Here is a 52,704-nt window from a genome sequence, read left to right as displayed (position 1 = left end):
GCAGATGATCTCGCAGGATGCGGTCATTGGTGTTCGAATCCGGGCGCTTGATCGGCATGTTGTCCGGATTATTGGTTTTGCCTGCGTCTTCAGGGCGTTTCGACATGCCGTCCGCGCCACTGCCTGGGACTGGCGCAGACGACCCCGCGTCCGCAGGGGCGGATCTCGCGCCAGAGGCGCTTGCTACAGTGGGTGACACCGCCGCGCCGGCCGGAATCGTCCAATCGGAACGCGGCGTGAGCTGGCCTGCCGCGCAACCGACGCAGGGCGCAGCGACTGCGGAGGCGCTTACCACTGCGACGCTGTACTTCATCAGCCATGTCATGTGCGTCATCACTTTCTCCTTTTGTCACGCCACAGCGGCCAGCGTCTGCGCGAACTCGATGCCTTCTTTCATTGAAGCATAAATCGCACCGCGGGGTACCGTGCGCTGTTGCAGGCGATGGCCATGCCGGCGGGATTATGCCGGCCGAGTCCACATTGTGGCGCGCCGGCGGGCATCGCCGGCCAGCATGACAGATTTTTGAGGTAATGTATTTTTGAATTAAGGGTTTCTTAGTCCGTCGCGGGCTGGTTTTTTGTGGAGAGACGCGCGCGGGTGCGAGGCCGCCGCAGAAACGATAAAATAATTGTTTGCCTGTGATACCCGTGCATTCCGCGACTGCTGCTTCAATGACCAACTTCGACGCCGCTCGTGCCCGACGCATCTGCGTCGCGCCGATGATGGACTGGACCGACCGCCATTGCCGCTATTTCCACCGGCAGTTATCCCGCCACGTCTACCTATACACGGAAATGGTGACGACTGGTGCGCTGTTGTTTGGCGACGTCGCACGACACTTGTCGTTCATGCCACAGGAGGCCCCAATTGCATTACAGCTCGGTGGCAGCGAGCCGGACGAGCTCGCTCGCTGCGCGAAACTTGCACAGCGGTGGGGCTACGATGAAGTCAACTTAAATTGCGGCTGTCCGTCTGAACGGGTGCAGCGCGGCGCGTTCGGCGCGTGCCTAATGAAGGAGGCAACGCTGGTCGCCGATTGTGTAAAGGCAATGTGCGATGCGGTCGCAATGCCTGTGACGGTCAAGCATCGGATCGGCGTAGACGCGTTCGACAACTATGAGTTCGTGCGGGACTTTGTGGGCACTGTGGCGCAAGGTGGATGCCGCGTATTTATCGTGCACGCGCGCAACGCGATACTGAAGGGACTGTCGCCAAAAGAGAACCGCGAGATTCCACCGCTGAAATATGACTACGCGTACCGGCTTAAGCACGACTTCCCTGAGTTGGAGATCGTCATCAATGGTGGCATCAAGACGCTGGATGAGGCGCATGAACACCTACATCACGTCGACGGCGTGATGATCGGACGCGAAGCCTATCACAACCCTTTTCTGCTGGCAGACGTCGATAGGTGCTTCTACGAGCCGTCGGCGCTGGCGCGCACGCGCGGCGAGGTCGAGCAGGCGATGATCGAGTATATTGGGGCTGAACAAGCTCGGGGTACCTACATCGGCGCTGTCACGCGGCATATGCTCGGGCTTTATCGCGACCAGCCTGGCGCGAGAGGTTGGCGTCGCGTGTTGTCGGATCATCGAAAGCTGGCCGCTGGCGATCCGCGCATATTCGACGAGGCGCGCGCCATGTTGAATGCCCGCCCGGCCGGGCACGATCGCATGGTGCAAGCGCATGCCGAGTAAAGCTAGTATCCGGGTCAGAATTTTTTGCGTTCCACCGCTAGCAAAATGGGAAATTGCTGCGTATAATCCCGGTCTTCGCTGGTGATCGTTCTTGCCGGCGTGCAGCGTTCCTCGATATATCGGTTCCTGCAGTGGTGGCCGTAGCTCAGTTGGTAGAGTCCAGGATTGTGATTCCTGTTGTCGTGGGTTCGAGTCCCATCGGCCACCCCAATAAAATCAAGCATTTGCATGCGACATACTGTGTAAACTACCAGTAGTAAATTCCCAATTTGGGAATTCGCCTGCATTCCCACCTCATAAGCGCTTCATATATACTGTACAGACATACAGTATCAAAGCGCTCTGCGACGCACCACCTTGTTTCTGTCGTACACCCGAGCCGTCGTCGCGGGGTTGGCGTGAAGATCGGGCAGGGCGCCACGTACGGCCTTATGCTGTGTGACGTAATAGGCTCTCAGATCGTGGAATGTGAAGCGTGCCGCTATCACCTCCTTCTTAAGGGCTTCGTCCATCAACTTAGACCACATCGCTTTAAAGCCTGATGCGGTGTAGTGGGTCCCGTGCCGGTTTGAAAATACATAGAGGCAGTCGTCCTTTCTCGACTCACGTAAGCGATCCAGAAGCGATTGAATAGCCGGCGTAATCTCGATGTGCTCAATCACCTCACCGCGTTTCTTGCCGCGCTGCTTTGCCCGCTTTACGCGTATGACGTTCGCTTGCTCATCGATTTGCGGCCAAGACAGATCCAGAAACTCAACCTTTCTATTGCCAGCAAGCGCAGCGTATTCTGCGGCCATGCCAATCATGGCTCGCTGACCGCCTTGGGATGCAAGCCAACCGGAGAAGGCTAAGAACTGCGCGAGATCGGGCGCTTCGGTGCGTGGCTGTTCCTCGTTGCGGCGAACTTCGCGGCAGGGGTTGTGCTTAGCCTCGCCTCGGTCGATCGCAAGCCCGATTAGATTCGAGAGCAAGGCTATTTCTCGATTTGCACGTACTGGAGCGCTTGCACGCTCGATTCGTAGGTAACGAGAAACGTGTGTCGCATCAATATCGGCAGCTCGCATATCACCGAACGCCTCTAGCAGCGGTTTGCTGCACTGCGTGTAATCGTTTCGCGTGTATTGTGCGTACCGTTCCCACCCCTTGGTTTGCTGAAACTGATCCCATAGACGATTGATCGTGCCAAGATCATCACCTGAACCAGTGATGTCGAGCACTTTCCTTATCGCTTGAATGCGGTCAGTGCCCAAGTTGATAGGTTTCCCCCCTACAGGATGGTATCGATAGGTAAACCCGTTTTTTCGTGGGCGCGCCTCCATGCGTGGCAATAAGCCATCACGGACGCGGTTCTTTTTCATGCTGCGACTTTCCATTTCGGTTGTGTTTTTCTGGATGGCTCTGTCGGCGTGCGATTCACTTGGTCCCACGTCAGCAATGGATGTCCATCAGCTTTCATTGGTGGCCTGAATCCGAGTTCGCGTTCTATCCACCTAGCTTGTGCGGCACCTTGTTTCAATCCGCCGGTCACCTGTATAAGCTCAGCGTTAGTTACTTGCGCATTCATGATTAAATGTCCTTATCATCATGCGGAGACTTATCCAGCAGTTTCATAAGTACAACTTCACGTTACTCCGCATTCAAAATCCCCACGAGCATCTTGCCGATCCGATCCCGGAATTTCTTTGTGCAGTTAGATGCGAGGATCACGAGCAGTTTTATGTCTTCCTCATCAATGATTTCGTCTTTGTTCAAACTGTACGTCATATCCCAACCCTATTTCTGCCTCGGAGCCTGCCCGTTCGATGTGCTAGATTTTGGAGCCTTTAGTTTCGATACAGCCTAGGGGCACGCACGCGCCTCCTTCGGCACCAGCGTCAAACCGGCAATGCCGCTCATCATCGGCAAGAGCCCACGCACCCTCTCGGTCGCATTTCATGCCAGACTGCGTCCATGAATAGCGTTGCGGCGTGCCAGGCTGCTGGCGGCAGCGCACTTGCTGGCAAAGATCGCTACCGCGCTGGCAATCGATTTGTTGATGTTCACGCCGCCTCCCCGCCCAATTCATCACCGCGGTATTCTTGCCACCATTCGGTGTTGTTTTCTTTGTGCCATGCCTTCCAGCCTTTCACCCACTCAATGCACAGTTCGCCCTTCATCGTCGGGCAGTCCGATTGCGGCTTACCTTCGCTGGCTGTCTTGTAGCCGTCGGCATGAGCTTGTGCCAACTCAGCATTGAGCGGTTGGTGCGTGATGGCTGTCATTTCTGCGTCGATCACCTTGTCGTCATCGCCATTCATGCCCTTGCCGTCGCTGTGTGGGTCGTACTCGTGGCCCAAGTCGATCGAGCGTTGATCGGATTCGCCTCGCACTTCATCCATGGCAGCGGTGAAGGCGCACGCGTCAGCGCCAACCACCAGCAGCACCGCTTGGCCTTGCGCAGCAGCTAATTCAAGCAGGCCAGGCGCTGCCTTGCTGAACTTCACCATGGCTTGTGTGCCATTGTGGATTGTCACTTTTTCAAGATCGCCTTGAAGCACGACGCGTCCATGGGCGGTGATTAAGTGCACGGCCATCTTGACGTTCGCTTCGACACGCTTTCGTAGGCGCGCGATCACGTCGTCCTGTTTATTTTGTGGCAGCTTGACCCATACATTGGGCAGTAGCTTGATTTCCTGCACAAGCGCTTGCAGCAGATCACGGCCTACTGTCTCAGCGGTCATATTTAGAATAGTGCTTACTTCATCGTTCGGATGGTTCATGGTATCGATTCTCCTTGAAGAGTCAGCGCAATCGCGCATTGCCGGACACTCGTGCATTGCCAAACACCCACGCGTTGTCTGCTTGCGAAAGGTTCTCTTCTTTCCCCACGTAACCGCCGATATCACAAGCGCAGACGTCTGCGAACGAGACCAGTGCACGGATGCGGAAGAGCTTTACACCAAATTCTTCAATAAATTGATCATCGATAAGTTCGAATTTCTTGACAATGGTCATGCCTTCACCGTTCGAGTCGTTCATGGTGCCGATTCTTCTTAAGCAAAAGGACGGTTGTCTCACCAAAGCGTAAGACATCTACGTTATGGCCTGATTTCGAGGCGTTGGCTGTGTTCGATCCGACAGCCCGGCACGTTACCCCCGTCTTTGATTGCTTGTACGATCAACTTCTTATCTGGCCTCGCCGGTGGAGGGGGCGGATCTGTCATGTAGGCCTTTGGAACCTGGCGCTCGTCATCGATGACGACCTTGGCAGGATTCGCACGCACGGCAAGCTTGAAGTACGGGCACTCGAGCTTTTGCATGCCGCTCATCAGCATGTTTTGCAGCAGATAGGCTCTGATTCGCTCTGCACGTTTTGCGTAGGCTTGCGCGCGCGCCTGCATTTGGCCAATCGCGATTTGAATCTGCTCCGCCGACGCTTCGAGATTGCGAATCACGAACGCAACGTTTTGAGCCTTGGTGATTAAATCCCCGCTGATCGATTCAAGCGTGTCTGCTACGGTTTGCTCATCGAGATCGAGTTCCACCAGCCTGTCGGCCGCTTGTCGGTACTCACTGGCAATCTGGTATAAGGTCAGGCCACTCATGTCCACTCCTCAAAAGGGGATGTCGTCATCCATGTCCGACGAACTCGCAGCGTCAGGTATCGGGCCGCCCGACTGAGAGGCTTGTCCCGCCCCGCGCTTCAACGGACGATGGCGAAGCGCCAGGATCATCTTCGAGAGTTGTGTCGGCTCGACCTTTTTATCGAGAATTTCGCCCGCCATTAGTCCGCTCGAAGCCTCGAAAAAGGCGGCGGGCACGACTTTGGTTCCGATGCTGCCGTCTTTTTTCGGGTAGTCCTCGGTTTCAAACAAAATGCCCACTTGCTTGTTCATGAGTTCCTTGAACACCTCGGCGTCAAACTCCTGAACACTGTTCGTTTCCCGGTCCCACTTCTTCACGATGGCGCGCGACGGGGTGATGTTCTTGATACGCTGGCACGCCATCAGCGCTTGCAGCTGCTTGAAGCCGAACAGGGGTTCGCCCTGTGCGTTCATGGTCCAAAGCGTGAAATTCGCGCTCAAGCGCTCTGGCGTCTCGAACGCGAAGTCGATGCCACGGGTGCCTTTGGCGCTTGTCACGTCTTCTGCTCGGGTGAATATCCCCACATACTTTCCCATTTCGGTGATGCGCCCACTGCGTTCATCGGCTTGGCGTGCTGCGTTTGGATCGAGTGCATACATAATGTGTTTGCGTTCAGGCGGTTTCGGTCAGTTCGTAGAAGGCGGTGATGGCGTGATCGACCGCCGACAGGTCATTCGGAATGCGGTCTGATTCGAACAGGCCCATCGGACTTTTAACGGTGTCACGTCCGTTGTTACGCGTGGTGAAGGTGTATTCGCCATCGGTCACGTCGGTGCGCAGCACGATGGTGAACATCCCTTCGATCGTAATCTTCTCGTCCAACATCTTTCCGATCGTCTTGATCTTCGTGGTGCCTGACGGGTCTTCTTCGGTGTGGCTGAGCACATAAACGCGCACGTCATCGGGCAGCGTGCCAGCAGCGCAGAGCACGTCCCATGCATGGCGGCCGATCTCGGTGAACTTGTCAAATCCACGTTCGTCGCTGCGGCGCATGAACTCGTTGGCGAGCATGTACTGGAAATCGTCCAACACAATGACCTTGCGCCTGGTATGCTGCATGACCGTGATAATCTTTTGGGATTGATCCGACACGAAGATGTTGCCCGCCTTGTCCTTCGTGTGATAAGTCCATCCTGCTGCGCGAAAAGGCAGCGGCTTACGGATGGTCTGAATCAACAGGGTGTGGGCCGGGTCCATTTTGCAGAGGGAAGTGGACTTTCCGGTTCCGCTCTGACCGAGAATCAGCGTTGCGATGCTCATCTTTGACTCCTTGCGATTCGTGCCATTGAAGAAATTCCTGTAATTCCTGTTGCTGCCGGTAGTCGGGGCCGTGATCCGTGTTCATGAGCTTATCGGGCCAAAGATGGCAGGGGTGGGGAGGCCGTAATGCCTGTCCGGGCGTGACGGAGAAGGGGACAGAGTTGTGCTATGCTGTGTGGTATCTGGCTTGTTTTCTGACATTTCGCCATGGCCGCCATCGCCTTCGACACACTGAAATTTGCCAACCGGCTCAAGACCGCCGGCGTGCCGCCCGCGCAGGCTGAAGCGGAGGCCGAGGTGTTTGCGGATATCTTTGAAGCCAATTTCGACGCGTTGGCGACCAAGGCTGATCTGCGTGAACTCGAACTGCGCTTGGATGCCAAGGTGGACAAGGGATCCGCGGAAGTCAGGGGCGAGCTTGATAAAAGATTCGCGGAATTTAGAGGCGAACTTGATAAAAGATTCGCGGAAGTCAAGGGCGAACTTGATAAAAGGTTTGCGGAAGTCAGAGGCGAAGCGTTGCTCCTTAAATGGATGCTCGGTGTGACGGTTGCTAGCACGACGTCTCTCCTAATCAGATCGTTTTTCTGAAGAAGTAACCTTTTTGCCCAAACGGCATGAGGCGCACGCTGTTACCGATCGAGATTGACAACAATCAATGCGCCTAGGGTGATTGCAAAGCATGCGAGCGCGACGGCTGTATCCGACATTCCGGAGCGAAGGAGAATCCGATCCCACAGCGGCGGGGTGATGTCCTTGGCATCGTTTAGGCCGGCAAGGCGCTTGTTTTCGGCGCGAGCCCTGGTCTTGTGCATCTCAGCGCTCCGTTTCTAATTTTCCGACATCGCAGATAGCTTCTGTTTCTGCATCCTCGCGCATCGCGTCCAACACGATGTTCTTGACCGTCGCGCCAAACTGAGCGTCGCTCATCAGCCATGCGATGCGCAGCGCTTCGCCATGCTTCGACTGCATCGCGCTATGCATCCCGCCCACGATGTCGCCATACGTCAACCTGTTGACCTTACGTGCGAACTTCTCTTTGGCGATGGACGCGATGAGTTCGTCACGCTCCGCCTCGGCGTCTGCGCGGTCATCCATTTCGGCCTTCTCGCGGTCGTAATGGTAGTCACGAAGCTGGTCTATATCTGCATAGAGGGTCATGGCTGCCTCCTTTACCTATTGGTGAGTGTTGTGCATCGAAGGAACAGTGGTTAATCAACGCTATACAATATGCACTGCTAATTTTGTATCGCTCGACTTGAAGCTTAGGTACTTGTTGTGTTCAGGGAATGACGCTGTAATCAGGCACTACTTCGCCGTATCGGGAGCCAAAACTACGCATTCTTTGCTGCGTGTCTGCTTTCTAAGCCGCACAACGCCATTTACTCAACATTTGAATGACTCCGACCGCCAGGCACCGCGGCTACTCCTGGCGCTGCCAGCTTCGGGTCTCTCCGGCGGTCGAGTATCGCTTTCGTGACCTTGGCCGCTTCCTGCTCTCCGGTAGCCAATGCTTCGGCCTAGGGCGGGGCTTCTTGCGTCACGTTTCGGCCAAGCGATAGGGCCGGCATGGCGAGTCCCTTCCGGGAGGCACATGCATGACTTCGATTGTTAAAGATCGCCGGAGACTTCCCGGGGCACCTTGAGGTGCAGGGCGCATCCTTGGTACACAACCAAATGCTACAACCAACACTAAAAAGTTGCAAGTATAAGTTGTAGGTCAAGGTAAAAAAAACCCGCCTAGGCGGGACTGCAGCGAGTAGTTCCTATTAGCCAAATGCGTTTAATGCTAGAACTCCAGCGAGTGCACGTGCATGCTTTCAACGGTCATTCTGAGACCCACTTCCCGATTACAACCCCGACAATGGTTGCACCGTCTGGTATAGGAGTGATAGGAGCCGGCCAGCTAGGGTTTAGAGACTTCAATAATTTTGTGCCACTTTCATCCATCAACAGTTGTTTTAGCTGCGCGCGTTCCTCACCGTCCATACGCACGACTACCATGCTGCGGTTCGTTGGCTTTCTGGCGGGGTCTACATAAATCAGTTCGCCGGGGGCGTAGGATTTGGGGCCAGCCGGATTGAAATTGCTTTCGCCGGTGACCTCTAGAACGAACGCGGCAGGTCCGTGATCGAACGGACAACGCAGCCATTCCTGCACATTTTCTGGTTTGGTGTACCCCATATTTTGTCCCCAATCGGCAGCTTGAACCCATGAAATCAATGGGATATAGCCACTTTCGACTCTCGGCGCACCTCCAGTGGTGCTCCGCAGGGGGAGCACCTTACTGCCGCTTGCCTCTTTTTGGGGGAAGGGTACTGGCAATTCTTCTAACTCTGTTCCTCGCACTAGTTCGTTAACAGACGCGCTAAGCGCATTTGCTATTGATTTCAATTTTGATGGGCGTGGCGCTGCTGTCTCAGCCTCCCATTTCTGTACCGCTTGAGGTGTGACACCGACTGCGCGAGCGAGCTGAGACTGGCTCATTTGAGCCAGCTCGCGAAGCTCTTTAACGCGGGTGCCAATATGAATGTTTGTCATGTCTGCGATGTTACAAAGATTGGTTGTAATCATCACTGCAAATGTTGGTTGTAAAGCGGAGCTGGATGTTGTAGAATTGGTTGCGGAAATTTTGTAAAGACTGTAACTTATGACAACCAGCGTTATTCAGCGAGCTGCTCAGTTGGCAGGCGGTCAGTCTGCTTTGGCGAGAAAGCTTGGCTGCACTCCTCAATCAATCTCGAAGATGTGTGCGACCGGTCGGGTACCAGCGGAACGCGTACTTGCGATTGAGGCGGCTGTCAAAGGAGCTGTGACGCGTCACGAGCTACGACCAGATCTGTATCCAATTGACCCGTCAGTCCAACCTATTTCAGACAAACAAGCGCGGAATCAAAACGTCGCCCAATACCAGGGTTCAATGTAAATATGAACGTTGGCGGTGGCAAACGCCGATAAAGATTTTGTCAATGAGAATCATCGAGAAAAAAACATCCACTGGCTGCCGTGGCGGAGAGTGCACAAGATCTCATTGGTTCCCCCTTTTCCAAAGGCGTGCAATGGTTTGTCCAGACCCAGCCTCAAGTTCTTTTGAACACATAAAACATCGGAGAAGCAATTGGCCGAACTCGATCTGACCTTGAAGGACGGATTTGACGTTTCTTTCGTCGAAGCAACGTTGACAGATGAAGTGCGGCGGCTCCAACTCGCGCTCTGTCAGTTCGGCCGCCGGCTTCAGCGCGTAAGCGAAGACATTCCCGCCGGACGAGATTTTTCGAAGCTCGTAACGAGCACGTTCGGTTTGTTGGGTTTCCAACTTGCGTACACGGTTGGTCAGATCTGCAATCCGAGCATCTTTCTCGATGATGGCCGCGAGTACCTCGGAGAGGCTGAGTTGTGTTTGAAGGAGCTGTTCCGTGAGTTGAGCCTTGACGGTCGCGACTACTTGTGTATCGCGAAAGTCGGTCCAAGACCTTACCAAAGTCACAATGCTGTTGAAGCTGACGATTAAGGAATTCACGTCCATGCGAGCCTCGTTGTGTATGGGTTGAAGGGGTTAGAGACTTCGATTTTCGCACAGCGATGGCTCGCATTCTTTCCAATGGGGTAAATCGGAACCGGTCATGGCATATACCAATAATTTTTGCTGAAACAACGACACAACACCACACAAACGATTTGACGCGGGATGCTTCGATGCAGCGAGAACTGAACTTAAAGCCGGAAATGCAGCGCGTGGACATACGCTGTATCGATGCGCAGCCGTCAATGACAGCGGCCATCCGCTTGTGTCAGCAACTCTCCGGCTTGGACGACAAAAAGATCGTCGGAAAGCAGGGCATTGTTGCCGACGTGGCGCAGTGGTCGCGCATCACCAGAAGCGGCCAACATTATTTCCCCCAGGACAAGCTAAACGCCTTCATGGATCTGTGCCACAACGAGGCACCGCTGATCTGGTTGGCACGGTCGCGGGGCTACGAACTCACGCCGCTTGAAACGGAGATGGAACGTCGGTTGCGCCTGGAGCGCGAAAAAACCGACGAACTTGAGCGTGAAAACATGCTGCTCAAAAAGCTGCTGACGGGGAGGATGGAGTGAAAAAGGCCCATTGCACATTGATTGAAATGCAGGCCTTTGCCGATTGCGTGGTCAACCTCTCAGGCTGGTGCCGGTTGCAAGCGCAGCCCAAGCGAGAGCGCGACGTCACCCTGTTTGAACAGGCAGAACTGACGGCATAAGCGTCGCACATCATAGACGTTTGAATGGAGCTAAGCATGGCCCGCGCACGAAACATCAAGCCTGGCATTATGGAAAACGAGGATTTAGCCGAGTTGGATCCGTTTGCCCGACTTCTTTTCATTTATCTGTGGATGCTGGCGGACCGCGAAGGCCGTCTTGAAGATCGCCCGAAGAAGATCAAAGTGAAAGCGCTACCGTATGACGATGTGGACGCGGATGCACTGCTTAATAGCTTGCAGTCCAAGGGTTTCATTGTGCGGTACACCGTCTCGGGCGTTGGCTACATTCAAATTGTGACATTTTTGAAGCATCAGAAGCCACACTCGAACGAAACGCCGAGCGAGATACCACGTTGGAGCCAAGAACTTGCGACCAAGGTAGAAAGTCCTTGTGATCTTGAGGAGAAGGGCTGCGAACCCAAGCAACAAGCACTTGGCCCTTGTATCTCTGATTCTCTGATTGACGGATTGACTGATTGTCTGATCCCTAGCAAAACCCTTTTGCCCCCGACTGCGTCGGAGGCGTCCTCAAAAAAGCTTAAAGCGGAAAAGCCGCCTGTGCCGATAACTGAGATTTGGCGCGCGTACGCGACTGCCTACCAGCGCAGGTACGGTGCGTTGCCAGTGCGCAACGCGAAGGTCAACGGCCAGCTATCGCAGCTGTTGCAACGCCTTGGCAAGGATGAAGCGCCGAGCGTCGCGGCGTGGTACGTGGACAGCAACAAGCGTTACTACGTGCAAAAGATGCATCCGGTGGACTGCCTGCTGGCCGACGCGGAAGCGTTGAGAACGGAGTGGGTGACAAACCGCAGAGTGACCGAGACGCAGGCGCGCGAGGCGGATCGATTGCAGGCGACGGGCGATATGTGGACGCGAATCCTACGGGATGCGGGGGCGATCAATGGCGGCGGCTGACTTGATCCAGGCGGTGGCGGCCACGGCCGAATTGTGCGGCACCAATCTGAGCGAAGCGGCAGCCAAGATGCTGGTCGCCGATCTGGCGGCGTTTGACGAGCAAGCAGTGATTGTTGCGCTGTCGAAATGCAGACGCGAGATCAAAGGCCGGCTAACGCTCGCGGAGATCCTGTCACGGATCGACGATGGCCGTCCGGGGCCGCAGGAAGCGTGGGCAATGTTGCCGCGTGACGCCAACGCGACGGTGGTGATGACCGACGAGATGGCGCAAGCTTGGGGCCTTGTGCGCAGCCTTCTGAGCGAAGGGGAACGGGTGGCGGCTCGTATGGCGTTCCTGGAGGCTTACACGAGGCTGGTGACGGAGGCGCGCAACGCAGCCAAGCCCGTCAGGTGGTTTGCATCGCTGGGGTTCGACAAGGAAGAACAACAGGCGGTTATCACACGTGCGGTCGAGATAGGCCGTTTAACGCCCGAGCACGCTAAGGCGCTGCTTCCCGCCCCCGGAGACGGACCGATGAGCCAGTTCCTGCTGACCGGGAACGCAGCCCCGTTGCTTGAGGCGCAATCGCCAGCGAACCGGGCTGCTGCGCTCAGTAACGTTGGCGAGATAAAAAAGATCATCGCCCGCGTTTGTGGAGCGAAAGCATGAACGATGACAGGCAACTTTACCGGCTCGTACACCTCACCGCGCGCCAGCTCGCCTCGCGTGCCTGCATCAACGCGCCGCACGGCTATGTGTGCGAGATTCGGCCGCGCACTCGCAGCCTTGAGGCGAACGCAAAGATGTGGGCCTTGTTGGCGGACGTCGCTCGCCAGGTGCACTGGCATGGGGAACGACTGACGGCCGAGGAATGGAAAGACGTGTTTACCGCTGGCCTAAAGAAGCAAAAGGTGGTTCCCGGCATCGACGGTGGCTTTGTCGTGATCGGCGCGCGCACCCGTGCCATGACGGTACGGGAGATGTCGGATGTGATCGAGTTGATCTATGCATTTGGCGTCGAGCACGGCGTGAAGTGGTCGGCGCCGGCGTGGGACATGGGAGCCTCAGCATGACAAGGTCCGAGGCGGACTACTTGGATAAAGTGGCGCGGCTGGGTTGCGCGGCGTGCGCCCTGCTCGGGTACGAGGTGTCGGATGTACAGCCGGAGATTCACCACCCGCGTGAGGGTCAAGGCACGGCACAGCGGGCACCTCATTGGTTAGCGGTACCACTGTGTCCGCAACACCATCGCGGCACGAATGGAATCCATGGTAATCGGCAAGTGTTGCGGCAGTTGAAGTGCGACGAGTGGGATTTGCTGGCCTGGGTCATCTCCAGGCTAAATTAGGAATAGGAATGAAGCCCATTACCGAAGAAGATTCGCCTCTGCGCCGGCTTTGCGAGCTCATGGAAAAGCGCCCGGCAATGACCATGAAAGAGATGGCAATCAGCCTGGAGGTTAGCCAAGGGCTCGTGAATCGTTGCGTACACCAGTTGATCGCGGACCGGTACCTTAGACACGCGAAGGGGATCAAAAGAGAAAATCTTGTATCTTCCCGCTCCCCGCAATATTTCGAACGCACAAAAAAGCTTGTGCCTCCCCTAGAATCGCCGAACGTTCGGATCGTGAAGTGGCGGTCGGGTGGCGCGCAGAAAATAGCGCTCCCGGCGGACCCGCTGCTAGCGGTGTTTAGGCAATGGAAAGCAGGGTAAGGGGATTATGGGCAGGCAGCAGCCATCGCCAAGCGCGAACTGATCGCGGCAACTAAATTGGACAAATGGCAGTGAGTATGGCTAACGGAGAAATGCGTGAAAAGGTCGCCTACGGCGCTCACCGCTGAGATGCTGAAAGCAGACGGCTGGCTTGTCTGGACGGTGGAGCGCTGGATTCCCGGCGCAAACAAACGGGTAGACCTATTCGGTTTCATTGATCAGATTGCCATTCGAGACGGCGATGTGATTGGATTGCAGCCTACCGGATGGACTAATGTCCCTTCGCGGGTCAAAAAGATCGCGGAAGCTGAGCATATCGGGGCAGTCCGAAAATTGGGGTGGAGGTTGTGGGTGATCGGATGGCGCTGGGATGCAAAGTCGAAGAAATGGAAGCACCGAATCGTGGACGTCAGCTAACAGAGATGCGGATAATCTGACGCCGCAGCCTTAGCCTAGATTAACGCCAAAAGGGCGCCGGTGGGTTCGAGTCTTTGGACGAGGATATCCATTTAAGCGCGCACGGTCTTACTGCTCAAAAGGCCAGTATCGCAGGCGATAAGGTAATGCAAGTGGAAAAACATGAACGGAGATAACCAGGCGCTGCATGAGTTTTGTTTGCGCTGGGTTGAGTGGAGCAAGACGCGGCGACTTTATGCACCATTGCGGCCAAAAAATATTTTGCTACGACTTAGAGAACCGGCAGGGTTGGGCGGTGAGAGTGACGCGGAACTGGATGCTGCGCTGAATTTATTCAACATGGCGTTGATGGCATACCCGGAAGGGCGATCCAAACAAGCGTTCATGGCGTTCTACCTGGGTCAGGTCCGCCCAATTAAACGAGCAGCCTATGAACTGGGTTATTCGCGCATGGGTTTTTTCAAAGCCGTGTGCCGGGTGCGGGAGAACGTGTATGCGGCCTCACGTCGCTTGTTACGAGATCGGGAGCAGGTCTAATTCTTTGATTCGATTTGCTGCTCATCGGTACACCTCGCGGCGGTTTCCGATTCGCACAACGAGAATGCGCAAAGCGCCGTCCTCAATATTGGCAATAATTCTGCAATCCCCGACACGGTACTTCCAGAAAGCCCCCAAGCGCGAACCTTTGAGGGCTTCGCCAATGCTACGAGGGTCGTCCAGTACGGATACACGCTCATGTAGGAAGGCCAGGATACGGCGGGCATATTGCGGGTCAAGTTCCTTAAGGTTCTTGCGTGCCAGGCTCGATAGTTCAACCTTCCATGCCATAGTGTTTCATCACTTCTTCGAGCGGTGCGGTGTTAGATTTTCCCGCGCGGATCGCTTCAAGCTCATGCTCGGCCAAGTACAAATCCTCAAGGTCGTCGAGGTGTTTGCAAATCGCCTCGGTAATGTAAAAACTTTTGGTGCGCCCGGTCAGTTCGGCCAGGTTCTTCAACCGGGCTTCCACATCGCTAGGCAGTCGAATTGAAAGGGCCATAGCGCTATGCTCCTTGGATAGTGTGATACAAGTATCGTGCAAGGCTGGGCGAAGCGCAAGCCCCTTTATCCAGAAAACGGTGCATTTGCAGATGCCGCATGACGATCGTGGTGAGCTATGCCTTTGCTTTGCTTGCCGCTTCAAGCGCATGCGGATAAATGGTTCCGATAAAGAACGGAATGTAACCGAATAAAATAAATGTAAACTTTTTAGTTTACTTAATAAAAGTTTACATTTTCCCCAGTTTTTTGTATCATTTATGAAAGGCTGGATTTTGACGTCCAGACGAAGCAAAGCGTTGAAAGGTGCGATTTTCAAGCCCTGAGCCGGGTCAATCGGCCAGGGCTTTTTCCATTGACCGACTCATCGGCCATCCAGACCGTCAGGTCGCCGGCCAGGACAAGCCGGCGAGTGTCCGCAATAACCCCGGCAGTGCATCAAGCTTTGATTCTTACGGCAAGGATGTACCGCTGACCCGGCGTGAAGGGTATGAACGTGTAGTAACAACCGAAAAGTCGCCGTAAAAGCGAAAGCCCCGGACCGTTAGCAGCGGCCGGGGCTTTCTTGTTTCCACCCCTTGCGGTCACCAAGAGGAAGAACGTTGTTCAAGTATACGTCGAAATATCAGATAAAGATGAGCGGGAAGATGAATTCGACCGATGCTGGAATTGTGGGACGCCGACTGGCTAATGCAGCGTTAATTTTGGCAGCCGGGTTCGGTAGCGCGGCGCTAATTTGGGCGATCCGCTGGTGGTGAAAGAGACGCGGATCATGCCGATTCCGTTTTGAGGGAGTTAAAAATGATCTCCAACGAGCTGAAGCCAACCCGCTATTGGTCTCTATGGTTCCTCGCGTTTCTTATCGCGGCATCAGCTTTTGTGCACGCAATCCGCTGGTGGTAATCGCGGATGATGTTGAAGGGAATGCCAGCTCAAAGATTTTGGGCGCTATGGATTGTGGCGCTGTGCTTTGGGGCGGGGTATCTCGCCAAATCCGTCAGCCTTTTCTTTGGAGATTAAGCGTGAAGTCGGTCGAAACGACGATTCCGGAAAAACGGAAGCGATCCCTTATAGCGTGCGGCTAACGGCTGGTCAGTCGCTAGAGCGAGTAGTACCGGCTTGAGCGCATCATCCAGTATGGCGCGGTGTTGCCCCTTGGCTTGCTGCTTGTAATCACGTTTGAACGCAGACGATCGGTCAATCGTGCGCATGCAGGTCCGCCATCAGACTATCAACACTAGTGAACTTCTTGCCCTTGCCCGCTTCCAGTTCAGCAATCGCTTTGCGTGTGGTGGCGTTGGGTACCTTCACCTCAAACGGCAAGCGGTGTTCATCAGCGATGCGCAGCATCAGCAGACGAATGGCGTCGGAAATCGATAGTCCCATCGCTTCAAGCGCGCTGGCGGCGCGTTCCTTGGTGTGGGTGTCGATGCGAGCACGGACGTAGGTATCAGCGGTACTCATGGTCACGCTCCTTAAACTTTGTATGATTTTAATTGTAGTCGCAAATAGACCACAAAACGAGCCTCGGATGACGCGCGCAGCCGAAAGCTTTACGTTTAGCAACTATGGCCCTTAACAGCGCAAGAACAGCAAAAAAACAGCGTGGCAAGCCGTTTGTCAAAGGGCAAACAGGCAATCCGAAAGGTCGCCCTAAACGCACAAAGGAGGAGTTGGACCTGATCGCCGCGTGCAAAGCCAAAACGCCCGACGCGCTTGAGGTGATCGAATCGATCATGGTGGGTGGCGAAAACGAGCGCATCCGGTTGTCGGCTGCGCTGGCGATCATCGAGCGCGGTTATGGCAAGCCGGTACAGGGTGTGGAATTAGGGGGCACGGGCGGCGGGCCGGTCGATTGGAATTTCCAAGTCACCTTCGTCAGGCCGCAATGAATGTTGAATTACCGGAGAAGCTGGCTTTTCTGTTCGAGCCGCTGCGCTACAAGGTAGCCTACGGCGGACGAGGCAGTGCAAAAAGCTGGTCATTTGCTCGTGCGTTGCTCATTGACGCAGCGCGCCAGCCGCTGCGCATTGGCTGCTTCCGAGAAGTGCAAAAGTCGATCAAAGAGTCGGTGCATAAGCTGCTGGCCGACCAAATCCCACTATTGGGGTTAAGCGGCTATTTCGACGTGTTGGCGACGACCATTCGTGGCCGCAACGGCAGTGAGTTCATTTTCTCTGGCTTGGCCGATCATACGGTCGAGTCGATCAAGTCCTACGAGGGGCTAGATCGCGCGTGGATCGAGGAAGCGCAAACGGTCAGCGAGCGCTCTTGGTCGATTTTGGTGCCGACGATCCGCAAGGCGGGCAGCGAGATCTGGGTAACGTATAACCCGGAGTTGGAAACCGACCCAACGCATCAGCGGTTCGTCACGACTCCTCCGCCAAATTGCCGTTCTGTATTGGTCAACTATACGGATAACCCCTGGTTTCATGAGACCGAATTGGAGGCGGAGCGACAGCATTGCCTACGCACGGACCCGGAAGGCTACAAGAACATCTGGCAGGGGCAATGCAAACCGGCGGCAAGCGGCGCAATCTACTACAACGAAATCGCATCGGCCGAAGCCCAGGGCCATATCTGCGATGTGCCCTACGACCCGATGCTCAAAGTGCAAGTCGTTTTTGACTTGGGCTGGAACGATGCGATGGCGATCTCGCTCGTGCAGTGCCATCTGTCGCAGTTGCGCGTCATCGACTATATCGAAGACAGCCACAAGACGCTTGATTACTACTCGGCTGAATTGCGCAAGCGCCATTTCAATTGGGGCAAAGTCTATTTGCCGCACGATGGGCGTAGCAAGGATTTCAAAAGCGGCAAATCGGCAGAAGACGTGATGCGTGCACTCGGTTGGGACGTTGAGGTAACGCCGAACATGAGTGTTGAAGAAGGCATTCGACTCACCCGCATGACATTTCCACGCCTGTACTTCGATCGAGCAAAGACGCAGCGATTAGTCCAGTGCTTAAAGCGCTATCGCCGAAACATCAACCCGCACACCGGTGAACCTGGCGCGCCGCTGCATGACGCGTTCAGCCACGGGGCCGATAACGTGCGCTATATCGCGGTGAATGCTGAGCGCTTTACCAATGAAGACTGGGGTGGGGCACTGAACTACCCGCCTATTTACTATTCGTAATGACAAAGCGAAGCGAGCGTATGACCGAAGACGATTTGCGTCAGATTGTCGATCGCCATATCCAAGACAGTCAAGATTGGGTGGACGGCACCATCGGCGCTGAACGCAAGAAGGCGATGCAATACTATCTCGCGCAACCGGTGGGCGATCTGGCGCCTGCGGCACTACCGGAGCGGTCCCGGTTTGTGTCGACCGATGTGGCCGATACGGTGGAGTGGATTCTACCGTCGCTCATGGAAATCTTTACCGCCGGTGACGATGTGGTGGAGTTTGTGGCGCGCCGTGCCGACGACGAGCCGGCCGCGCAGCAGATGACCGAAGTCGCCAACTACGTCTTTTATCAGCAAAACCCGGGCTGGCAAGTACTGCTGACGTGGTTCAAGGATGCGTTGCTGCAAAAAAGCGGCATTGTCAAAGTCTGGTGGGATGCCACACCGGAACAAAAGCGCGAGGAATACCGAGATCTGACCGATACGCAACTGACGATGTTGCTCAGTGACAGCACCGTTGAGCCGATCGAGCATACTACCTATGTGGATCCTGAAGCCAGGCGAGCCGCGCAGCAACCCTTGACGCAAGACGCGGCAATGCCCGTTTCCGAACCTGTGACTGTTTCCCCGCAAGCGCTGCCGCAACTGCATCACGTCGTCGTGGTACGCACCACGCAGCGAGGCCAAGTGCGCATTGAAGCGGTGCCGCCCGAAGAGTTTCTGATTGCACGCAACGCTAAACAGATCACGGACGGGTTTTGCGCGCACCGTGTGCAACGCACGCTCAGCGAGCTGCGCCAGCAAGGTTATGCGCATATTGAAGATATCGTTTCGGACAACACGGTGCGGCCTTCTCAGGATGGGCAGCCCGACGCTCTGTCGCCTGACGACGACGCAAATGGTGATGAAGCCATGCGCATGGTATGGCTGACCGAATGTTATCTGCGAGTCGATTACGATGGTGATGGCATTGCTGAATGGCGCAAGGTCGTGCGCGCGGGCAATGCGTTGCTGGAAAACGCCGAATGTGATGGGCCGCCTTTTGTGGCGCTGTGCCCCATACCGTTGCCACACCGCTTTTTTGGCACGTGTCCGGCCGAACAGGCGATGACGGCGCAAAACTTAAAGACGCACATCGTACGCGGGCTGATCGACAATATGCGCATCCAGCTCAATAGTCGCACATGGGTGGAAAAAGGCAAAGTGGATCTGGATGATTTGCTCAATTGCCAGCTCAACGGCGTCGTGCGTGTGGAACACGCCAACGCGATAGGCAAATTGCAAGAAGGCATGAGTGATGCATCAAGCGCCTATCAGCTGCTGCACTATGCGGACGAGACTAAGCAGGACCGCACGGGCGTGACCAAATACACGCAAGGCAGCGATGCGGATACGCTGAACAAGACCGCACGTGGCATTGAGCACATCACGGCCCGCTCGGACCAGCGGATCAAACTGATCGCCCGGACTTTTGCTGAAACCGGGATGAAAGCGTTGTTTTTACTGATTCAAAAGCTGCTGAGCCAATACCAGGATCGGGCGATGGTACTTCGGCTGCGGGGCAGTTGGGTCGATGTGGATCCGCGTGCGTGGAAAAATCAGTACGACATGGTAGTGAATGTGGGACTGGGCACCGGCGACAAAACGCAGGCGGTCGAAAAGCTCACTCAGCTAGGACTGGCCCAGCAGCAGGGATTGGCGATCGGCATCGCCACGCCGAAGAATCTGTATGAAACGGGCGTCAAGCTCACACATGCGTTGGGCTACAAGAATGCGGAGTCGTTTTGGACGGACCCGAGCCAACAGCCGCCCGCGCCAGCCGAGCCCCCGCCCGATCCCCTGTTACTGGACGTGCAACTGAAAGCACAAACTGCCCAGCAAAAGCTGGCATTTGAGCGCGAGAAATTCTATGCGGATCTGGCGGTCAAGCGCGAAGCTATCTATATGCGCGCCGGCATCGATCCCTATCAGGAAGCGGCGAACTACGCTACGACGTTGGCCAGTGGAGACATGATCAATGGAACTTACCGAACAGATCGAGCGGGGCCGTCAGGCTCAGGAAATATTGAACCACCCGCTGATGCAGGAAGCGTTCCAGGCGCTGCGGAATCGATACCGTCAGCAGTGGGAACACAGCCCGGTGCGGGAGCGTGAAGATAGAGAAAAACTGTGGTTAATGATGCAGTTGCTCAACGCTGTGGAGGGCCACTTTCGGCAAACCATGGAAACGGGGCAACTTGCGCGGCATACGCTTGAGCAGCAGACGCTGATGGCAAAAGCCCGCCGTGGGCTGAGCGCTGTGTTGGGCGCAAACACGTCGAGCTAGTCTATCCTTCCCGACGCACGATGAGGTTGAGCACTAACCCACGGGATACCGGCAAGACAATCGCTGTGCCCTTTGAACAGCCCGCTGATGCGGGCTTTATTTTTGGAGCGTATAAATATGAACGAAACCGACGCAGTTCAGCAATCGGATACGGCTGAATTAGCAGAAGTCGCTGAACACTTGAGTTCTGATAGTAGCCAGGATAAGGCAGCAGATCCTCCCGAGCAGGTCGCTGACCAAGTCGCACAACCGCAGGAAACAAGCGAGCCCATTTTTACGCTTGAAGTCGATGGCGAAAAACGCGAGTTCAAGCAAAGTGAGCTATTGGCGGACGCACAAAAGTATTTATCAGCAAGCAAACGTCTTGAAGAGGCCCAGGCGCTGCGCCAGCAGGTGGAAACCGAGCGAGAACAACTGCCGCACGAGCGTGCGCAACTGCAACAAGCGATTCAACATTACACGTCGCAGCTCACCGCGCTTATGCAACAGGTTCAGCCTAACTGGGAACAGCTGCTACAAACCGACACCGACGAATATGTTAGGCAGCGTCATATGTGGGACGCGCGTCTGGCCGAATTGCAGCGCGCACAGCAAGCGCAAAGCCAGCTTGAGCAACAGCAACAGGCCGAACAGGCGCAACAGCTGCAAGCGTATGCCCTAGATGAGCGACAGAAATTGTTCGAGGCGCTGCCCGAATGGCAAGACCCGAAGAAGAAAGACGCGGAGATTGATGCGCTCAATGCGTATTTGCGCGATATGGGTTTTTCTGAGCAAGAACGCTACAGCATTATTGATCACCGGATCATTTTGACCGCGCGCAAAGCGATGCTGTATGACCAGTTGCTCAAGTCGCAAAACGCTGCATTACAACGTGTGCAGCGCGCTGCGCCACGCATCGAGCGGCCCGGTACCCCGAATACAAGTGCACCGGCCGACGCGACCAAGGCGGCGGAGGCGAGATTTTCACAGGACCCCTCCGTAGACAATCTTGCGGCCTTCATTCACTGAACCTTTTGAGGAGCACACTATGGCTAACAACACCTATACCACGTACCAAGCGATTGGCAATCGCGAAGACCTGATTGATAAAATTTTCAGCGTTGCGCCAACCGACACGCCGTTCATTTCGGCCATCGGCCGAACGTCGGCGAAAGCGGTTCACCACGAATGGCAGCGCGATACGCTGCGCAAGCCGAACAAAGCCAATGCCGCGCAGGAAGGTGCACCGGCCACCTATATGCAGCAAACGCCAACACAGCGTTTGGGAAATCGCACGCAAATCATCCAAGACACGCTGAGCATATCCGGCACACAAAGTGCGGTCCGGCACGCTGGGGGCTCGGAGGAGCAGCGCCTTAAAGCCAAAAAGATGGTTGAACTCAAAAAAGATATCGAGGCCGCAGCGATTGCCAATACAGCGCAAGTGGCTGGCAGCGGCATCGGTGCTCGCCAGATGTGCGGCCTGGCCGGCTGGATCACCACGAATAACAACTTAGGCAAAGGGGGCGTGGCACCCGATCCCATTAAAAACGTGGCGCCCAAGGGAGGCGAAAAACGCGACTTCTCGGAAGCGCTACTTCAAGATGCGATCTTGCAAGCGTACACGCAAGGCGGGGATGTGACGATGGCCATCATGCGGCCAAGGCTGAAACAACAAGCGTCAGCCTTTGAGGGCAATGCTCAACGGGTGGTTGATGTTGGTTCTAATGCGCGTGCCGCGACGATGAACGCTGCTTATACGTTTTACGGCTCGGACTTCGGTGTGGTGAAACTGGTGCCCAATCGCGTGATGGCCGATGGCGTTGACGATAACGTCTACGGCATTGATCCGAAGATGTGGAAGCTTGCGTTTTTGCGCGGCTTTCATTCCGAAGAACTGGCTAAGACCGGTGATGCGCGTAATTTTCAGATTCTGTGCGAGGTGACGCTTGAAGCGTGCGAAGAGCGCTCCTCGTTCGCGATTCGGGACCTCAACTAATTCATGCACACCCGGATTCATGCCACCGATAAGGGGTTGGTCGTTGAGCGGCGTGAGCGCTTCGATGGCCTCGTCGATACATGCAAGGCCCTGCACAATAGTGGCCTGCATGGCGACAAGAGCATGCCCCTGTATGCGCACGTGCCAGCCGTGCTCATCGAGGATTACTTGAACCGCACCGGCATTACATTTGCCGAGTTCATGGCTGAGCAGTCGCACATCAAACGGTTTCTGAACGACCCGGCACTTGCGTATTTCCGGGTCTCGACCAAACGCGTATGAGTATCAAGACATACAAGGACTTAAAGGCGGCCCTTGCACGATGGCTTAAGCGTACGAACCTGGGCGAGCATATCCCGGACTTTATTGAATTGGGCGAAGCTCGCTTAAACCGTATATTACGGGTGCGTCAGATGCAGGAGACTGCCACGTGCATGACGGACCAGCGCCAGATCGAGATGCCGGAAGACTATCTGGAAGCGATTGTTGTGACCGTGGACGGCCGCAAACTCGACTTCGTGCCGCGCCATCTCGTGGACGATGATGAATCACGCTATCAGAAGCATTTCTCCATTGCAGGCAGTTGGTTGCGCGTGCATGTGCCGCCGCAAACGCTTTATAAAATAAGCTTGCTGTACTACGCGCGCTTACGGCCGTTGACTGAAAAATGCCCGTCTAATTGGCTGCTGTCTGACGGCCCGGATATTTATCTTTACGCGTCGCTGCTTGAGGCGGAGCCCTACATCAAGAACGACCAACGCATCCCTATTTGGCGAGAAGCGCTGACCATTGCGCTGTCCGACATTCAAGCCAATGATGAGCGCGGCCGTTTCTCGGGCGCGCCGCTAATGATACAGGCGAGTTGAAATGCCCAACTTTATTGGTTTTGCACCGGACTTGGATTCGACAACGTCCGGCGTGATTTTGGATTGCGCGATGCTCATTCCGTCGATGCGGGGTATGCGAGCCGCACCCAGTGCGGTGGAAGTGGGCATGCCGCCGTTGCCCGGACCGGCGCTGGGCGGCGCCACGCTTGTTAAACTCGACGGCACCACACGAATGGTGGTGGGCACGGCCAGCTGCCTGTATGAGGAGTCTTCGGGCAGATGGGTCGATATCACGCGCAAAAGCGGCCCTTACCTGACCCCAGGCAGCGGCATATGGCGTTTCGCGCAATTTGGCAACGTCACTCTCGCGACCAATAAGGCGGACCGGCTGCAACAAAGCCAGACGGGTGAGTTTGAGGATATTGCCGGTGCGCCCAAAGCAGCGATTGTCGAGGCCGTGGCCGGGTTCGTGCTGCTCTTCAATACGGCCGATCCAATCTACGGTGTGCGCCCGGATGGTTGGTGGTGCAGCGCATTGTACGATCATACGATTTGGACACCCAGTCAGGCGACGCAATGCGCGAACGGACGCATCATCGACACACCCGGGCAAATCAATGCCGCTCGTGGACTGGGGCCGGATATCGTGGTCTACAAAGATGACTCGATGTACTACGGCACTTATCAAGGCCCGCCGATTGTTTGGGCGATGAGTTTGATTTCCAATCAGATCGGCGCGCCTTGCCAAGAGGCGGTCGTCTCAATTGGCACCGCCCATATTTTTATGGGTAACGATAACTTTTACCTATTTGATGGCACGCGTCCAACACCGGTTGGCGATGCTGTCAAACAGTGGTTTTTCAAAGACCGTAGCCCGTGGCATAAGCAAACGGTGCGCAGCGTGCACGACCGCGTCAATACCTGTATCTATTGGTATTACGTGAGCAACCGCAGTCAAGGCGACATAGACAGTTGCCTGGTCTACCACTATAAAACGGGACAATGGGGACGGGCCAACCGGGCCATCGAGTGCGGCATCGATTTTGTGAGCGGCAAAATCACGTGGTCCTCACTCGGGGAAATCGCCCGCACCTGGCATGATCTGCCCAAAGTGACGTGGGACTCGCACTTTTGGACGAACGTGGCGTTGCATCCATCAATCATCGACACCGCGCACACCGTGCGGACACTGACGGGTGTGGCGCAGTCTTCATCTTTGGTGACAGGCGATTTTGGTGACGACACACACTATTCGCTGCTGCAATCGGTGCGGCTGCGATGCGCGAAAGATCCCGCTAGCGCGAAGATGGACACGCAGCATCGGCATACGCTAGGCAGTGATTTCACACCGGGCACGCATAGTACTTATGTCGATGGCAAATTTGATGTCGATGTATCCGCACGCTATCACCGCGCGCGGATGACGTTTCAGGGCGACACAGAATTAATCGGCTATACCCCTGAACTGCTACCGGATGGTGATGCATGAGAATTCAACGGCCACAACTGCCCGTACCGCCCGCGAAAGACACCTTTAGCGTGGATCTAGTCTTTAAGCTCAAGCAAATCATCGCGAGCATTATCGATCAACTCAATCGGTTGACCGAGGGGCACATTGCAGCGGTGACCAACGCTCAGCTTGAGCCGCCTAATAGCGAGCTCTATCAAGTGGGCGACTACGTGCGAAACAGCTATCCAGTGGAGCAGGGCACACGTGGCGCGCGGTATGTCGTGAAGGGCTGGATCTGCGTGGCAGATGGCGTACATCGCACGTTTGTGGAGGATCGGTGCTTAACCGGAAACTGACCCTTGTGCCGCCTGAACATCTAGCGCGCGAATGGCCGGCACTGCGTATGCCACTCGCTGCGATGCACGCCGCTGACGGTTGGCTGCCGGAGGATGTGTACTGCGCGATCAAATTAGGGGGCGCGAGTTTGTATTTGCTTGAGGTGGATGGCGAGCGCCAAGGGTTTGTGGTGCTGCGCGTAATCCACGAGGTCGATGGTCCACGGCTGCACATCTGGGTGCTTCATGCCGACACGCAATTCGATGTGATGGCCCTGTTTTCCGACGACATCAATGCGATTGCGCGGACAGCCGGCGCATCGAAGGTGACGTTCGGAACGACCCGCTGCGGCTGGCAACGCGTCGCGCCGCGATATGGATTTAGGATACGTGAAACACTTTATGAAAGGATCGTGCGATGAGTAGTGGCGGTGGCGGCGGGGGGAGCCAGACGAGCCGCACAGAATTGCCCGGCTATGCGCAACCTTATGCGCAGCAGATTCTGGCGCGGGGCGCGGCACTGTCGCACCAGCCAATGCCGCACTATACCGGACCGCGTGTGGCGGCTCTCACGCGGGCGCAGCAGCATGCGATGGATGGGATTAACCAACTGGCCGGGCTGCCCAACCCAGCACTCACGGCGGCCAGTGACGTGATAACGGGGGCGGCTCGCCACGCGGGCCAGCCGTACACGGTATCAAATCCCTATATTGGGCAAACCGTTCATGCGCTGTCCAATCCGTATGCGACGATGGCAAACCCCTACCTTGACGCGCAGGTAAAGAAGGCGCAGAGCGATATCGTTAACCAGTACACGAGTGCCGTTGCACCGCAGACGATGGCGCAGTTCCGCAATGCCGGTGCGTTCGGTGGCTCGGCGATGCAGCAGTTCCAGGATCAGCAAAACCGTCAGCTGGCCGATGCGCTTGGCAACGCTGGCACACAGTTGCGCGGCCAAGCATATGCCAATACGCAGCAGGTGGCACAACAACAAGCGGCACTTGGGACACACGCGGCGTTAGCCAACCAGGCGAATAATCTGGCGTACACGCAGGCCAATAACATGCTCAATAGCCAGAACCACCAACAGGCGCAGGCAAACGCGCTCAATGCTGCGTCGCTCGCGCCTGCACTGAACGCAGCAAACTACTATGGCTACGGGCAACAGCTTGCCGCGGGCAATATGGCGCAGCGTCAGGCACAAAACGAACTGGACAGCCAATATCAGCGCTGGCACGAGCATGCCTACTCGCCTTATCAGCAGCTGGGCGTATTGCAAAGCGCGCTGGCCGGTGCGCTGGGTAACGGCGCGCAGGGCGTGACAACCTCAACGCAGAGCCGGGGCAGCCCGGTGATGGGGGCGCTGGGGGGCGCGGCCTCAGGTGCGGCGATCGGTAGTATCGTGCCGGGTATTGGCACGGCGCTGGGCGCAGGCGTGGGCGGCGGCCTGGGTTTGTTGGGCTCGATTCTTTAAGGGGGGCGTGATGACGCGTTTAGGGATCTTTAATGGCCTGTCTCAAAACGGCCAGTTCACGCCGGCCGCACAAGGGTTGCTTGCGACGGGTCTGGGCATTCTTGCGCACAATCGCGGGCTCACGAGCGGCACACCGGCGTTGGGCCTGGGCGGAATGATGGGACTCAATGCTTATCAGACGGCCCAGCAGCAACAGATGCAGCAGCAGTGGCAGGCGGCGCAATTGCAACAGCACACCGATGCGGCCAAACAACGTCACGACTTTGCCAACCGATTGCTCCAAGAACCCAGCCAGAATACGTTAGGCCCATCGCCTTATCAGCGGCAGGCGATCGCGGCTGATTTGGCGTTCAACCAAGGCAAAGGGGTAGCGAATCTGCTCAAGCCTGACATCGGTTTTATCGGTGGGGTAGCGGTGGACAAAAACCGGGTCCAGTCGGGATTTTCGGTGCCCACAATCGCGCAAAACGGACAAGCGAGTCAATTAATACCAGATCCGAACGCGCCTGGTGGATGGCGTGTTCAGGCACCGCAGGGCGCGCTGCAAACGTACAGTCAATATCGGCATGCGGATGAAATGGCGAAAGCGGGACTCGATCCGATGAAGGTGGCGGGCCCCGGTGGCCACGAATACTATGTGCCCAGATCTACGGTGGCGACCGAAGGCCAGTCTGGTGCGTTGATGGCGAGCCGCAATCCAGCCGATATCCAATACGAAACGGATACCGCGAAGGCGACGGCTGAGCAGGCTAAGCAGATCCAAAGTGCGGGGTTTAATGCCGGGATCAAAATTGACCGGTATCAACAGCTGGGCAAACTGCTTAAAGAGGCGGAACTTAGTAAAAAGGGATTCGAGTTAGCCGAACTGGTTAATCAATATGGTTTGTTACCGACTCGGCTCGATAAAAACATTGGCAATGCGCAGGCTGCGCAAGCCATTGCGAACCAAATGGCGCTCGAATTGCGCGATCCGTCGCAAGGTGCGGGCATGCCAGGCGCCTTGTCCGACTCGGACCGGCAATTCCTAATGTCCATGGTACCGAATCTACAGAATACGCCTGAAGGACGTCATCAAATGATCGGCATGGCGGTGGCGATCCAGCAACGTCAGCAGCAAATCGCGGCCATGGCACGCCAGTGGCAAGCCAAAGGCGGGCGCCTAGACCGTGCAGATAAAAATGGCCTGACGTTCTTCGACTACCTGCAAGATTGGTCAAGCCGTCATCCTTTGTTTGGCCATCGGGATAACGATGCCCAATGATTTGCGCCGCTTGGCGATCCAAGAGGCGCACAGACACGGTGTCGATCTCCGCCTGATTGTGCCAATGATCGGCCAGGAAAGCGCTTGGAACCCGGATGCGATGAGCGCGAAGGGAGCCGGCGGCATCATGCAGCTGATGCCTGCTACGGCCCGAGACTTGGGACTGTCTAAAGCGGACCGGTTCGATCCTCACAAAGCGATTCCAGCCGGCATTCGCTACTTCAAGCAACAACTCAAGGAATTCGGCTCGCCCGCGCTCGCGTACGCGGCCTATAACGCAGGACCGGCGAACGTGCGCCGCTATGGTGGCATTCCGCCGTTTCGCGAAACACAGCACTATGTGAACAGGCTGATGGCTCATTCAATGAACCCGTCCGACGCATTTGACGGTGCGTCGATTTTTGGACCCGTACCGCGGCAGGAACAGAACGCGCCATTTGATGGCGGCGCGATTTTTCAGCAGACGTCGGCCCCTTTGGGCAATGCACCCGAGCAGCCGGTACCCCAGTCGGGCCAGCCAGCCACCCACAACAACCTGGGTATGTTTGCCAAAGGTGCAATGCACGGCGTGCGGGATTTGTTTGATGGTGGCGCGTATTTGACCTATCAAGGCGGGCAGCAACTCACCAGTCTCGGGGGGCTGACGCCCAACCCGCTATCCAACTGGTTTGGCTCGCTCGCGCAGCGCGTGTCCGATATCAACCGAGCGGCGGAAAACCAATACCAGCAAAATACACAAGGTAGCGCGGCGGCGGGTGCAGGCCGGGTTGTCGGCAATATTGCGACTTCGTTTATCCCCGGAGTGGGGGTAGCAGGGAAAGCGGCGCAAGCCACCTCAGGGCTGGGCAAAGTCACGCAAGCGGCCAAGGCGGGAGCGAAGCTGGGCGTGCTGCAAAATACCAGGACGCAGAACGACTCCGTCTTATCCAACGCGGCGTTTGGCGGCATAGCCGGTCCGCTTGGGCAGGGGCTGGCCAGCGGTATCGGCCGTATTGTGCGCCCGGTGCAAACGGCTTTGACGCCGCAAGTGCAACGTCTTGCTCAGGTAGCGCAGCAAAACGGAATTAATTTAACGCTGGCGCAACGCACGGCAAGCAAGCCGCTGGCGTTGGTCGATGCGGTAATGGGGAATTTGCCATTGACAGCCGGTGTACGTGCAGCGGAAAAACAAGCGCAGCAAAGCGCTTTTAACCGTGCGGTGGGCCGCACGTTTGGCGCGCAGGCCGATGAATTGACGCCATCGGTGATCGGCGAGGCGCGCAACCGGATCGGGCAGCAGTTCAGCGGCCTGGCCCAGCGCAACACGGTCAATCAGCGGGCAGCGAATCAACTGGTCGATGATCTGGCGTCGATTTCGCATGATATTACGCGCTATGGCGTGTCGGACACGCAGCGCGTGGTAAGCAACGTGATCGACGATGTGTTGGCTAAGGTTGAGTCACGTACTGGAACGATGTCTGGTCAAGCTTATCGCGAACTGGACAGCCAGTTGGGCAAGATCGCTCGGAATGCGTCCAGCGGCGATGTGCGTCACTATGTGGGGCAAGTGCGCGAGTCGCTGCGCCGTGCGATGGATCAGAGTATCAATAACGCGGACCGGCAAGCGTGGCGCCAGGCGCGACAGCAGTACGCCAATCTGATGACGGTTGCCCCGGTGGCGGCCGCCAACCCATCGGGCAACGTTTCAACACAGGCGTTGCTGCGCGCGGTCAATAGCGCAAACAAGTCGGCCAAGTTCACGGGTGGGGGAGAACTGGGTGAGCTTGCTCGGGTGGGCAAAGCGTTTATCGCTGAAAGCGTCCCGAACTCAGGCACTGCGCAGCGCGCTTATATGCAAAACTTGCTCACAAATGGCCTGTTTGGTGCGGGAGCCGGCTATGCCGGGGGTGGAGATACGCAGGGTGCGGCGATCGGCGCGTTGGCCGGGCTTGCAGGCCCCAGGGCTATCCAATTGATGCTGGGTTCACCGGCGGTCCAAGCCTATATGATGCGAGGCTTGTCGGGTATTCCCGGTGCTGGCCCGCTGGCCGGCGCGACTCAGCACATGATCGGCGGTGGACGGCTTGGCGTATTCGGTGACAGTTTGTTTGAACGGGCGATTCGCCAGCGCGCTAAGGACCGATCCGGCCCGTCACCAGGAAGTGAATGAAAAGCGCCAGCATAGCAGGCCAGCCCGCGGTAAGGGTCACCAGATACCAGGTGCTCGGGTAATTTTGATGGCCTATATATTATGAAATACCCACAAGCCAGCACATGCAGACCTACCACAGTGTCGAAGAAGTGCGCTTCACAGTGGTATGGGGCCGCACTTCTTTGACCTGGACATCCACCACGTTGTCGTCATTGTGCATCAAGCGGCCTTTTATAAGGGTGCGAAATTTGGACTGCCTGTGATTACTGGCAACAGTTTAACGTAGTGAAGTGAGCACCATACGCCATTTTAGCTGCTCAAGCCGCCAACAAGGGGCGAAGATGCGAATGCGATGTGTTAAGGGGTTCATAGCACTGAATGGTCACCCTTGCTTCGACCGCCAGGGTACGTTGCCGCTTCATTTCGCGGGCCAGCGTGGTGGATCATGCTGCGCTTAATACTCTTTACACTAATCGTCTTCAAAGATTACTATGCCCATTCCACAAACGATAGATGAACTGGATACCAACCCGAACAACAATTCGCCACAGGGCAACGAAGCGGTGGGGCCATTCGCAAACGGTTATATCCAGACGCTGAGTGCGTTTATCAAACAGCTAGCGAATGGCAAACTCAAGCCCACCGAGGCAGTGGACATGAATGCACAAAAAATCACCAACGTTACTAGGGGAAGCACAGAAACCGATGTCGTGACATTTGGTCAAATGTGCGAAGCTGCACCGCCTGGTCAGATTGGTTATTTCTTCCGTACTTCTGCTCCGAGGGGTTGGTTGGTAGCTGATGGGTCTAGGGTGTCTCGTACTGCCTACTCGGCCCTTTGGGAAGCGATGGGGTGTCCTGATACTGGTGATGGCAGCGCGACTTTTACCTTGCCGGACCTGCGCGGCTACTTTCTGCGTGGATTAGACCTGGGGGCGGGCCGAGACTCTGACAGGACTTTGGGCAGTGTACAGGACAGCCAAAACAAGGCACACGCTCATGCGGCATCGGCGAGTGAGGATGGTAATCACGTTCACTCGGCATGGACTGACGAGCAAGGCTGGCACCGTCACGGTATTCACGATCCAGGCCACAACCACGGAACAGAAGTACCACATGGCGGCGGCCACGCTCATTTCCAGTCAGTAGTCGGTCCTTATGGGATCAGTGGTTACTACAATACGCATCACGCTCATACAGGCATTTCAATCCATGATGCCGGTAACCACGCCCACACCGTTAGCATGGGCGACGCCGGGAATCATTCACACACGATCACAGTGAATGACGACGGCGGCGAGGAATCACGTCCGGTCAACGTTGCACTCTTAATATGTATTAAAATTTGAGCCGAGTACATGCAACCGGCGAGTTTGTATAAATTTGAGCATTTCGGATGAGGCAATAAGTCTAAATTTCACATAAAACATTAGGTGGCTATAAAAGTAACGATGGCGTTAAAATTATATGTAAAAAAATGAAAAAAATTTGTAAATAACCCGGTGGATAAAGAATGACGCAAAATAAAATTTTAGAATTGTTGCCAAAAAGGCTGACTTCGCTTATCCGTTATTTGGGGTGGGCAGATGCTCCTTATAAATGGAGGTTTTCTTGCGGCGATTGTCCATTGTGTGGAAAAAGCGTATTTCTTTCCCTAAAACCCAATCCCTTTATGACAAGGTGTTTGAGGTGTAAGGCAAATATTACTAATCTATCTCTCATACCAGTCATTAAATCGCATTTTTGTGCCGAATATTCAGGTTTGGTTGCGTATGAGCTTTCTACTTATGGTAGTACGCTTTGTTGGATGAAAAATAACTTTGGTACAGTAATTACTAGTGAATTTTTTTCTGATAAAAAATTGGGCGAGGTAGTTGACGGCTGCCTTAATCAAGATGTGCAAAATTTAACTTTTGATGACAACAGTTTTGATCTTGTTACGTCTAATCAAGTATTTGAACATGTGCCAGATGATATTAAAGGATACAGGGAGTGTTTTCGTGTCTTGCGCAAGGGAGGAGCTTTGATTTTTAGTGTTCCTCTATACGACATAAAAAATACTGAGCAAATTGCTTATTTAAATGATAAAAAAATTGTTTTTGTTGGTGAACCTGAATATCATGATAGCCGCTTAAGCGGAGCACAATCTGAACCTGCTTTTTGGCATCATTCATTTAATGATATTTCGAAACGGGTTGCTAGTGCTGGTTTTTCTAACGTGCAACTAGTTGATGTCACGATCGTAAACTCGCAACGGACACCGGAAAAAGTTATTTGTGCGGTTAAATAAACGGAGTATTATGAAAAATACCGTAAAGACATGCATTTTGGTTTTATTTTTATGATATTTACTTGCTTGTTTAAGCAGCGGTAACGCAAAATCACTATCGGTGTAGCCCGCAATCTGACCAATGTGAGAATCAGTGATGAAGTATGCAACCTACTGCTGGAAAACGATATGACGTTTTCGGTGACGTGGCTTGATCGCCAACTGCCGTGGTGGCGAAGTCTCGATGTGGTACGTCAGCGCGTCATCATTAAAATGGCCTTCAACCTGGGCAGCATGCTAGGGCTTGTTCAAAGGCCTATGCCGAACGCACTGAACTGGCGGAGGGAATGAGCCACAGCAAGAAAAAGACCCCGATCTCCGGTATCACCCCAGCGAAATTCTAGGCGCAAGACAAAGTACATTGGACCGACGCCATCGTCGTGTGGAAGGTGCTCGCCTTAAGGCCAATGAAAAGAGGGATATGAGCCGCGCAGCCAGCAAAGCCAATCCGATCTGTGAACCATGGACAAAGATGGAAAGCGATACCGGGGACGGTCGGCTCCCGGCTATCTAATGCGCAAGCAGCCTGAGCTGTCTTTGTGTCTGCGTAAGCCAGTCAAACGACTTGTCACGCGTTCGCCTTCTCAGGCTCAACCGCGAGCCTTAGTCCAAGCGCATGCAGTAGTTTGACGATTGTCTCGTAACGCGGCTTTGATCCTGGTGACAGCGTTTTGTATATGCTCTCACGGCCTAGTCCTGCCGTCTCTGCGACCTTCGCAATACCGCGAGCTTTCGCAATATCTGAAATTGCCGCGGTGAGTAGGTCAGGGTCGCCTTCCGCGATAGCGGCATTGAGATAGGCCGCGATCATCTCCTCGCTGTCCAGGTGCTCCGACACGTCAAAATGTGAAATCTTGATGTTGCTCATGTCTGGTCCTTGATCGCTTTCCACATGGCTTTCGCGCGTTTGATATCGGCCTTTTGCGTTGACTTGTCGCCACCGCAAAGCAGCAAGTATGTTACGCGCCCTTCACGCGCAAAGTAGACGCGATAACCCTGCCCGACGTTGATCTTCATTTCTGATACGCCGTCTTCCAACACCTTGTACTCACCGAAGTTTCCTTGCTCGGCTCGTCTGATCCGCAGGTAGATGGCGGCACGCGCCGTCAAGTCTGTGAGACCGTCAACCCATGTGCTGAATTCTTCGGTAGCGGTGATGGTATTCATGTAATCATAGTATCCAATTGGATACAAAATAGCAAGAGAATTTTGACTAACAGCCGCCCGTGCGGCTTTTTTATTGCCTTCAGCTTGAACGCATATGAGCGAAATATTCGACATGCCAACGCTTCTGTCGGAATTAAGCCGCGACGAAGGGCGGCGTTTGAAGCCGTACCTGGACACGGTCGGTAAAACCACGATTGGCGTTGGCCGCAATCTGACTGATGTTGGGATCGCTGATAGTGAATGCGACCTGCTGCTGGAAAACGATGTGCTGCGTTCGGTCACGTGGCTTGATCGCCACTTGCCGTGGTGGCGCAGTCTCGATGCGGTACGCCAGCGCGTCATCATCAACATGGCCTTCAACCTGGGCGACAAACTGCTCACGTTTGCGAACACGTTGGCCGCGATGCAGCGCGGTGACTATGCGGCGGCGGCTGACGGCATGCTTGCCTCGAAGTGGGCCACGCAAGTGGGCACTCGCGCACACCGTCTGGCGAGCTTGATGCGCACCGGAGCAAGTTGATGCAACTCGATGAACACGAAAAAAATGTACTGGCGTTGGCCGTCATCGGCGCAATACTCGGACTGGGCAAGCTGCTTGCCGATGGCGAGCGGGTCAGGCCGCGACTGGTGGTGGGCCGTGCTATTGTCGGTGCGGGACTGTCGATGAGTGCGGGTGCACTCTTGACGGCATTTCCCGACTTATCTCCGACTGGCCTCGTGGGCACCGCTTCGCTGTTTGGCATCCTTGGGCAAAATGCGCTTGAGGCTGTTATCCAGAAATTCGTCGGGCGAATGCCGGCCGGGCGAGGCGAAGGCACAGATGCTCAGTAGAACCGTTGAGGCGAGAGCGTCGTTTTCTATAAAGAAAGTCATACATTTTACTCAAACATACAACGCTTTGAGAACGGTATCGGGCGCTGTCAGCACGATCTTGAGCAAGGCGGCAGCGGGACCGGTCGGATTGCGGCGATGCTGCTCCCAATTTTGCAGCGTCTTGACGCTGACGCGCATTAAGCGGGCAAACTCGTTTTGCGACAGCCCGAGCTGCTCGCGCACCGTCTTCACGTCAGGCGTCGTCACTTTGATCCGGCGGGAGACCGGAGCTTGCCCGTGAGCAATCGCCTTGGCTTCTTTTAGACTTTGCACTAAGTTATCGAACAATACTTGTTCCATGTCACAGCTTCTTTACAAACTCGCGCAGTACAGCGGTTTCCCGGTCGATGAAATTGATTTAGGCTAGAGAAAACCGAAGTAGAGGGCGAGGAGGTATCCGCTCATTCGTTCGTGGTCAATTGTGCCTTCGGCAACGCCTACCATAATTTCGGCCAGATCGGCATCCGTCTGTTCAGAAACTGCGGAGATCGAATAGCCGTTATAGTTGAGAAATGCAACTGCGCAGCTAAGAGCGGTGCGCTTGTTACCGTCATTGAATACGTGGCCGCGCGCAATGGCAATTGCATACATAGCCGCAATCGCAAATGGATCATCCATGCCTTCGTAGTAAATACGATTTTCGACGCGAGCCAGTGCGGCATCGACTGCGCCAGGGCCGCCGCCAGAGAATCCGGGTAGCCCCCCCTCGACATGCAGGATCTTATCGTGGACCGCAATCACATATTCGGCGCTTAGCATGGGTCAGCGATCCTTGAGGATTTTTAAGGCATGGGCGTGAACCTTCAGTACGTGATCGATGGATTCCTGGACTTTCCGGCGGCCTTCGGGTGTCTTCATCGCTTCGGTCATGTCAACAAACGGGCGTTTAGGCATCTGCGCATAACGACGCCGGGCCTGCTCGATTTGCTCCGCGCTGAAGCGTCCGATTGATTTCCTCTCCATAAAACTGCCTCTTTAAGTTATCAGCAAACCATTAATTTTACTCGTGGTTTGGACCATGCACATCAAACCATCCTGGGCACTCCTTGCCGTCGCTGCAATGCTCTGCGGAGCAGCGGTCAATTTTTACTTCCGCGTCCAGCGTGCGCAGGCGCATGCCGAAGCCGCAGCTGTTCGTGAGCGGCGCGCCTTAGACCTGAAGGCCATATCCGATGCAGCCCTGGCCGCTGAGCGCAAGGCAGCGGAGAACAGCCGAGCCGCAGCGCAAAGAATCGAAGCCCTGGATGCCCAACTGACGAAGGAACGCCAAGCCCATGAAACCGACAGCCGTCGTTACCGCGCTGCTCTTGCCGCTGGCACTGAGCGGCTGCGTGTCGCCGTCGCAAACTGTTCAACCCGTGGCGACAATCTGTCCGGAACTGCCAGCACCGCCAGCGTGGGCGATGGAGCCACCGCCTACGCAGACCTCAACTCAACGATTGCAGAGCGCGTTTTCGCCGTCGTCGCTGACGACCAGCGACAGATAGACAAGCTTCGCGTGCTCCAGCGCTACGTATGTACGGTGCGGCCCGGGACTATCAGTTGTCAGTGAACGGCATTATCGAGACAATGGATGCTCCGAGATGAACTGTCGCAAAGCTGCATCAATGCGCGTCTGCCAACCTTCGCCGGTTGCGCGGAATTGTGTCACTACGTCACGCGACAAACGGATAGTAATGCGCTCTTTCGTGACTTCCGCCTTCGGGCGGCCGATGAGAGCAGATGGGCGAGCAGCTTTCCATTCGTCGTCGGTCAGCGGCACCGCATCGGGGTCAGATATAGCCACAGCGGTGATGGCTGCATCTTCCTCTGGGGTGGGGAAAATTGTTTCAGATTTAAGTTTGGGCATAACGTTTCACCCCTCTGAGGTTGGCTTTCCGCAGACTGATGATGCGGAAAATTCCATCGCGGTCAACAAACACTACATTGAACAGGCACTTACCGATGTAGCCCAAACCAATCATCCGGTTTTCGCCATAGGTTTTCCGTTAGTCAGGCCATATCACAGCGCTATCCCACTCGAATGCCTTTGCGTCGGCGAGAGACACACCGCTGTGCTTCTCAATGTTCTTCGCGTCTTTAGCGAGGTCGAATGAGATTTCCATGACACTTATTGTACATACAATAAGTCGGTATGTCGAGGATTTTTTGTGCCGACAATATTGGATGATCTGATCTTCGGTCTAGCATCTAACTCGAATTAAACTAAGGAGAAGATCAATTTAGTAACCCCATTTTGAGGCAATGCACACTGGGTCCGCTGGCTAGCTGGCGGGTTGCGCAACGCGTTTTCGCCGTCGCGGCCGACGATCAGCGACAGATAGACAAGCTTCGTGCGCTTTTGCGCTATGCGCGCGCGGTGCGGCCGGTGACGGGGAGTGCAACTAAACCTGCACCTTCACTTAGTTAAGCTGTGTGCCATTTTCGGAACTTGCCGGTTAAGATAAATTATCGTGGCGCCGCCAGCTTCGCACTAGCGAGCCGGTTCAAGCTCACTCCTTCCTCAGCGGCTTGCATCGCCAGCATCCAATGTAGCTGCGGCGGAATACGGACTCGAAACTCCCCCCTGTAATGCCGATCGGCAACAGGCTTGGGGACACGTTCGCCGCTGGCTTGCATATCAGCTACAGTGGAAGCGACCATCTGACGAATTCCGGTGAGTGCCTTTTCAGGGGTAGCGGCAAGCCACGAAAGCGAAGGCAACTCTACGCACAGTCCCACGTGTTCGCCGTCTTCAGATGACCACGTGACGCGGTAAGTATAGTGGTCGGTCTGCATATTAGGCCGCGTGGGAGGGGCGATGAGTCATATCTCCACGCCCAGCCAATAGACCATCGATGGAAATGTCTTCATCAATCGCTTCCCAGTGTAGACCGTACCGGCCAATTTCATATGTGGCCCGCTGTTCGGGCGTGGCGTTCAGCAGGCGCGGAAACCATGCCAGCGGCACGCCGAGCGTGCGGCCGTCTGACAGTTCAACCCACATCGTGCACTCATCAAAGCGAAGCTCTTTAGCCGAAGTGCTCATCCCAAGCCCTCTCGATTTCGTCTCGACGCGCCTGGACGGCGCGGATCAAATGGTCTCAATATTGACACCGATTTTCAAGCTTTCGGACGGCGTCCTGCTGAAGATGCTGGCCCGAGAGTCTCCAAATTCTGTTCCACAGTGTCGAAAACACCCAAGCTGGACAAAGGTTTTCAGGATGCGAGTCGATCTTAATTGTCGGTTCTTCGCGTAAAAGGATCACTGCCTACACAGACCTCAACCCAACGGTTGCGCAACGGGTTTTCAGAGTCACTGCCGAAGACCAGCGGCAGATAGACAAGCTTCGTGCGCTTTTGCGCTACGTATGCGCGGTGCGGCCGGTGATGCCCATCTGCTAGTGAACGGGCGCCGTCTTCAGTACATTCCGGCGCGCCGCATCTCGTCTCTCAGCAGGCGCAGAAGCGGTAACTGCATCTCTGTTTAACTGCCGAGATGGCGGCTGAGCCGGCGTCGAATCCGTGGGGATGAAGCTCAAAAAAGCCAATAAAATCAAATGCTGAAAATGCTCGATAATTCCCATGCATGAGGCTAAAGCCCTTGTTACGTAAGGATCGATGGCTAGGATTGTGATTCCTGTTGTCGTGGGTTCGAGTCCCATCGGCCACCCCAAAGAATTCGTAATAAAATCAAGCATTTAGAAAACGGCGCTGAGGTTTTACCCAGTGCCGTTTTTGCTTTGTAACGCCCAGTTTGGGCATGGCATACCTCGCCGCTTCACAATCTTTGTACGGTCGTAGACGCGTGCGGTTGCCGCCGGATTGGCATGAAGATCCGGCAGCATGCCGCGTTCTGCCTGCTGCCTGGTCACGTAGTAGGCGCGGGCGAAGCGGATGGCGCTGCGCTATCCCCCACCGCAGCCGCCGAAAGCGTCTGAATCGTCGTACTGCGGTGTGAGCTTGCATGTGCTCTGCTATGTGTCGCAACGGCCCGCATCATGAACCGTTGAGTTTGACCCCGACAAGTTGCCAACCGAAGACGCCGGTGCGGTGAAAAATCGTCGTATACGGTGGCTCCTTCGAATCAGTGCGGTATCGGACCACGAACTCGTTGATGCCGTGATAGCCGGCGCCCACCTGGGCACCGCCGCTTACGGAGGTGCCGGCTGCGGGCTGCCGGCCGCTTGGTGCACTGGAACCGGCGGAAGCCGAGGTACCGGAAACGGTTGCGCCGCGTGTCGCATCAGCTTGCGGAGCCCGCACCGGGCCCGGCGGTGCAGTGTCGCTCGCCACATCGCGCGGGGGCATGCCGGCCAGCAACGCGGCCACGCCGTCTGGCGTCGCATAGACCTCGACAATCGGTGCGATCAACGCGGAGCCAACCATCGTGCCGACACTGGCGGCTGCTTGCGCTAGCGGTGAGTCGTCCGCGTGCGTGCTAATCGCGCGCGTGATCCGTGCATTGAGCTCCTGTTTCAGACTGGCGCGCAATGCAGGGTAGTCGACGTATCGATTGACTGTCTCGGCGTCGCGTGCATCGGCTGCATGTTCCAAGCGGCTCAGGACGATATAAGGCGACGCGTAGCTGAGCAGGGCTGCCACCACGCTAGCCAGCGCCAGCCCTGCAGCGACAAGACGCTTGAATGAGGCCAATATCATAAGCGCAGTTGTAGTGCGAGCAAGTTAATCCAGCAAGCCGTGGGCAACCCCAGTCTCCTCTGCCGCGATATACTGGTCGATCATGCTGCAAACCGCATCGATATGGCCCACCAGCACCACGCGCGACGCACTGCGGTAGACGCGCACTGGATCGTCCTCCTGCCATGGGCGACGACGGGCCGGTTCGGCCTGAGGTTCGCCGTGGCGCAGCGGCATGCGCGCGAAAGCCGGCAGTCTGGATGGCAATGCCATGTTCTGTCGCATGGCGTGTGCCACGCCGTCGTGCATCGGCGCAGTCGAGCGTTGTGCCGGCGTCGCACTGCTCATCAGCAACTCGAATGAAGGAGCGGGGCACGACGATGCACCGCATGGCATGAGGCCTCGCAGATGACGCAGGCGCCCGAACGCGTGTAACGGAAATAGGCGGGCAAGTCGTTCCATCGGTTTCTCCGTGTGGGTACTCAAAACGCGCTGGGACGGATCAAGCCGACCGCAATGCCTTCTAGTTCAAAATCTTCCTGCCCCGGGCTCACGACAATGTTTTCGTAATCCGGATTTTCCGCGATCAATTCGATGCTATTTGCCAGCCGATGGAAGCGCTTGACCGTCACGTCGTCGCCCAGCCGTGCCACCACGATCTGGCCTTCTTTCGCGTCGTGCTGTTTCTGTACGGCCAGCAGGTCTCCGTCGAAGATTCCCGCATCGCGCATCGACATCCCCCGCACTTTCAGAAGATAGTCGGGTCGGCTCGCAAACAGTGCTGGATCGCATGCGTAGTGCTGCGCGATATGCTCCTGAGCCAAAATCGGACTGCCGGCCGCGACGCGACCGACCAGCGGCAGTGACAACTGCATGAGCGCTGGATGCGGCAACGTGTATGGGTGCGGTCCGTCTTCCGTCGACAGCAACCGGATCCCGCGTGACGCACCCGCCGCCAGCTCGATCACCCCTTTGCGCGCCAGCGCGCGCAAGTGCTCTTCGGCCGAATTGGCCGAGCTGAAGCCGAGTTCTGCAGCGATCTCGGCGCGCGTCGGCGGAAAGCCGGTGCGCTCGATCGCGCGGCGGATCAAGTCGTAGACTTGCTGCTGACGGGCGGTGAGTTTAGTCATGAGGGTTACTGTATGGATGAACAGGTTGCTGTATTTTTATACAGTATTCACAGTATTTCAAGTGCTACTTGGAATCGACGTCCGTCTGCTCGTTGCATAAGTGGGCGCGTCGCTGGGTGTCTTACGACTTTTGAATATAAAAGCATAAGGAACGATTATTTTTGATAATGAAATGCGTTCGTTAGACTTGGTCGGTCCCTCACGACATCCATGGACATACAAATGAGTGAACAGGCAACGGGGCGGGCGCGGCAGCGCGACAGCGCATCAGTGTGGCGGCGCCTGGCCGCGGCATGGGTGCTGATGGGCAGCATCGTGGCCAGCGGTGCGGCCGTCGCGGACAAGACGCTACTCAATGTGTCGTACGACCCGACGCGGGAGTTGTACCAGGACGTGAATCAGGCGTTCGCAAAGGAATGGAAGGCCAAGACCGGCGAGATCGTTTCGTTTAGGCAGTCGCACGGCGGCTCGGGCGCACAGGCGCGCTCGGTCATCGATGGCTTGCAGGCGGACGTCGTCACGTTGGCGCTGGCCTATGATATCGACGCGATCGCCAAGCGGGGGCTGATTAACGCGGGTTGGCAAAAACGCTTGCCAGACAATGCGTCGCCGTACACGTCGACGATCGTGTTCGTCGTGCGCAAGGGCAATCCGAAACGTATCAAGGACTGGAACGACCTGGTCAAGCTGGGTGTGTCCATCGTCACACCGAACCCGAAGACCTCCGGCGGCGCACGCTGGAACTACCTGGCCGCCTGGGCGTACGCGTTGCATCAGCCGGGTGGCGGTGAGCAAAAGGCGCGGGAGTTCGTCGCGAAGCTGTACAAAAATGCCGGTGTGCTCGATTCCGGCGCGCGGGGCGCGACCACCAGCTTCGTGCAGCGCGGCATCGGCGACGTGCTGGTCGCCTGGGAAAACGAAGCATTCCTGTCGCTCAAGGAGTTCGGGCCCGACAAATTCGAAATCGTGACGCCATCGGTCAGCATCCAGGCCGAACCGCCGGTCGCGTTGGTCGACAAGGTGGTGGACCGACACGGCACACGCCAGCTCGCGCAGGCTTACCTGAACTTCCTGTACACCGAGCAGGGCCAGCAGATTGCGGCGAAGCATTTCTATCGGCCGCGCTCGAGCAAGGTGTCCGAGGCGCTGACCCGGCCGTTCCCGAAACTCAAGTTGTACACGGTCGACGATACATTCGGCGGATGGGCGAATGCTCAAAAAGTGCATTTTGCCGACGGTGGAGTATTCGATTCGATTTATCAGCCACAGTAAGCCGACGAGGGCCGCGAGGCGGCGGCCCGCGGCCTGAGATGGCCGCCGGCGCGCGCCGAGCCCGGATTCCCTGGGTCCGGGGCGAGCGGTGCTTGGAGGCGAGTAGCAGGCATGAGTCGTTTTTCTTTTCGTCAGCCCAGTGCGTTGCCCGGGTTCGGTGTCACGCTCGGTATCACGGTGGCGTATTTGGGCCTAGTGGTGCTGGTCCCGCTCGCCGCGACTTTCTTGAACACGGCGACATTGACGTGGCCCGAGTTCGCGCGTGCTGTCGCATCGCCGCGCGTGCTGGCCTCGTACCGGCTCACTTTCGGTGCGTCTCTGGGCGCTGCGCTGCTCAATGCGGTGTTCGGCTTTCTTGTGGCATGGGTGCTGGTGCGGTACAAGTTTCCGTTCAAGCGGCTCGTCGATGCGGCGGTCGATCTGCCGTTCGCTTTGCCCACCGCGGTCGCCGGCATTGCGCTGGCCGCCGTCTATTCGAGTCACGGCTGGGTGGGTTCGCTGCTCGCCCCGCTCGGCGTCCAGGTGGCGTTCACGCCGCTCGGGGTGCTAGTCGCGCTCACGTTCATTGGCTTGCCGTTCGTGGTACGCACCGTGCAGCCGGTGCTGGAGGACTTCGAGCGCGAGCAGGAGGAGGCCGCTGCCTGTCTCGGTGCGACGCGCTGGCTGACCTTTCGCCGCGTGGTCTTGCCGTCGTTGCTGCCCGCGTTGCTGACGGGTTTTGCGCTCGCATTCGCGCGCGCGCTCGGCGAATATGGCTCGGTGATTTTTATTGCAGGCAATGTACCAATGAAGTCTGAAATCACATCATTGTTGATCATCACGAAGCTAGAACAGTACGACTACGCGGGTGCGACGGCACTGGCCGTCGTGATGCTGCTCGTATCGTTCATGCTGCTGCTGGCGATCAACACGCTGCAATGGGTGCTGCAGCGGCGCACGTCTAGTACGCGCCGCGCGACGTCCTCTGGCGTCGCGCCGTCCGTGGTCGCGGCTGGAGGCGCGCAATGAGTCAGCAAGCCACTCAAACGGTGGTCGCGATCGGCGCTGGGGTGCCGTTCAGGCGGGCACCGCGCCAGGACACGACGACCGAGCCGCGTGTGGTACGTTGGGTGCTGATTGGGATCGCGCTGCTTTTTCTTGGCCTGTTCCTAGTGCTGCCGCTGGTGGCGGTGTTCTATCAGGCGCTAGCCAAGGGCGTGGGGACCTATCTGGATGCCCTGACCGACCCGGATGCGCTGTCGGCGATCAAGCTGACATTGATCACGGCGGTGATCGCCGTGCCGCTGAACGTCGTATTCGGCTTGTGCGCGTCATGGGCGATTGCAAAGTTCGAGTTTCGCGGCAAGAGCCTGCTAACCACGCTGATCGACTTGCCATTTTCGGTGTCGCCGGTGATCTCCGGGCTGATCTATGTGCTGATGTTCGGCGCGCAAGGCTGGTTCGGCCCGTGGCTACAAGATCGCAACGTGCAGATCATCTTCGCGGTGCCGGGCATCGTGCTGGCGACGGTGTTCGTCACGTTTCCGTTTGTCGCGCGCGAGTTGATCCCGCTGATGCAGGCGCAGGGCGCCGACGAGGAGGAAGCGGCCCGCGTGCTGGGCGCCTCTGGCTGGCAGATCTTGCGTCGCGTGACGCTGCCCAACGTCAAGTGGGGCCTGTTGTACGGCGTGATCTTGTGCAATGCCCGCGCTATGGGCGAGTTTGGTGCGGTCTCGGTGGTTTCGGGCCACATTCGCGGGCAGACCAACACGATGCCCCTGCACGTGGAAATTCTCTACAACGAATACAATTTCGTCGCCGCGTTCGCGGTCGCGTCGTTACTGGCGTTGCTTGCGCTGGTGACGCTCGCGTTGAAGTTGATCGCGCAACGCCGGCTCACCCAGACGTCGAGCGAGCCGGCAGCCAGCTAGCCATCCACGCGGAAATTGATATGGGCATCATCGTTCGCAACTTGCAAAAGTACTTTGGCGATTTCGCCGCGCTCGACAATGTGTCGCTGGAATTTCCGTCCGGCGAACTGGTCGCGCTACTCGGGCCGTCCGGCTGCGGCAAGACCACGCTGCTACGCGTGATTGCAGGTTTGGAGTACGCGGATGCGGGGCAGGTCGTGCTGTACGGGCAGCACGTGAACGACGTCGGCGCGCGCGAGCGTCAGGTTGGTTTTGTGTTCCAGCACTATGCGCTGTTTCGTCATATGACGGTGTTCGAGAACGTCGCGTTCGGGCTGCGTGTGAAGCCGCGCCGCGAGCGCCCAACCCAGGCGCAAATCCGGGAAAAGGTCCACGCGCTGCTCAAGCTCGTGCAATTGGATTGGCTCGCGCAACGCTATCCGTCTGAGTTATCGGGCGGACAGCGCCAACGCATTGCGCTGGCGCGCGCGCTTGCGGTCGAGCCAAAGGTATTATTGCTTGACGAGCCGTTCGGCGCGCTCGATGCCAAGGTGCGCAAGGAACTGCGCAGCTGGTTGCGGCGTCTGCACGACGAGCTGCCTATCTCGACCCTCTTCGTCACGCACGATCAAGAGGAGGCGCTTGAGGTTGCGGACCGAATCGTGGTGCTCAATCACGGCCGCGTCGAGCAGATCGGCAGCCCGCAGGACGTCTACGATCATCCGGGCAGTGCGTTCGTCTATGAGTTTCTCGGCGCTGCGAATCGGCTGTCCGGCACGCTGGGCGAACAGGGCTTCGTGCCGCACGGCGAAGGCGGACGGATCGCCGCGCGGGGTGAGTTCAGCGGACCGGCGCTCGCCTTCGTGCGGCCGCACGATCTGCAACTGTTGCCGCCGGTGCGCGCCGTGCAAGACGGTATCCGCGTGGACGTGCGGCGAGTCGTGCCGCTGGGCGGCTCAGTGCGCGTTGAACTCCAAGCGCAGGCCGGCCAGAAGCTGGAAGCGGAACTCGATCGTGACGCATGGCGCGCGCTAGGGCTGGGCGTCGGCGACGGCGTGACTGCGGTGCCGCGCGCCGTGCGGGTGTTTCCCGCGCAACGATGAGAACCTGAGAAAACAAAATGAATTTCCAGCAACTGCGTTTCGTGCGCGAGGCCGTGCGTCAGAACATGAATCTGACCGAAGTGGCGAATGTGCTGTATACGTCGCAATCGGGGGTATCCAAGCAGATCAAGGATCTCGAGGACGAGCTCGGTGTCGATATCTTCATCCGCCGCGGCAAGCGGCTCACTGGCTTGACGGAGCCGGGCAAGGCCGTGCACACGCTGATCGAGCGTATGTTGCTCGATGCGGAAAACCTGCGCCGCGTCGCGCGGCAGTATGCCGATCAGGACACCGGCCATCTGGTGGTCGCCACCACGCACACGCAAGCGCGCTACTCGTTGCCCAAGGTCGTGCATCGTTTTAAGGAGATGTATCCGAAGGTCCATCTCGCGCTGCGACAGGGTAGTCCGCACCAGATCGCACAGATGGTGATTAACGGCGACGCGGACATCGGCATCGCGACCGAGGGCCTGGACCGCTACGGCGAGATCGTGACGTTCCCAGGCTACTCGTGGCATCACACCGTCGTGGTGCGAAGCGAGCATCCGCTCGCGACTCGGCCCGCCGTGACGCTGGAGGATATTGCTGACTACCCGATCATCACATACGACCAGGATTTCACGGGACGCTCGCACGTGGACCAGGCGTTCGTGCGGGCCGGTGTTGCGCCAGACGTGGTGCTAACGGCGATCGACGCGGACGTGATCAAGACATATGTCGAACTGGGACTGGGCGTGGGCATTGTCGCCGCGATGGCGTACGATCCGAAGCGAGACAGTGAGTTGGTCGCGCTGGACACGCAGCACTTGTTCGAGCCGAGCACGACCCGCGTCGGACTGCGCAAGGGCGCGTTCCTGCGCGCCTATGCATACCGGTTGATCGAGATGTTCGCACCCCACCTGACCGAGGCCGAGGTGTCCGGCCAGTTGCGCGAAACCGCCTGACAGCGCAAACGCGCCGATGATCGGCATGCGGTTGCCCCGGCGGTACGCCGCGGATTATGTCTGCCGTGTGCGCAGCGGGCGTCGCGCGTCCTGTTCGGCGCCGTGTGAATGCCGGTTCGCGATCGAGCAAAATTGCGCAAGGATCGCGGTGCGTGCCTGGCTGGCGAACACGAGGAAGCCGACGCCGTTGGCCTCGTACCAATAGCCGCTGCGCTCGAGCCCGTCCAGCGACTGCTCTAACGCATGGGCCACTGATTCGATACAGCGCCGGCGCAACTCGGCCACACGCGGGTAGGGCGGCTGCGCGCCGCGCACCGTGCAGATCAGCACGTCCAGGCCTGGCAGCGCATGCGCGTACAATACGGGTTCGTCCTGGGCGCGGGCGCGCGCGATCTTGGTGTCGAGTTGCGCGAACGGTTCGCAGCCAGAGAGTTGGGCCAAAAAGGACTCGTCGCTGCACGCGCGTCTGCGCTTTTTCGGAGTGGACATGGTATTGGCCTCGAAACGGCTCGGATGGAATGAAAAGACGGTGGCATCGGCAAACGCAGCGGCAGTTATCGCGCGAGTGTTCCGATCTTTATAGCATATTGACCGATTCATAAAAATGAATCTAGGTCACGCCGCTACGAGCCTGTTTCAAGATTGAAATATCGGCGTGCAAGGCTGATAATCATTCGCTGGCCGGCACTGGACCCGTAATGTGACGCCGGCGATCGACAAGGGGACATGCATTGACGTTCGAGCGGATGCCGGTTGGCGCATGAAGCTCTTTACCAAGGGACTATTGCTCGTCGCGGTGCCAATAGTGTGCGAACTGGCGCTATTGGTCGCGTTGTTTGGCGTGGAACGGCAAGTAGCCGACGCCGAACGATGGGCGTTGCAATCCAAAAAGGTGATCAATCAGGCCGAGGCGCTGCTTGGTCCATTGCTGCGCCAGGCGTCGCAATTGCGGGCGGGGATTATCGTCGGTGATCCGTCGTTCGCGGATAAGCGTGCGACATGGATCGAGCTGGCTGACCGGCTCAATGCGCTCGAGGCGACGGTAGCCGACAATCCTGAGCAGACCGGCCGCGTCGCGCGTATGCGCGAGACGATCGACCGGTATCGCAAGCTGACGCAGCGCGTGGCCGAGCAATTACGCGAGGGGGAGCGCCAGCGCGTCATCGAGGCATACCGTGGTGAGGCAATGCCGCGCGAGATCAATGAATTTCGCAGCGAGTTGGGCGACTTCGTCGATGCGGAAAACAAGCTGCAGGCGGATCGTAACGCACAGTTGCAAGGCTCGTTGAAGACGCAACAGTTCATGCTCTGGTTTGCGGTGAGTGTGTCGCTGCTGATCGCGGTGATCACAGCGCTGGCGTTTGCGCGACACATCGGCCAGCGGATCGAGGTCTTGACGACGAACGCGCTGCGCTTGGGCACGGGCGAGCCTTTGGCCGCCCCGGTAGGGGGCCGCGATGAAATCGCGCAGCTTGATGAGGTGCTGCACGATACGAGCCGCAAGCTGGTGCGGGCTGAACGCGAGCACGCACTGCTGAAGGCCGACCTGCAACGACGCACCGGTGAGCTTGCGCAGGTCAACGAGGAATTGCGTCAACAGACGCAGGACAATGAGATGTTTATTTACAGCGTGTCGCACGATCTGCGCTCGCCATTGGTGAACCTGCAAGGGTTCTCGCGTGAGTTGAAGGTCTCGGCCAGCGAGTTGCGCGAAACGATTGGCGAGTTGGATCTGCCCGTGGCCGAGCGTGAGCGGCTGCAGCACATTGTCGACGGCGAGATCCAGGAGTCGATCGGTTTTCTGCAAAGCGCGGTCACGCGCGCGGGGGGCACCATTGACGCGTTGCTGCGGCTATCGCGCGCGGGCCGAGTCGAGTATCAGTGGGCGCTGGTGGACGTGAACGCCGTATTGCAGCGGGTGATTAAGGCGCTGAACGGCCAAACGTCGGCGAACGGCGCACGCATGTTGGTTCAGCCGCTGCCGCCGGCATGGGGCGATGCTAGCGCGATCGAGCTGATTTTTGGCCAGTTGGTCGGCAATGCATTTGCTTACCTGGACCCGTCCCGCTGCGGCGTGATCGAGGTCGGCTGGGTCAATCCGGGCGGTGATGGCGACGCGCCCCAGGCCGCCGCGCCCACGGCGCACGTCGCGCACCCTGAGGCGGACGGTCGCATCGCAACGGCGCGGTTGGTCGGCACGGGCGAGCGCCATCGCGTCTATTATGTAAGGGACAACGGGCGCGGCATTCCGTCGGCGTCGCTGCCGAAGGTGTTCAGCGCGTTCCAGCGGCTGCATGCGGACGCGGGCCCTGGCGATGGAATCGGGCTTGCGCTGGTCAAGCGGATGGTGGAGCGACATCGCGGACGTGTGTGGGTCGAGTCGGCCGAAGGCGCGGGATCGACGTTCTACGTCGCATTACCCGCGCACGCGCCGGTGAGCATGGTGTATCCGGGAGGTGTCGCGATCGGCCGCCCACCGGAGGTGAAAAATCAAGGCAGCGGCAAACGTTTGCCTTACTGGGCGCAGCGCGATACGGGCATGGCCGGTCTGCACGTGCTAACCGCGCACCGGGTCGAGGACGCTGGGTTGAGACCGTATGCCGGTGCATACAATACTTCTTGGGAAAAGTCATGACAATCGGGGAGACAGTCAGCATCATCCTGATCGAGGACGACGATGGCCATGCGACGCTGGTCGAGCGCAATCTGCGCCGCGCAGGCCTGACCAATGGCTTCAAGCGGCTGTCCGACGGTCACCAGGCGCTGGATTATTTCTTCGGTCCCGGGCCGCACGGCGACCTGCGCAACTGTGTGGTGCTGCTGGACCTGAAGATGCCGCGCGTGGACGGGGTCGAAGTGTTGCGTCGTTTGAAGGAATCGCCGCAAACTGCGTCGCTGCCGGTCATCGTGCTCACGACCACCGACGATCCGCGCGAAATCGAGCGGTGCTACGAACTCGGCTGCAATGTTTATATCACCAAGCCGGTCGAATACGATGCATTCATCGAAGCGGTCAGGCGGCTGGGCTTCTTCCTGCAGGTCGTGAAGTTGCCGTGCAGCGTGCGCCCGAGCGCACGCTGACCGCGTCCCGGAGCTATCATGTCCAGCGACGCTCACGTGCTGGTGCTCGACGACGACGAAGGCATCCTACTGCTTGCGGCGCGTGCGTTGCGGCGGGTCGGCTATCGTGTCAGCGCATGTTCGACGGTGCAGCAGGCGCTCGATTGCATCGGCGAGCCGTTGCCGGATCTGCTCGTGCTCGACTACCGGCTCGGTACGCCACAAACCGGACTGGATTTTTTCCGCGGATTGGTTGCGCGCGGAATCAAGCTGCCGGCCATCTTGGCCACAGGCTTTTCGGACGAGTCGCGGATCATCGAGGCGTTGCGTGCCGGTGTGTCCGACGTGGTGCCGAAAGCAGCCGATTACCTTGATTATCTGCCCGAGGCCGTCGAACGTGCGTTGAACGAAGCGCGGATGCGGCGTGTCGTGGCGGAGTCTGAGCGGATGCGCGATCGCGAGCGGCACTATCGGACCATTGCCGAAGCGCTGCCGCATCTGGTCTGGACTTGCACGCCGAGCGGCGAATGCGATTTTTTGTCCAGGCAATGGTCGGATTACACCGGAATGCCGGCTGGCGCGGGACTCGGTGCCGGGTGGTTCGACGCGGTACATGTCGATGATCTTCCCGCGCTGCGCGACGCATGGCGACAGACCATCGGGCGAGGCGTGGACAGCTTCTTCGTTCTCGATGTGAGGCTGCGGCGTCATGACGGCGCGTATCGCTGGTTTTGTGTGCGAGGTACGGCGTTGCACGAAGCGGACGGGCGCATTGTGAAGTGGTTCGGCACGTGTACGGACATCCAGGATCAGCGCGAGGCGAGCGACGAGCGCGAGCGGCTGCTCCAGTCCGAGCAGGCGGCGCGGCAGGCGGCTGAAGAGGCCAATCGCGCGAAAGACCGTTTTCTCGCGATGCTGTCGCACGAGTTGCGCACACCCCTCACGCCGGTGCTGGCCAGTGCGCGAATGCTCGAGCGCGCTCGTGACGTTCCCGATCCGGTGCGCTCCGCCATGAAGGTCATTCGACGCAACATCGAGTTGGAGGCCCGCCTGATCGACGATTTACTGGACTTGACGCGGGTGGCCAACGGTAAGCTGCTACTGGCGTTGGAGACCGTGGACATGCACGAGCTCATCGATGCAGTGCTGGAAATTTTTCGCAGTGACATCCAGGTCAAGCAATTGCGTGTGGAGTTGGATTGCGCTGCACAGCACCGCTTCGTCCGCGGCGACCGTGCGCGGTTGCAACAGATGTTGTGGAACTTGATCAAGAACGCGGCTAAGTTCACGCCCGAGCATGGCCGCATTGTGCTGCGCACGCGCGATGCTGACGCGCCATCGGAAGCGGGTGCGCCGCAGATCCGGATTGACGTGCAGGACAGCGGTATCGGCATCGCGCCGGAGCAACTGGGGCGACTGTTCAACGCGTTCGAGCAGGGTGGGCGGCACACCACCCAGCAGTACGGTGGCTTGGGCCTGGGCCTGGCAATCACCAAGGCGCTGACTGACGTGCACGGTGGGACGGTGCGCGCCTCCAGTGAGGGGTTAGGGCGCGGCGCCACCTTTACGATCGTGTTGCCCAGTGTCGAGGCGCCCGGACCGGTGATGGAGCGCGGCACGATCGCCGCAGCGCCGCAGCGCGCCACGCTGGACATCCTGCTGGTCGAAGACCACCAGGACACAGCCGACGTGATGGCTCAGCTCATCGCGGGCTTTGGCCACAATGTGGTCGCGACCGGGACCGTGGCCTCGGCGCTGCAGGCGGCACGGCAGCGGCGCTTCGATCTCGTGGTCAGCGATATTGGTTTGCCCGATGGTACGGGGCTGGATCTGATCACAGCGTTGCGCGGCATCGAGACCGGCGCACGCGTGCCGGCGGTGGCGCTGACCGGCTATGGCTCGGATGATGACGTGCGCCGCTGTCTGGACGCCGGCTTTATGTCGCACCTGACCAAGCCGGTCAATTTCACGCTACTCGAAGGCCTGATCGAAGAAATTGCGATGGCCAAGGGCAGCGGTGACGCGTTGCCCACCCCCACCGCTTGACGCCGTGACGCTGCGGCGCCTGCTGCGCGACACGCGGGACTTTATGTAGGCGGGTCAGCCGCGTTTTTTCAGTTCGTCGCGAATCTCGCGCAGCAACACGATATCTTCAGGCGGCGCTGCCGGTGTGGCCGGCGCGGCCGCTTGCGGCGCCGGCGCGCGCAGCTTGTTGACAAACTTGACCATCAAGAAGATGACGAATGCGAGGATGATAAAGTTGATCACTGTGGTGATGAACGATCCGTAGCCCAGCACGACGACGCCCGCCGATTGTAGGTCCTTGATTTCGGCCGATGGAGGCGGCGGGCGATAGGAGCGTGCGCCAGGCCGCGAAGCAGCGCGGGCCAGGCGAATCATATCAATAAAGGTGCGGCAACAGCGGCACCGGTGTGGGCGCAGCGCCAGGTAAATCGCCTTGTTCTTGACCGTGCCTTCGTCGCGCACCTTCACGCGCAGGGCATCAAAAAACACGACCGGATACATCGCTTCCAGCGGGCGCTGTCGCCATTTGCGTACTTCATCGATTACGGCGTCGGTGACCGTGCTGATAACGCGTCAAGCGCTCAGGCGATTCAGCTAACTCAACCGACTCAAGCGGCGCTTGCGGAACGGCTTGTGACCGGCAGGCGCATGCCGACGCCGAGTCGGTTCCAGGCATTGATCACCGCGACCGCGAAAGTCAGATCGGCAATCTCCGTGTCGCTGAAGTGGGCCTGCAGCGCCTGGAAATCGGCATCGGCTGGATGGCCGCCAGGGAGTGTGGTCAGGCGCTCGGCCCAGTTCAGCGCGGCGCTCTCCCGCGCATCGAACAGCTCGGTCTCGCGCCAGGTTGGCACGCTGAACAGGCGCTGCACGTCTTCGCCTTGCTGGACCAGGTCGTGTGAATGCATGTCGACGCAAAACGCGCATCCGTTGATTTGCGATACACGTAGAAACACAAGGTCACACAACTTCTGGCCGAGCGTGGAGCGTCCCAGTGCGGCATTGACCGACGCCAATGCGAGATAGGCATCTTTGGACAGTTCACGGTAAGGCAGGCGGGGTTGGCTCATCATGGTTTCCTTTCGCGTCAATGGACTATGAGCCTTTATCGTAGGCGGCGAATGGGGTATCGTAAAAGGCCAAAAACGGTTTAAATAAGTAGGCCATGATGCCAGCCGGAGCAGGGCGATGACAGCGAAGCGCGACGGCAAGCGGGCCGTGGCACGCGAAGGCCGACTCAGCACGATGCCGGCGGCCGATTGGGCCTGCACGCTAGCGCTAGATCGCCGGCGCGGTGAGCCAATCTATCGGCAACTGGTTACCCGGCTTCGCGACGGCATTCTGGACGGCCGATTGCCCGCCGGCATGCGGCTGCCGTCCACGCGCGCGCTCGCCACGCAACTTAATACCGCCCGTGGCACGATTGAACTCGCCTACGCGTTGCTTGCGGCGGAAGGATTCATCGAGACGTGCGGCGCAGCCGGCACCCGGGTCAACGCACGACTTCCACCACAGCATGGTCCGGTGAAGCCTGCGCCTGCACCGTCGGCCGGCAGTGCATCGGTGAGTGCCGCGATAGCCTTGGCACCGTTGCAAATGGGACTGCCTGCGTTGGACTTGTTCCCGCGCAAGCTGTGGGCTCGGGTGGCTAGTCACGAAGGGCGCGTGTTGGCCGCGGAGGCGTTCAGTTACGGTGATGCGCAAGGCCAGTCCCGCTTGCGTCATGCGATTGCCGGCTATCTTGCGATAGCACGCGGAATTGACTGCGACCCTGCCAGGATCATTATCACGAACGGGTATCATGGCGCGCTTGGACTGCTGACGACAGCGTTATTGCCGGCGACGGCGTCGCGCCCGATCTGGTTCGAAGACCCCGGCTACCGGCGGGCACGTGACGCGTTGACGCTGGCCGGCGCGCAATTGGCTGGCGTGCCGGTTGACGACGAAGGACTGGATGTCGAGGCAGGCGTGGCGAAGGCACCATGGGCCTGCATGGCGCTTGTCACACCTTCGCATCAGGCGCCGTTGGGGGTATCACTGTCATTGCCGCGGCGGCTCGCGTTGCTAGACTGGGCGGTGCGCGCCAATGCGTGGATCGTCGAGGATGACTATGATGGGGAATTCCGCTACTCAGGCCGGCCGTTGCCCGCGCTGGCGAGCCTGGACGGCGGCGAGCGCGTGCTCTACGTCGGCTCCTTCAGCAAGGCGCTTGCGCCCGGCCTGCGGCTCGGCTATATCGTCGCGCCGCCTGCGCTCGCTGGGCACTTAGCCAAGGTGGCCGCGTTGCTGGCGCCGCCCCCGGCTTTGACACTGCAGGAAAGCATCGCGGCCTTCATCGAAGCCGGACATTTCAGCCGGCACATCCGTCGGATGCGTGCCGCGTATGCGGTGCGCCGCGACGCACTTGCCGCGGCGTTGCACCGTCGCGTCGGCGGCGTGTTGGATATTTCGCCCAGCGTCGGCGGCATGCATCTCATCGGTTGGCTGCGTGAGTCCTC

68 protein-coding genes, 1 tRNA gene and 5 pseudogenes (2 of these 74 cut by a window edge) are annotated in these 52,704 nt (G+C 57.5%); 42 read left to right on the top strand and 32 right to left on the bottom strand.

Going from position 1 to position 52,704, the window contains the following annotated elements; all coding sequences use genetic code 11:
- Nucleotides 1–334, bottom strand: the 5' portion of a protein-coding gene (locus KQH60_RS08395) for a hypothetical protein (protein ID WP_237576003.1). 23 nt of this gene lie to the left of the window's left edge; the window shows 334 of its 357 coding nt (coding positions 1–334); it begins with the start codon at nt 332–334; its stop codon lies off the left edge, out of view.
- A 338-nt stretch (nt 335–672) separates the two neighbouring features.
- On the opposite strand from KQH60_RS08395, the gene dusA reads away from it, so the two are divergent.
- Nucleotides 673–1,698, top strand: a complete 1,026-nt coding sequence (dusA, locus tag KQH60_RS08390) for a tRNA dihydrouridine(20/20a) synthase DusA (RefSeq protein ID WP_237576002.1) — start codon at nt 673–675, stop codon at nt 1,696–1,698.
- A gap of 134 nt (nt 1,699–1,832) precedes the next feature.
- A tRNA-His gene (locus KQH60_RS08385) sits at nt 1,833–1,908 on the top strand.
- Nucleotides 1,909–2,030: 122 nt separating this feature from the next.
- Here KQH60_RS08385 and KQH60_RS08380 read toward each other — a convergent pair.
- From KQH60_RS08380 to KQH60_RS08350, 7 genes are all read right to left on the bottom strand, one after another.
- Nucleotides 2,031–3,056, bottom strand: a complete 1,026-nt coding sequence (locus KQH60_RS08380; RefSeq protein ID WP_237576001.1) for a tyrosine-type recombinase/integrase — start codon at nt 3,054–3,056, stop codon at nt 2,031–2,033.
- Entirely contained in the window at nt 3,053–3,262 is a 210-nt protein-coding gene (locus tag KQH60_RS08375; protein ID WP_237576000.1) for a DUF4224 domain-containing protein, read from the bottom strand. The genes KQH60_RS08380 and KQH60_RS08375 overlap by 4 nt, the downstream gene beginning before the upstream one ends.
- A gap of 475 nt (nt 3,263–3,737) precedes the next feature.
- Complete coding sequence (locus KQH60_RS08370; RefSeq protein ID WP_237575999.1) at nt 3,738–4,457, bottom strand: ribosome modulation factor; 720 nt, start codon at nt 4,455–4,457, stop codon at nt 3,738–3,740.
- A gap of 22 nt (nt 4,458–4,479) precedes the next feature.
- Nucleotides 4,480–4,716, bottom strand: coding sequence for a hypothetical protein (locus tag KQH60_RS08365; RefSeq protein ID WP_237575998.1), 237 nt, complete (start codon nt 4,714–4,716; stop codon nt 4,480–4,482).
- Nucleotides 4,717–4,775: 59 nt separating this feature from the next.
- Nucleotides 4,776–5,282: a siphovirus Gp157 family protein gene (locus KQH60_RS08360; RefSeq protein WP_237575997.1), complete on the bottom strand. Its 507-nt coding sequence runs from the start codon at nt 5,280–5,282 to the stop codon at nt 4,776–4,778.
- Between the two features lie 9 nt (nt 5,283–5,291).
- Nucleotides 5,292–5,921, bottom strand: coding sequence for a hypothetical protein (locus tag KQH60_RS08355; RefSeq protein WP_237575996.1), 630 nt, complete (start codon nt 5,919–5,921; stop codon nt 5,292–5,294).
- 13 nt (nt 5,922–5,934) lie between these two features.
- Nucleotides 5,935–6,582, bottom strand: a complete 648-nt coding sequence (locus KQH60_RS08350) for an ATP-binding protein (RefSeq protein ID WP_237575995.1) — start codon at nt 6,580–6,582, stop codon at nt 5,935–5,937.
- 207 nt (nt 6,583–6,789) lie between these two features.
- Here KQH60_RS08350 and KQH60_RS08345 point away from each other — a divergent pair, with 207 nt between their 5' ends.
- Nucleotides 6,790–7,173, top strand: a complete 384-nt coding sequence (locus tag KQH60_RS08345; RefSeq protein ID WP_237575994.1) for a CCDC90 family protein — start codon at nt 6,790–6,792, stop codon at nt 7,171–7,173.
- Nucleotides 7,174–7,214: 41 nt separating this feature from the next.
- Here KQH60_RS08345 and KQH60_RS08340 read toward each other — a convergent pair whose 3' ends face one another.
- From KQH60_RS08340 to KQH60_RS08330, 3 genes are all read right to left on the bottom strand, one after another.
- Nucleotides 7,215–7,397, bottom strand: coding sequence for a hypothetical protein (locus tag KQH60_RS08340; protein ID WP_237575993.1), 183 nt, complete (start codon nt 7,395–7,397; stop codon nt 7,215–7,217).
- 1 nt (nt 7,398) lies between these two features.
- On the bottom strand, nt 7,399–7,743 hold the full coding sequence (locus tag KQH60_RS08335) for a hypothetical protein (RefSeq protein ID WP_237575992.1): 345 nt from the start codon (nt 7,741–7,743) through the stop codon (nt 7,399–7,401).
- 666 nt (nt 7,744–8,409) lie between these two features.
- Nucleotides 8,410–9,156 (bottom strand): LexA family transcriptional regulator, encoded by a 747-nt coding sequence (locus tag KQH60_RS08330; protein ID WP_237576100.1) that lies wholly within the window; start codon nt 9,154–9,156, stop codon nt 8,410–8,412.
- Between the two features lie 76 nt (nt 9,157–9,232).
- On the opposite strand from KQH60_RS08330, the gene KQH60_RS08325 reads away from it, so the two are divergent.
- Nucleotides 9,233–9,508, top strand: a complete 276-nt coding sequence (locus KQH60_RS08325) for a YdaS family helix-turn-helix protein (RefSeq protein WP_237575991.1) — start codon at nt 9,233–9,235, stop codon at nt 9,506–9,508.
- Nucleotides 9,509–9,610: 102 nt separating this feature from the next.
- Here the strand turns inward: KQH60_RS08325 and KQH60_RS08320 are convergent, their stop codons facing one another.
- Nucleotides 9,611–10,108 (bottom strand): hypothetical protein, encoded by a 498-nt coding sequence (locus tag KQH60_RS08320; protein ID WP_237575990.1) that lies wholly within the window; start codon nt 10,106–10,108, stop codon nt 9,611–9,613.
- 56 nt (nt 10,109–10,164) lie between these two features.
- Here KQH60_RS08320 and KQH60_RS08315 point away from each other — a divergent pair, with 56 nt between their 5' ends.
- The 9 genes from KQH60_RS08315 to KQH60_RS08275 all read left to right on the top strand — a co-directional run bounded on the left by KQH60_RS08315 (nt 10,165) and on the right by KQH60_RS08275 (nt 14,382).
- Nucleotides 10,165–10,680 (top strand): hypothetical protein, encoded by a 516-nt coding sequence (locus KQH60_RS08315; protein ID WP_237575989.1) that lies wholly within the window; start codon nt 10,165–10,167, stop codon nt 10,678–10,680.
- Nucleotides 10,677–10,820 (top strand): hypothetical protein, encoded by a 144-nt coding sequence (locus KQH60_RS08310; protein ID WP_237575988.1) that lies wholly within the window; start codon nt 10,677–10,679, stop codon nt 10,818–10,820. The genes KQH60_RS08315 and KQH60_RS08310 overlap by 4 nt, the downstream gene beginning before the upstream one ends.
- Before the next feature lie 93 nt (nt 10,821–10,913).
- A complete protein-coding gene (locus KQH60_RS08305; protein ID WP_237575987.1) occupies nt 10,914–11,735 on the top strand; it encodes a hypothetical protein in 822 nt (273 codons plus the stop codon).
- Nucleotides 11,722–12,384 (top strand): hypothetical protein, encoded by a 663-nt coding sequence (locus KQH60_RS08300; protein ID WP_237575986.1) that lies wholly within the window; start codon nt 11,722–11,724, stop codon nt 12,382–12,384. The genes KQH60_RS08305 and KQH60_RS08300 overlap by 14 nt, the downstream gene beginning before the upstream one ends.
- On the top strand, nt 12,381–12,788 hold the full coding sequence (locus tag KQH60_RS08295) for a recombination protein NinB (protein ID WP_237575985.1): 408 nt from the start codon (nt 12,381–12,383) through the stop codon (nt 12,786–12,788). Before KQH60_RS08300 ends, KQH60_RS08295 begins: the two co-directional genes overlap by 4 nt.
- Nucleotides 12,785–13,063, top strand: a complete 279-nt coding sequence (locus tag KQH60_RS08290; RefSeq protein ID WP_237575984.1) for a Ref family recombination enhancement nuclease — start codon at nt 12,785–12,787, stop codon at nt 13,061–13,063. The genes KQH60_RS08295 and KQH60_RS08290 overlap by 4 nt, the downstream gene beginning before the upstream one ends.
- Nucleotides 13,064–13,071: 8 nt before the next feature.
- Entirely contained in the window at nt 13,072–13,428 is a 357-nt protein-coding gene (locus KQH60_RS08285) for a hypothetical protein (protein WP_237575983.1), read from the top strand.
- Nucleotides 13,429–13,557: 129 nt separating this feature from the next.
- A complete protein-coding gene (locus tag KQH60_RS08280) occupies nt 13,558–13,845 on the top strand; it encodes a hypothetical protein (RefSeq protein ID WP_237575982.1) in 288 nt (95 codons plus the stop codon).
- A gap of 162 nt (nt 13,846–14,007) precedes the next feature.
- On the top strand, nt 14,008–14,382 hold the full coding sequence (locus tag KQH60_RS08275; protein ID WP_237575981.1) for a hypothetical protein: 375 nt from the start codon (nt 14,008–14,010) through the stop codon (nt 14,380–14,382).
- Nucleotides 14,383–14,403: 21 nt separating this feature from the next.
- Here KQH60_RS08275 and KQH60_RS08270 read toward each other — a convergent pair whose 3' ends face one another.
- The 4 genes and pseudogenes from KQH60_RS08270 to KQH60_RS08255 form a co-directional block, all read right to left on the bottom strand.
- Nucleotides 14,404–14,673, bottom strand: coding sequence for a type II toxin-antitoxin system RelE/ParE family toxin (locus KQH60_RS08270; RefSeq protein WP_237575980.1), 270 nt, complete (start codon nt 14,671–14,673; stop codon nt 14,404–14,406).
- Entirely contained in the window at nt 14,657–14,884 is a 228-nt protein-coding gene (locus tag KQH60_RS08265) for a DUF6290 family protein (protein WP_237575979.1), read from the bottom strand. Before KQH60_RS08265 ends, KQH60_RS08270 begins: the two co-directional genes overlap by 17 nt.
- 1,066 nt (nt 14,885–15,950) lie before the next feature.
- A pseudogene (locus tag KQH60_RS08260) lies at nt 15,951–16,094 on the bottom strand (type II toxin-antitoxin system mRNA interferase toxin, RelE/StbE family); the annotation flags it as partial.
- Nucleotides 16,081–16,347: a type II toxin-antitoxin system RelB/DinJ family antitoxin gene (locus tag KQH60_RS08255; RefSeq protein WP_237575978.1), complete on the bottom strand. Its 267-nt coding sequence runs from the start codon at nt 16,345–16,347 to the stop codon at nt 16,081–16,083. The gene KQH60_RS08255 and the pseudogene KQH60_RS08260, both read right to left, overlap by 14 nt.
- A 104-nt stretch (nt 16,348–16,451) precedes the next feature.
- Between KQH60_RS08255 and KQH60_RS08250 the strand changes: the two genes are divergently transcribed.
- From KQH60_RS08250 to KQH60_RS08175, 16 genes are all read left to right on the top strand, one after another.
- Complete coding sequence (locus KQH60_RS08250; protein ID WP_237575977.1) at nt 16,452–16,775, top strand: DUF5681 domain-containing protein; 324 nt, start codon at nt 16,452–16,454, stop codon at nt 16,773–16,775.
- Entirely contained in the window at nt 16,772–18,022 is a 1,251-nt protein-coding gene (locus KQH60_RS08245; protein ID WP_237575976.1) for a PBSX family phage terminase large subunit, read from the top strand. Before KQH60_RS08250 ends, KQH60_RS08245 begins: the two co-directional genes overlap by 4 nt.
- A 20-nt stretch (nt 18,023–18,042) precedes the next feature.
- Nucleotides 18,043–20,166: a hypothetical protein gene (locus KQH60_RS08240; RefSeq protein ID WP_237575975.1), complete on the top strand. Its 2,124-nt coding sequence runs from the start codon at nt 18,043–18,045 to the stop codon at nt 20,164–20,166.
- Between the two features lie 244 nt (nt 20,167–20,410).
- Nucleotides 20,411–21,346 (top strand): hypothetical protein, encoded by a 936-nt coding sequence (locus tag KQH60_RS08235; protein ID WP_237575974.1) that lies wholly within the window; start codon nt 20,411–20,413, stop codon nt 21,344–21,346.
- A gap of 19 nt (nt 21,347–21,365) precedes the next feature.
- On the top strand, nt 21,366–22,316 hold the full coding sequence (locus KQH60_RS08230; RefSeq protein ID WP_237575973.1) for a DUF5309 family protein: 951 nt from the start codon (nt 21,366–21,368) through the stop codon (nt 22,314–22,316).
- Between the two features lie 3 nt (nt 22,317–22,319).
- Complete coding sequence (locus KQH60_RS08225; RefSeq protein WP_237575972.1) at nt 22,320–22,598, top strand: hypothetical protein; 279 nt, start codon at nt 22,320–22,322, stop codon at nt 22,596–22,598.
- 152 nt (nt 22,599–22,750) lie between these two features.
- Nucleotides 22,751–23,182 carry a hypothetical protein gene (locus KQH60_RS08220; RefSeq protein ID WP_237575971.1) on the top strand — a complete coding sequence of 144 codons (432 nt, stop codon included), beginning with the start codon at nt 22,751–22,753 and terminating at the stop codon, nt 23,180–23,182.
- Between the two features lies 1 nt (nt 23,183).
- A complete protein-coding gene (locus tag KQH60_RS08215) occupies nt 23,184–24,632 on the top strand; it encodes a hypothetical protein (RefSeq protein WP_237575970.1) in 1,449 nt (482 codons plus the stop codon).
- A complete protein-coding gene (locus tag KQH60_RS08210) occupies nt 24,629–24,949 on the top strand; it encodes a hypothetical protein (protein ID WP_237575969.1) in 321 nt (106 codons plus the stop codon). The genes KQH60_RS08215 and KQH60_RS08210 overlap by 4 nt, the downstream gene beginning before the upstream one ends.
- Nucleotides 24,931–25,350, top strand: a complete 420-nt coding sequence (locus tag KQH60_RS08205) for a hypothetical protein (RefSeq protein ID WP_237575968.1) — start codon at nt 24,931–24,933, stop codon at nt 25,348–25,350. The genes KQH60_RS08210 and KQH60_RS08205 overlap by 19 nt, the downstream gene beginning before the upstream one ends.
- Nucleotides 25,347–26,402, top strand: a complete 1,056-nt coding sequence (locus KQH60_RS08200; RefSeq protein ID WP_237575967.1) for a hypothetical protein — start codon at nt 25,347–25,349, stop codon at nt 26,400–26,402. The genes KQH60_RS08205 and KQH60_RS08200 overlap by 4 nt, the downstream gene beginning before the upstream one ends.
- A 10-nt stretch (nt 26,403–26,412) precedes the next feature.
- Nucleotides 26,413–27,663, top strand: coding sequence for a hypothetical protein (locus tag KQH60_RS08195; RefSeq protein WP_237575966.1), 1,251 nt, complete (start codon nt 26,413–26,415; stop codon nt 27,661–27,663).
- Nucleotides 27,653–29,812, top strand: a complete 2,160-nt coding sequence (locus KQH60_RS08190; protein ID WP_237575965.1) for a lytic transglycosylase domain-containing protein — start codon at nt 27,653–27,655, stop codon at nt 29,810–29,812. The genes KQH60_RS08195 and KQH60_RS08190 overlap by 11 nt, the downstream gene beginning before the upstream one ends.
- Nucleotides 29,813–30,285: 473 nt before the next feature.
- A complete protein-coding gene (locus KQH60_RS08185) occupies nt 30,286–31,143 on the top strand; it encodes a phage tail protein (RefSeq protein WP_237575964.1) in 858 nt (285 codons plus the stop codon).
- A gap of 164 nt (nt 31,144–31,307) precedes the next feature.
- Nucleotides 31,308–32,084 (top strand): class I SAM-dependent methyltransferase, encoded by a 777-nt coding sequence (locus tag KQH60_RS08180; protein ID WP_237575963.1) that lies wholly within the window; start codon nt 31,308–31,310, stop codon nt 32,082–32,084.
- Nucleotides 32,085–32,252: 168 nt separating this feature from the next.
- Nucleotides 32,253–32,414, top strand: coding sequence for a hypothetical protein (locus KQH60_RS08175; RefSeq protein ID WP_237575962.1), 162 nt, complete (start codon nt 32,253–32,255; stop codon nt 32,412–32,414).
- Nucleotides 32,415–32,691: 277 nt separating this feature from the next.
- On the opposite strand, the gene KQH60_RS08170 is transcribed toward KQH60_RS08175, so the two are convergent.
- Both KQH60_RS08170 and KQH60_RS08165 read right to left on the bottom strand, forming a co-directional pair.
- Nucleotides 32,692–32,991, bottom strand: coding sequence for an addiction module antidote protein (locus KQH60_RS08170; protein WP_237575961.1), 300 nt, complete (start codon nt 32,989–32,991; stop codon nt 32,692–32,694).
- A complete protein-coding gene (locus KQH60_RS08165; protein ID WP_237575960.1) occupies nt 32,988–33,404 on the bottom strand; it encodes a type II toxin-antitoxin system RelE/ParE family toxin in 417 nt (138 codons plus the stop codon). Before KQH60_RS08165 ends, KQH60_RS08170 begins: the two co-directional genes overlap by 4 nt.
- Between KQH60_RS08165 and KQH60_RS08160 the strand changes: the two genes are divergently transcribed.
- Together KQH60_RS08160 and KQH60_RS08155 are read left to right on the top strand one after the other, a co-directional pair.
- The gene (locus KQH60_RS08160) at nt 33,403–33,810 is read left to right on the top strand and encodes a glycoside hydrolase family protein (RefSeq protein ID WP_237575959.1); all 408 of its coding nucleotides are present in this window, start codon (nt 33,403–33,405) and stop codon (nt 33,808–33,810) included. The genes KQH60_RS08165 and KQH60_RS08160 overlap by 2 nt on opposite strands.
- Nucleotides 33,810–34,121, top strand: a complete 312-nt coding sequence (locus tag KQH60_RS08155; protein WP_237575958.1) for a phage holin family protein — start codon at nt 33,810–33,812, stop codon at nt 34,119–34,121. Before KQH60_RS08160 ends, KQH60_RS08155 begins: the two co-directional genes overlap by 1 nt.
- 51 nt (nt 34,122–34,172) lie before the next feature.
- Here KQH60_RS08155 and nadS read toward each other — a convergent pair whose 3' ends face one another.
- The 3 genes from nadS to KQH60_RS08140 all read right to left on the bottom strand — a co-directional run bounded on the left by nadS (nt 34,173) and on the right by KQH60_RS08140 (nt 35,126).
- A complete protein-coding gene (nadS, locus tag KQH60_RS08150) occupies nt 34,173–34,463 on the bottom strand; it encodes a NadS family protein (protein ID WP_237575957.1) in 291 nt (96 codons plus the stop codon).
- A 63-nt stretch (nt 34,464–34,526) separates the two neighbouring features.
- Nucleotides 34,527–34,922: a type II toxin-antitoxin system death-on-curing family toxin gene (locus KQH60_RS08145; protein WP_237575956.1), complete on the bottom strand. Its 396-nt coding sequence runs from the start codon at nt 34,920–34,922 to the stop codon at nt 34,527–34,529.
- A 3-nt stretch (nt 34,923–34,925) separates the two neighbouring features.
- Nucleotides 34,926–35,126 (bottom strand): hypothetical protein, encoded by a 201-nt coding sequence (locus tag KQH60_RS08140; RefSeq protein WP_237575955.1) that lies wholly within the window; start codon nt 35,124–35,126, stop codon nt 34,926–34,928.
- A 55-nt stretch (nt 35,127–35,181) separates the two neighbouring features.
- Between KQH60_RS08140 and KQH60_RS08135 the strand changes: the two genes are divergently transcribed.
- A complete protein-coding gene (locus KQH60_RS08135; protein ID WP_237575954.1) occupies nt 35,182–35,715 on the top strand; it encodes a lysis system i-spanin subunit Rz in 534 nt (177 codons plus the stop codon).
- A gap of 6 nt (nt 35,716–35,721) precedes the next feature.
- Here the strand turns inward: KQH60_RS08135 and KQH60_RS08130 are convergent, their stop codons facing one another.
- The 4 genes and pseudogenes from KQH60_RS08130 to KQH60_RS08115 all read right to left on the bottom strand — a co-directional run bounded on the left by KQH60_RS08130 (nt 35,722) and on the right by KQH60_RS08115 (nt 37,191).
- Nucleotides 35,722–36,012 (bottom strand): BrnA antitoxin family protein, encoded by a 291-nt coding sequence (locus KQH60_RS08130; protein ID WP_237575953.1) that lies wholly within the window; start codon nt 36,010–36,012, stop codon nt 35,722–35,724.
- Nucleotides 35,999–36,133, bottom strand: a pseudogene (locus KQH60_RS15040) (BrnT family toxin); the annotation flags it as partial. The pseudogene KQH60_RS15040 and the gene KQH60_RS08130, both read right to left, overlap by 14 nt.
- A 478-nt stretch (nt 36,134–36,611) precedes the next feature.
- A complete protein-coding gene (locus KQH60_RS08120; RefSeq protein ID WP_237575952.1) occupies nt 36,612–36,941 on the bottom strand; it encodes a type II toxin-antitoxin system HicB family antitoxin in 330 nt (109 codons plus the stop codon).
- A gap of 1 nt (nt 36,942) precedes the next feature.
- Nucleotides 36,943–37,191, bottom strand: coding sequence for a DUF2442 domain-containing protein (locus KQH60_RS08115; protein ID WP_237575951.1), 249 nt, complete (start codon nt 37,189–37,191; stop codon nt 36,943–36,945).
- A 221-nt stretch (nt 37,192–37,412) separates the two neighbouring features.
- On the opposite strand from KQH60_RS08115, the pseudogene KQH60_RS08110 reads away from it, so the two are divergent.
- A pseudogene (locus tag KQH60_RS08110) lies at nt 37,413–37,547 on the top strand (lysozyme); the annotation flags it as partial.
- Between the two features lie 594 nt (nt 37,548–38,141).
- Here the strand turns inward: KQH60_RS08110 and KQH60_RS08105 are convergent.
- The 3 genes from KQH60_RS08105 to lexA are packed head-to-tail and all read right to left on the bottom strand — an operon-like array spanning nt 38,142 to nt 39,913.
- The gene (locus KQH60_RS08105) at nt 38,142–38,804 is read right to left on the bottom strand and encodes a DUF2939 domain-containing protein (protein WP_237575950.1); all 663 of its coding nucleotides are present in this window, start codon (nt 38,802–38,804) and stop codon (nt 38,142–38,144) included.
- A 24-nt stretch (nt 38,805–38,828) separates the two neighbouring features.
- Nucleotides 38,829–39,245, bottom strand: a complete 417-nt coding sequence (locus tag KQH60_RS08100) for a hypothetical protein (protein WP_237575949.1) — start codon at nt 39,243–39,245, stop codon at nt 38,829–38,831.
- Between the two features lie 20 nt (nt 39,246–39,265).
- Complete coding sequence (lexA, locus tag KQH60_RS08095) at nt 39,266–39,913, bottom strand: transcriptional repressor LexA (protein ID WP_237575948.1); 648 nt, start codon at nt 39,911–39,913, stop codon at nt 39,266–39,268.
- Between the two features lie 222 nt (nt 39,914–40,135).
- Here lexA and KQH60_RS08090 point away from each other — a divergent pair, with 222 nt between their 5' ends.
- From KQH60_RS08090 to KQH60_RS08070, 5 genes are all read left to right on the top strand, one after another.
- Nucleotides 40,136–41,185 carry a sulfate ABC transporter substrate-binding protein gene (locus KQH60_RS08090; protein WP_255779065.1) on the top strand — a complete coding sequence of 350 codons (1,050 nt, stop codon included), beginning with the start codon at nt 40,136–40,138 and terminating at the stop codon, nt 41,183–41,185.
- Between the two features lie 111 nt (nt 41,186–41,296).
- Nucleotides 41,297–42,193 (top strand): sulfate ABC transporter permease subunit CysT, encoded by an 897-nt coding sequence (gene cysT, locus KQH60_RS08085; RefSeq protein ID WP_237575947.1) that lies wholly within the window; start codon nt 41,297–41,299, stop codon nt 42,191–42,193.
- On the top strand, nt 42,190–43,095 hold the full coding sequence (gene cysW / locus KQH60_RS08080) for a sulfate ABC transporter permease subunit CysW (RefSeq protein WP_237575946.1): 906 nt from the start codon (nt 42,190–42,192) through the stop codon (nt 43,093–43,095). Before cysT ends, cysW begins: the two co-directional genes overlap by 4 nt.
- Before the next feature lie 20 nt (nt 43,096–43,115).
- A complete protein-coding gene (locus KQH60_RS08075; RefSeq protein ID WP_237575945.1) occupies nt 43,116–44,177 on the top strand; it encodes a sulfate/molybdate ABC transporter ATP-binding protein in 1,062 nt (353 codons plus the stop codon).
- Nucleotides 44,178–44,194: 17 nt separating this feature from the next.
- Nucleotides 44,195–45,121: a CysB family HTH-type transcriptional regulator gene (locus KQH60_RS08070; RefSeq protein ID WP_237575944.1), complete on the top strand. Its 927-nt coding sequence runs from the start codon at nt 44,195–44,197 to the stop codon at nt 45,119–45,121.
- Nucleotides 45,122–45,250: 129 nt separating this feature from the next.
- Here KQH60_RS08070 and KQH60_RS08065 read toward each other — a convergent pair.
- Nucleotides 45,251–45,610: pseudogene (locus KQH60_RS08065) on the bottom strand (hypothetical protein); the annotation flags it as partial.
- Between the two features lie 271 nt (nt 45,611–45,881).
- On the opposite strand from KQH60_RS08065, the gene KQH60_RS08060 reads away from it, so the two are divergent.
- Genes KQH60_RS08060 through KQH60_RS08050 form a run of 3 tightly spaced genes read left to right on the top strand, consistent with a single transcriptional unit; the run spans nt 45,882 to nt 50,227 of the window.
- Complete coding sequence (locus KQH60_RS08060) at nt 45,882–47,756, top strand: ATP-binding protein (protein WP_237575942.1); 1,875 nt, start codon at nt 45,882–45,884, stop codon at nt 47,754–47,756.
- Nucleotides 47,753–48,202: a response regulator gene (locus tag KQH60_RS08055; RefSeq protein ID WP_237575941.1), complete on the top strand. Its 450-nt coding sequence runs from the start codon at nt 47,753–47,755 to the stop codon at nt 48,200–48,202. The genes KQH60_RS08060 and KQH60_RS08055 overlap by 4 nt, the downstream gene beginning before the upstream one ends.
- 18 nt (nt 48,203–48,220) lie before the next feature.
- Nucleotides 48,221–50,227: a response regulator gene (locus KQH60_RS08050; protein ID WP_237575940.1), complete on the top strand. Its 2,007-nt coding sequence runs from the start codon at nt 48,221–48,223 to the stop codon at nt 50,225–50,227.
- A gap of 54 nt (nt 50,228–50,281) precedes the next feature.
- Here KQH60_RS08050 and KQH60_RS08045 read toward each other — a convergent pair whose 3' ends face one another.
- The 3 genes and pseudogenes from KQH60_RS08045 to KQH60_RS08035 all read right to left on the bottom strand — a co-directional run bounded on the left by KQH60_RS08045 (nt 50,282) and on the right by KQH60_RS08035 (nt 51,276).
- The gene (locus KQH60_RS08045) at nt 50,282–50,581 is read right to left on the bottom strand and encodes an MscL family protein (protein ID WP_237576098.1); all 300 of its coding nucleotides are present in this window, start codon (nt 50,579–50,581) and stop codon (nt 50,282–50,284) included.
- Between the two features lie 39 nt (nt 50,582–50,620).
- A pseudogene (locus tag KQH60_RS08040) lies at nt 50,621–50,773 on the bottom strand (transposase); the annotation flags it as partial.
- A gap of 41 nt (nt 50,774–50,814) precedes the next feature.
- Nucleotides 50,815–51,276, bottom strand: a complete 462-nt coding sequence (locus KQH60_RS08035; RefSeq protein WP_237575939.1) for a carboxymuconolactone decarboxylase family protein — start codon at nt 51,274–51,276, stop codon at nt 50,815–50,817.
- 118 nt (nt 51,277–51,394) lie between these two features.
- Between KQH60_RS08035 and KQH60_RS08030 the strand changes: the two genes are divergently transcribed.
- Nucleotides 51,395–52,704, top strand: the 5' portion of a protein-coding gene (locus KQH60_RS08030; protein WP_237575938.1) for a PLP-dependent aminotransferase family protein. The gene runs 208 nt beyond the window's last position; only the first 1,310 of its 1,518 coding nucleotides appear in the window; the start codon lies at nt 51,395–51,397; its stop codon lies off the right edge, out of view.

Origin of the sequence: Mycetohabitans sp. B8 (assembly GCF_021991875.1) — a bacterium.
Classification (GTDB): domain Bacteria; phylum Pseudomonadota; class Gammaproteobacteria; order Burkholderiales; family Burkholderiaceae; genus Mycetohabitans.
This window is presented reverse-complemented; position numbering and strand designations above follow the sequence as displayed.

Coding starts and splice junctions, on each gene's coding strand:
- KQH60_RS08330 (WP_237576100.1), bottom strand. CDS start 9,156: ATGATTACAACCAATCTTTGTAACATCGCAGACATGACAAACATTCAT.
- KQH60_RS08135 (WP_237575954.1), top strand. CDS start 35,182: ATGCACATCAAACCATCCTGGGCACTCCTTGCCGTCGCTGCAATGCTC.
- KQH60_RS08035 (WP_237575939.1), bottom strand. CDS start 51,276: ATGAGCCAACCCCGCCTGCCTTACCGTGAACTGTCCAAAGATGCCTAT.
- KQH60_RS08115 (WP_237575951.1), bottom strand. CDS start 37,191: ATGAGCACTTCGGCTAAAGAGCTTCGCTTTGATGAGTGCACGATGTGG.
- lexA (WP_237575948.1), bottom strand. CDS start 39,913: ATGACTAAACTCACCGCCCGTCAGCAGCAAGTCTACGACTTGATCCGC.
- KQH60_RS08270 (WP_237575980.1), bottom strand. CDS start 14,673: ATGGCATGGAAGGTTGAACTATCGAGCCTGGCACGCAAGAACCTTAAG.
- KQH60_RS08325 (WP_237575991.1), top strand. CDS start 9,233: ATGACAACCAGCGTTATTCAGCGAGCTGCTCAGTTGGCAGGCGGTCAG.
- KQH60_RS08220 (WP_237575971.1), top strand. CDS start 22,751: ATGACGGACCAGCGCCAGATCGAGATGCCGGAAGACTATCTGGAAGCG.
- KQH60_RS08255 (WP_237575978.1), bottom strand. CDS start 16,347: ATGAGTACCGCTGATACCTACGTCCGTGCTCGCATCGACACCCACACC.
- KQH60_RS08335 (WP_237575992.1), bottom strand. CDS start 7,743: ATGACCCTCTATGCAGATATAGACCAGCTTCGTGACTACCATTACGAC.
- KQH60_RS08195 (WP_237575966.1), top strand. CDS start 26,413: ATGACGCGTTTAGGGATCTTTAATGGCCTGTCTCAAAACGGCCAGTTC.
- KQH60_RS08355 (WP_237575996.1), bottom strand. CDS start 5,921: ATGTATGCACTCGATCCAAACGCAGCACGCCAAGCCGATGAACGCAGT.
- KQH60_RS08375 (WP_237576000.1), bottom strand. CDS start 3,262: ATGAATGCGCAAGTAACTAACGCTGAGCTTATACAGGTGACCGGCGGA.
- KQH60_RS08045 (WP_237576098.1), bottom strand. CDS start 50,581: ATGATTCGCCTGGCCCGCGCTGCTTCGCGGCCTGGCGCACGCTCCTAT.
- KQH60_RS08295 (WP_237575985.1), top strand. CDS start 12,381: ATGAACGATGACAGGCAACTTTACCGGCTCGTACACCTCACCGCGCGC.
- KQH60_RS08185 (WP_237575964.1), top strand. CDS start 30,286: ATGCCCATTCCACAAACGATAGATGAACTGGATACCAACCCGAACAAC.
- cysT (WP_237575947.1), top strand. CDS start 41,297: ATGAGTCGTTTTTCTTTTCGTCAGCCCAGTGCGTTGCCCGGGTTCGGT.
- KQH60_RS08225 (WP_237575972.1), top strand. CDS start 22,320: ATGCACACCCGGATTCATGCCACCGATAAGGGGTTGGTCGTTGAGCGG.
- cysW (WP_237575946.1), top strand. CDS start 42,190: ATGAGTCAGCAAGCCACTCAAACGGTGGTCGCGATCGGCGCTGGGGTG.
- KQH60_RS08345 (WP_237575994.1), top strand. CDS start 6,790: ATGGCCGCCATCGCCTTCGACACACTGAAATTTGCCAACCGGCTCAAG.
- KQH60_RS08215 (WP_237575970.1), top strand. CDS start 23,184: ATGCCCAACTTTATTGGTTTTGCACCGGACTTGGATTCGACAACGTCC.
- KQH60_RS08090 (WP_255779065.1), top strand. CDS start 40,136: ATGAGTGAACAGGCAACGGGGCGGGCGCGGCAGCGCGACAGCGCATCA.
- KQH60_RS08300 (WP_237575986.1), top strand. CDS start 11,722: ATGGCGGCGGCTGACTTGATCCAGGCGGTGGCGGCCACGGCCGAATTG.
- KQH60_RS08360 (WP_237575997.1), bottom strand. CDS start 5,282: ATGAGTGGCCTGACCTTATACCAGATTGCCAGTGAGTACCGACAAGCG.
- KQH60_RS08130 (WP_237575953.1), bottom strand. CDS start 36,012: ATGCCCAAACTTAAATCTGAAACAATTTTCCCCACCCCAGAGGAAGAT.
- KQH60_RS08175 (WP_237575962.1), top strand. CDS start 32,253: ATGACGTTTTCGGTGACGTGGCTTGATCGCCAACTGCCGTGGTGGCGA.
- KQH60_RS08370 (WP_237575999.1), bottom strand. CDS start 4,457: ATGAACCATCCGAACGATGAAGTAAGCACTATTCTAAATATGACCGCT.
- KQH60_RS08070 (WP_237575944.1), top strand. CDS start 44,195: ATGAATTTCCAGCAACTGCGTTTCGTGCGCGAGGCCGTGCGTCAGAAC.
- KQH60_RS08250 (WP_237575977.1), top strand. CDS start 16,452: ATGGCCCTTAACAGCGCAAGAACAGCAAAAAAACAGCGTGGCAAGCCG.
- KQH60_RS08340 (WP_237575993.1), bottom strand. CDS start 7,397: ATGCACAAGACCAGGGCTCGCGCCGAAAACAAGCGCCTTGCCGGCCTA.
- dusA (WP_237576002.1), top strand. CDS start 673: ATGACCAACTTCGACGCCGCTCGTGCCCGACGCATCTGCGTCGCGCCG.
- KQH60_RS08380 (WP_237576001.1), bottom strand. CDS start 3,056: ATGAAAAAGAACCGCGTCCGTGATGGCTTATTGCCACGCATGGAGGCG.
- KQH60_RS08105 (WP_237575950.1), bottom strand. CDS start 38,804: ATGATATTGGCCTCATTCAAGCGTCTTGTCGCTGCAGGGCTGGCGCTG.
- KQH60_RS08060 (WP_237575942.1), top strand. CDS start 45,882: ATGAAGCTCTTTACCAAGGGACTATTGCTCGTCGCGGTGCCAATAGTG.
- KQH60_RS08280 (WP_237575982.1), top strand. CDS start 13,558: ATGCTGAAAGCAGACGGCTGGCTTGTCTGGACGGTGGAGCGCTGGATT.
- KQH60_RS08140 (WP_237575955.1), bottom strand. CDS start 35,126: ATGGAGAGGAAATCAATCGGACGCTTCAGCGCGGAGCAAATCGAGCAG.
- KQH60_RS08170 (WP_237575961.1), bottom strand. CDS start 32,991: ATGAGCAACATCAAGATTTCACATTTTGACGTGTCGGAGCACCTGGAC.
- KQH60_RS08075 (WP_237575945.1), top strand. CDS start 43,116: ATGGGCATCATCGTTCGCAACTTGCAAAAGTACTTTGGCGATTTCGCC.
- KQH60_RS08050 (WP_237575940.1), top strand. CDS start 48,221: ATGTCCAGCGACGCTCACGTGCTGGTGCTCGACGACGACGAAGGCATC.
- KQH60_RS08290 (WP_237575984.1), top strand. CDS start 12,785: ATGACAAGGTCCGAGGCGGACTACTTGGATAAAGTGGCGCGGCTGGGT.
- KQH60_RS08320 (WP_237575990.1), bottom strand. CDS start 10,108: ATGGACGTGAATTCCTTAATCGTCAGCTTCAACAGCATTGTGACTTTG.
- nadS (WP_237575957.1), bottom strand. CDS start 34,463: ATGGAACAAGTATTGTTCGATAACTTAGTGCAAAGTCTAAAAGAAGCC.
- KQH60_RS08145 (WP_237575956.1), bottom strand. CDS start 34,922: ATGCTAAGCGCCGAATATGTGATTGCGGTCCACGATAAGATCCTGCAT.
- KQH60_RS08315 (WP_237575989.1), top strand. CDS start 10,165: ATGGCTCGCATTCTTTCCAATGGGGTAAATCGGAACCGGTCATGGCAT.
- KQH60_RS08120 (WP_237575952.1), bottom strand. CDS start 36,941: ATGCAGACCGACCACTATACTTACCGCGTCACGTGGTCATCTGAAGAC.
- KQH60_RS08365 (WP_237575998.1), bottom strand. CDS start 4,716: ATGAACGACTCGAACGGTGAAGGCATGACCATTGTCAAGAAATTCGAA.
- KQH60_RS08055 (WP_237575941.1), top strand. CDS start 47,753: ATGACAATCGGGGAGACAGTCAGCATCATCCTGATCGAGGACGACGAT.
- KQH60_RS08155 (WP_237575958.1), top strand. CDS start 33,810: ATGCAACTCGATGAACACGAAAAAAATGTACTGGCGTTGGCCGTCATC.
- KQH60_RS08160 (WP_237575959.1), top strand. CDS start 33,403: ATGCCAACGCTTCTGTCGGAATTAAGCCGCGACGAAGGGCGGCGTTTG.
- KQH60_RS08265 (WP_237575979.1), bottom strand. CDS start 14,884: ATGGCCCTTTCAATTCGACTGCCTAGCGATGTGGAAGCCCGGTTGAAG.
- KQH60_RS08230 (WP_237575973.1), top strand. CDS start 21,366: ATGGCTAACAACACCTATACCACGTACCAAGCGATTGGCAATCGCGAA.
- KQH60_RS08240 (WP_237575975.1), top strand. CDS start 18,043: ATGACCGAAGACGATTTGCGTCAGATTGTCGATCGCCATATCCAAGAC.
- KQH60_RS08190 (WP_237575965.1), top strand. CDS start 27,653: ATGCCCAATGATTTGCGCCGCTTGGCGATCCAAGAGGCGCACAGACAC.
- KQH60_RS08200 (WP_237575967.1), top strand. CDS start 25,347: ATGAGTAGTGGCGGTGGCGGCGGGGGGAGCCAGACGAGCCGCACAGAA.
- KQH60_RS08350 (WP_237575995.1), bottom strand. CDS start 6,582: ATGAGCATCGCAACGCTGATTCTCGGTCAGAGCGGAACCGGAAAGTCC.
- KQH60_RS08165 (WP_237575960.1), bottom strand. CDS start 33,404: ATGTCGAATATTTCGCTCATATGCGTTCAAGCTGAAGGCAATAAAAAA.
- KQH60_RS08275 (WP_237575981.1), top strand. CDS start 14,008: ATGAACGGAGATAACCAGGCGCTGCATGAGTTTTGTTTGCGCTGGGTT.
- KQH60_RS08180 (WP_237575963.1), top strand. CDS start 31,308: ATGACGCAAAATAAAATTTTAGAATTGTTGCCAAAAAGGCTGACTTCG.
- KQH60_RS08100 (WP_237575949.1), bottom strand. CDS start 39,245: ATGGAACGACTTGCCCGCCTATTTCCGTTACACGCGTTCGGGCGCCTG.
- KQH60_RS08210 (WP_237575969.1), top strand. CDS start 24,629: ATGAGAATTCAACGGCCACAACTGCCCGTACCGCCCGCGAAAGACACC.
- KQH60_RS08245 (WP_237575976.1), top strand. CDS start 16,772: ATGAATGTTGAATTACCGGAGAAGCTGGCTTTTCTGTTCGAGCCGCTG.
- KQH60_RS08285 (WP_237575983.1), top strand. CDS start 13,072: ATGAAGCCCATTACCGAAGAAGATTCGCCTCTGCGCCGGCTTTGCGAG.